At 63.0% G+C, this 57,671-nt stretch carries 47 protein-coding genes, 1 tRNA gene and 1 pseudogene (2 of these 49 only partly in view); 25 read left to right on the top strand and 24 right to left on the bottom strand.

Going from position 1 to position 57,671, the window contains the following annotated elements; translation table 11 throughout:
• The 3 genes from LB513_RS05190 to LB513_RS05180 form a co-directional block, all read left to right on the top strand.
• Positions 1–960 carry the 3' portion of a multidrug efflux MFS transporter gene (locus LB513_RS05190; protein WP_224662392.1) on the top strand. Its footprint begins 336 nt before the window's first position, so 960 of the gene's 1,296 nt are visible here — the last part of the coding sequence; its start codon lies off the left edge, out of view; its stop codon occupies positions 958–960.
• Positions 957–1,322: a DUF423 domain-containing protein gene (locus LB513_RS05185; protein WP_224662391.1), complete on the top strand. Its 366-nt coding sequence runs from the start codon at positions 957–959 to the stop codon at positions 1,320–1,322. Before LB513_RS05190 ends, LB513_RS05185 begins: the two co-directional genes overlap by 4 nt.
• 361 nt (positions 1,323–1,683) lie before the next feature.
• Complete coding sequence (locus LB513_RS05180) at positions 1,684–2,760, top strand: LacI family DNA-binding transcriptional regulator (RefSeq protein ID WP_224662390.1); 1,077 nt, start codon at positions 1,684–1,686, stop codon at positions 2,758–2,760.
• Between the two features lie 106 nt (positions 2,761–2,866).
• Here LB513_RS05180 and sthA read toward each other — a convergent pair whose 3' ends face one another.
• On the bottom strand, positions 2,867–4,255 hold the full coding sequence (sthA, locus tag LB513_RS05175; RefSeq protein ID WP_224662389.1) for a Si-specific NAD(P)(+) transhydrogenase: 1,389 nt from the start codon (positions 4,253–4,255) through the stop codon (positions 2,867–2,869).
• Positions 4,256–4,452: 197 nt separating this feature from the next.
• Between sthA and LB513_RS05170 the strand changes: the two genes are divergently transcribed.
• Both LB513_RS05170 and LB513_RS05165 read left to right on the top strand, forming a co-directional pair.
• On the top strand, positions 4,453–4,923 hold the full coding sequence (locus LB513_RS05170) for an RDD family protein (RefSeq protein ID WP_224662388.1): 471 nt from the start codon (positions 4,453–4,455) through the stop codon (positions 4,921–4,923).
• Positions 4,924–5,062: 139 nt separating this feature from the next.
• The gene (locus LB513_RS05165) at positions 5,063–5,821 is read left to right on the top strand and encodes an arginyltransferase (RefSeq protein ID WP_224662387.1); all 759 of its coding nucleotides are present in this window, start codon (positions 5,063–5,065) and stop codon (positions 5,819–5,821) included.
• An 87-nt stretch (positions 5,822–5,908) separates the two neighbouring features.
• Here LB513_RS05165 and LB513_RS05160 read toward each other — a convergent pair whose 3' ends face one another.
• Positions 5,909–7,117 (bottom strand): AI-2E family transporter, encoded by a 1,209-nt coding sequence (locus LB513_RS05160; RefSeq protein WP_224662386.1) that lies wholly within the window; start codon positions 7,115–7,117, stop codon positions 5,909–5,911.
• A 119-nt stretch (positions 7,118–7,236) separates the two neighbouring features.
• Positions 7,237–9,489, bottom strand: a complete 2,253-nt coding sequence (gene parC / locus LB513_RS05155; protein WP_224662385.1) for a DNA topoisomerase IV subunit A — start codon at positions 9,487–9,489, stop codon at positions 7,237–7,239.
• A 324-nt stretch (positions 9,490–9,813) separates the two neighbouring features.
• On the opposite strand from parC, the gene LB513_RS05150 reads away from it, so the two are divergent.
• On the top strand, positions 9,814–11,004 hold the full coding sequence (locus LB513_RS05150) for a hypothetical protein (protein ID WP_224662384.1): 1,191 nt from the start codon (positions 9,814–9,816) through the stop codon (positions 11,002–11,004).
• Between the two features lie 112 nt (positions 11,005–11,116).
• On the opposite strand, the gene aspS is transcribed toward LB513_RS05150, so the two are convergent.
• Together aspS and LB513_RS05140 are read right to left on the bottom strand one after the other, a co-directional pair.
• Entirely contained in the window at positions 11,117–12,907 is a 1,791-nt protein-coding gene (gene aspS, locus LB513_RS05145; RefSeq protein WP_224662416.1) for an aspartate--tRNA ligase, read from the bottom strand.
• 200 nt (positions 12,908–13,107) lie between these two features.
• Positions 13,108–13,902: a GNAT family N-acetyltransferase gene (locus LB513_RS05140; protein ID WP_224662383.1), complete on the bottom strand. Its 795-nt coding sequence runs from the start codon at positions 13,900–13,902 to the stop codon at positions 13,108–13,110.
• A 181-nt stretch (positions 13,903–14,083) separates the two neighbouring features.
• Between LB513_RS05140 and LB513_RS05135 the strand changes: the two genes are divergently transcribed.
• Positions 14,084–15,346 (top strand): MFS transporter, encoded by a 1,263-nt coding sequence (locus LB513_RS05135; RefSeq protein ID WP_224662382.1) that lies wholly within the window; start codon positions 14,084–14,086, stop codon positions 15,344–15,346.
• 56 nt (positions 15,347–15,402) lie between these two features.
• Entirely contained in the window at positions 15,403–16,554 is a 1,152-nt protein-coding gene (gene rnd, locus LB513_RS05130) for a ribonuclease D (RefSeq protein ID WP_224662381.1), read from the top strand.
• Between the two features lie 42 nt (positions 16,555–16,596).
• On the opposite strand, the gene LB513_RS05125 is transcribed toward rnd, so the two are convergent.
• Genes LB513_RS05125 through guaB form a run of 3 tightly spaced genes read right to left on the bottom strand, consistent with a single transcriptional unit; the run spans position 16,597 to position 19,129 of the window.
• Positions 16,597–17,016: an MAPEG family protein gene (locus tag LB513_RS05125; protein WP_224662380.1), complete on the bottom strand. Its 420-nt coding sequence runs from the start codon at positions 17,014–17,016 to the stop codon at positions 16,597–16,599.
• Between the two features lie 36 nt (positions 17,017–17,052).
• Positions 17,053–17,676 (bottom strand): hypothetical protein, encoded by a 624-nt coding sequence (locus LB513_RS05120; protein ID WP_224662379.1) that lies wholly within the window; start codon positions 17,674–17,676, stop codon positions 17,053–17,055.
• Positions 17,627–19,129 carry an IMP dehydrogenase gene (gene guaB, locus LB513_RS05115; protein WP_224662378.1) on the bottom strand — a complete coding sequence of 501 codons (1,503 nt, stop codon included), beginning with the start codon at positions 19,127–19,129 and terminating at the stop codon, positions 17,627–17,629. Before guaB ends, LB513_RS05120 begins: the two co-directional genes overlap by 50 nt.
• On the opposite strand from guaB, the gene LB513_RS05110 reads away from it, so the two are divergent.
• Both LB513_RS05110 and LB513_RS05105 read left to right on the top strand, forming a co-directional pair.
• Positions 19,116–19,376 carry a hypothetical protein gene (locus LB513_RS05110; RefSeq protein WP_224662377.1) on the top strand — a complete coding sequence of 87 codons (261 nt, stop codon included), beginning with the start codon at positions 19,116–19,118 and terminating at the stop codon, positions 19,374–19,376. The two genes, guaB and LB513_RS05110, sit on opposite strands and share 14 nt — an antisense overlap.
• A gap of 13 nt (positions 19,377–19,389) precedes the next feature.
• On the top strand, positions 19,390–20,811 hold the full coding sequence (locus tag LB513_RS05105) for an MFS transporter (RefSeq protein WP_224662376.1): 1,422 nt from the start codon (positions 19,390–19,392) through the stop codon (positions 20,809–20,811).
• Between the two features lie 43 nt (positions 20,812–20,854).
• Here LB513_RS05105 and LB513_RS05100 read toward each other — a convergent pair whose 3' ends face one another.
• Both LB513_RS05100 and LB513_RS05095 read right to left on the bottom strand, forming a co-directional pair.
• Positions 20,855–21,649, bottom strand: a complete 795-nt coding sequence (locus LB513_RS05100; protein WP_224662375.1) for an RlmE family RNA methyltransferase — start codon at positions 21,647–21,649, stop codon at positions 20,855–20,857.
• A 118-nt stretch (positions 21,650–21,767) separates the two neighbouring features.
• The gene (locus tag LB513_RS05095; RefSeq protein WP_224662374.1) at positions 21,768–23,132 is read right to left on the bottom strand and encodes a Ppx/GppA phosphatase family protein; all 1,365 of its coding nucleotides are present in this window, start codon (positions 23,130–23,132) and stop codon (positions 21,768–21,770) included.
• 368 nt (positions 23,133–23,500) lie between these two features.
• Here LB513_RS05095 and LB513_RS05090 point away from each other — a divergent pair, with 368 nt between their 5' ends.
• From LB513_RS05090 to LB513_RS05070, 5 genes and pseudogenes are all read left to right on the top strand, one after another.
• On the top strand, positions 23,501–24,427 hold the full coding sequence (locus LB513_RS05090) for a lysylphosphatidylglycerol synthase domain-containing protein (protein WP_224662373.1): 927 nt from the start codon (positions 23,501–23,503) through the stop codon (positions 24,425–24,427).
• Positions 24,428–24,583: 156 nt separating this feature from the next.
• A tRNA-Gln gene (locus tag LB513_RS05085) sits at positions 24,584–24,657 on the top strand.
• 166 nt (positions 24,658–24,823) lie between these two features.
• The gene (locus tag LB513_RS05080) at positions 24,824–25,426 is read left to right on the top strand and encodes a hypothetical protein (RefSeq protein ID WP_224662372.1); all 603 of its coding nucleotides are present in this window, start codon (positions 24,824–24,826) and stop codon (positions 25,424–25,426) included.
• A gap of 52 nt (positions 25,427–25,478) precedes the next feature.
• Positions 25,479–27,157, top strand: a pseudogene (locus LB513_RS05075) (hypothetical protein).
• A 9-nt stretch (positions 27,158–27,166) separates the two neighbouring features.
• The gene (locus LB513_RS05070) at positions 27,167–27,394 is read left to right on the top strand and encodes a hypothetical protein (RefSeq protein ID WP_224662371.1); all 228 of its coding nucleotides are present in this window, start codon (positions 27,167–27,169) and stop codon (positions 27,392–27,394) included.
• A gap of 54 nt (positions 27,395–27,448) precedes the next feature.
• Here LB513_RS05070 and LB513_RS05065 read toward each other — a convergent pair whose 3' ends face one another.
• On the bottom strand, positions 27,449–28,135 hold the full coding sequence (locus LB513_RS05065; RefSeq protein WP_224662370.1) for a D-lyxose/D-mannose family sugar isomerase: 687 nt from the start codon (positions 28,133–28,135) through the stop codon (positions 27,449–27,451).
• 187 nt (positions 28,136–28,322) lie between these two features.
• Here LB513_RS05065 and LB513_RS05060 point away from each other — a divergent pair, with 187 nt between their 5' ends.
• Positions 28,323–29,381, top strand: coding sequence for a D-TA family PLP-dependent enzyme (locus LB513_RS05060; RefSeq protein WP_224662369.1), 1,059 nt, complete (start codon positions 28,323–28,325; stop codon positions 29,379–29,381).
• A gap of 1 nt (position 29,382) precedes the next feature.
• Here the strand turns inward: LB513_RS05060 and LB513_RS05055 are convergent, their stop codons facing one another.
• The 8 genes from LB513_RS05055 to hutI all read right to left on the bottom strand — a co-directional run bounded on the left by LB513_RS05055 (position 29,383) and on the right by hutI (position 47,221).
• Positions 29,383–30,147 (bottom strand): heme ABC transporter permease, encoded by a 765-nt coding sequence (locus LB513_RS05055; protein ID WP_224662368.1) that lies wholly within the window; start codon positions 30,145–30,147, stop codon positions 29,383–29,385.
• Positions 30,148–30,245: 98 nt separating this feature from the next.
• Positions 30,246–32,024 carry a glucan ABC transporter ATP-binding protein/ permease gene (locus LB513_RS05050; protein WP_224662367.1) on the bottom strand — a complete coding sequence of 593 codons (1,779 nt, stop codon included), beginning with the start codon at positions 32,022–32,024 and terminating at the stop codon, positions 30,246–30,248.
• Between the two features lie 464 nt (positions 32,025–32,488).
• Complete coding sequence (locus LB513_RS05045; protein WP_224662366.1) at positions 32,489–41,080, bottom strand: GH36-type glycosyl hydrolase domain-containing protein; 8,592 nt, start codon at positions 41,078–41,080, stop codon at positions 32,489–32,491.
• Positions 41,081–41,344: 264 nt separating this feature from the next.
• Positions 41,345–41,932 carry a HutD family protein gene (locus LB513_RS05040; RefSeq protein ID WP_224662365.1) on the bottom strand — a complete coding sequence of 196 codons (588 nt, stop codon included), beginning with the start codon at positions 41,930–41,932 and terminating at the stop codon, positions 41,345–41,347.
• Positions 41,933–41,936: 4 nt separating this feature from the next.
• The gene (hutU, locus tag LB513_RS05035) at positions 41,937–43,607 is read right to left on the bottom strand and encodes a urocanate hydratase (RefSeq protein ID WP_224662364.1); all 1,671 of its coding nucleotides are present in this window, start codon (positions 43,605–43,607) and stop codon (positions 41,937–41,939) included.
• 25 nt (positions 43,608–43,632) lie between these two features.
• Entirely contained in the window at positions 43,633–44,451 is an 819-nt protein-coding gene (gene hutG / locus LB513_RS05030; protein WP_224662363.1) for an N-formylglutamate deformylase, read from the bottom strand.
• On the bottom strand, positions 44,448–45,992 hold the full coding sequence (hutH, locus tag LB513_RS05025) for a histidine ammonia-lyase (RefSeq protein WP_224662362.1): 1,545 nt from the start codon (positions 45,990–45,992) through the stop codon (positions 44,448–44,450). Before hutH ends, hutG begins: the two co-directional genes overlap by 4 nt.
• On the bottom strand, positions 45,989–47,221 hold the full coding sequence (gene hutI / locus LB513_RS05020; protein WP_224662361.1) for an imidazolonepropionase: 1,233 nt from the start codon (positions 47,219–47,221) through the stop codon (positions 45,989–45,991). Before hutI ends, hutH begins: the two co-directional genes overlap by 4 nt.
• Before the next feature lie 95 nt (positions 47,222–47,316).
• On the opposite strand from hutI, the gene LB513_RS05015 reads away from it, so the two are divergent.
• Together LB513_RS05015 and hutC are read left to right on the top strand one after the other, a co-directional pair.
• Positions 47,317–48,669: a formimidoylglutamate deiminase gene (locus LB513_RS05015; RefSeq protein ID WP_224662360.1), complete on the top strand. Its 1,353-nt coding sequence runs from the start codon at positions 47,317–47,319 to the stop codon at positions 48,667–48,669.
• A complete protein-coding gene (gene hutC, locus LB513_RS05010) occupies positions 48,666–49,406 on the top strand; it encodes a histidine utilization repressor (RefSeq protein ID WP_224662359.1) in 741 nt (246 codons plus the stop codon). Before LB513_RS05015 ends, hutC begins: the two co-directional genes overlap by 4 nt.
• 86 nt (positions 49,407–49,492) lie before the next feature.
• Here the strand turns inward: hutC and LB513_RS05005 are convergent, their stop codons facing one another.
• Positions 49,493–49,837: a RidA family protein gene (locus LB513_RS05005; protein WP_224662358.1), complete on the bottom strand. Its 345-nt coding sequence runs from the start codon at positions 49,835–49,837 to the stop codon at positions 49,493–49,495.
• 223 nt (positions 49,838–50,060) lie between these two features.
• Between LB513_RS05005 and aztA the strand changes: the two genes are divergently transcribed.
• The 4 genes from aztA (at position 50,061) to LB513_RS04985 (ending at position 53,189) form a co-directional block, all read left to right on the top strand.
• On the top strand, positions 50,061–50,891 hold the full coding sequence (aztA, locus tag LB513_RS05000) for a zinc ABC transporter ATP-binding protein AztA (RefSeq protein ID WP_224662357.1): 831 nt from the start codon (positions 50,061–50,063) through the stop codon (positions 50,889–50,891).
• On the top strand, positions 50,892–51,767 hold the full coding sequence (aztB, locus tag LB513_RS04995) for a zinc ABC transporter permease AztB (protein WP_224662356.1): 876 nt from the start codon (positions 50,892–50,894) through the stop codon (positions 51,765–51,767). It begins immediately after the preceding gene.
• A 25-nt stretch (positions 51,768–51,792) separates the two neighbouring features.
• Entirely contained in the window at positions 51,793–52,734 is a 942-nt protein-coding gene (gene aztC / locus LB513_RS04990; protein WP_224662355.1) for a zinc ABC transporter substrate-binding protein AztC, read from the top strand.
• Between the two features lie 116 nt (positions 52,735–52,850).
• Positions 52,851–53,189 (top strand): TIGR01244 family sulfur transferase, encoded by a 339-nt coding sequence (locus LB513_RS04985; protein ID WP_224662354.1) that lies wholly within the window; start codon positions 52,851–52,853, stop codon positions 53,187–53,189.
• 136 nt (positions 53,190–53,325) lie between these two features.
• Here LB513_RS04985 and LB513_RS04980 read toward each other — a convergent pair whose 3' ends face one another.
• From LB513_RS04980 to LB513_RS04965, 4 genes are all read right to left on the bottom strand, one after another.
• Positions 53,326–53,862, bottom strand: coding sequence for a DinB family protein (locus tag LB513_RS04980; RefSeq protein WP_224662353.1), 537 nt, complete (start codon positions 53,860–53,862; stop codon positions 53,326–53,328).
• Positions 53,863–53,890: 28 nt separating this feature from the next.
• On the bottom strand, positions 53,891–54,436 hold the full coding sequence (locus tag LB513_RS04975) for a hypothetical protein (protein WP_224662352.1): 546 nt from the start codon (positions 54,434–54,436) through the stop codon (positions 53,891–53,893).
• A gap of 74 nt (positions 54,437–54,510) precedes the next feature.
• Positions 54,511–55,392: an MBL fold metallo-hydrolase gene (locus LB513_RS04970; protein WP_224662351.1), complete on the bottom strand. Its 882-nt coding sequence runs from the start codon at positions 55,390–55,392 to the stop codon at positions 54,511–54,513.
• Entirely contained in the window at positions 55,389–55,565 is a 177-nt protein-coding gene (locus LB513_RS04965) for a hypothetical protein (protein WP_224662350.1), read from the bottom strand. The genes LB513_RS04970 and LB513_RS04965 overlap by 4 nt, the downstream gene beginning before the upstream one ends.
• Before the next feature lie 270 nt (positions 55,566–55,835).
• Between LB513_RS04965 and LB513_RS04960 the strand changes: the two genes are divergently transcribed.
• The 3 genes in view from LB513_RS04960 to LB513_RS04950 are tightly spaced (at most 4 nt apart) and all read left to right on the top strand, a layout consistent with a single transcriptional unit that may run on beyond the window.
• Positions 55,836–56,489, top strand: coding sequence for a lysophospholipid acyltransferase family protein (locus LB513_RS04960; protein ID WP_224662349.1), 654 nt, complete (start codon positions 55,836–55,838; stop codon positions 56,487–56,489).
• On the top strand, positions 56,486–57,436 hold the full coding sequence (locus LB513_RS04955; RefSeq protein ID WP_224662348.1) for a phosphatidate cytidylyltransferase: 951 nt from the start codon (positions 56,486–56,488) through the stop codon (positions 57,434–57,436). The genes LB513_RS04960 and LB513_RS04955 overlap by 4 nt, the downstream gene beginning before the upstream one ends.
• 4 nt (positions 57,437–57,440) lie before the next feature.
• Positions 57,441–57,671 carry the 5' portion of a CDP-alcohol phosphatidyltransferase family protein gene (locus LB513_RS04950; RefSeq protein WP_411962683.1) on the top strand. Its footprint extends 417 nt past the window's final position, so only the first 231 of its 648 coding nucleotides appear in the window; it begins with the start codon at positions 57,441–57,443; its stop codon lies beyond the right edge, outside the window.

The following is a 57,671-nucleotide window of genomic DNA, read 5'->3' as shown; positions in this document are numbered from 1 at the left end:
CTGGTCCTGCTGCGACTGCTGATTGGCTTTGCCGGAGGTTACTCCTCGGGTTCGACGATCCTCGTTGCCATGCAGACACCGAAGGAGCGTTCGGGCTGGGCATTGGGCGTATTGTCGGCCGGCATCACGGCGGGCTCGCTGGTCGGCCCCCTGCTCGGCGGCGCGCTGCCGCCGCTCATTGGCATTCGAGCGACCTTCCTCTTGTCAGGCGCCGTCATCTTCCTCGCTTTCCTGGCCACGACCTTCCTGATCAAGGAGGACCCGCGCCCGCAGACCGCCGAATCCCCATCGGCGGCAAAGTCGAAGAGCGGCTGGTCGCAGATCCCCGACAAGCGTCCGGTGGTGGCCATGCTGACGACCGGTATGCTGCTTGCCTTCGCCAACATGTCGATCGAGCCCATCATCACCGTCTATGTCCAGCAGCTCATCGAGGATCAAAGCCGGGTGACACTGGTTGCCGGCGTTGTGATGTCGGCGGCGGCCCTCGGCACCATCCTGTCGGCATCGTGGCTCGGCAAGCTGGCGGATCGCGTCGGCCACTGGAACGTCGTCGTCGGAGCCCTCGCCGTCTCGGCACTGCTGCTCATACCGCAGGCCTTCGTCACCAACAGCTGGCAGCTGATCGGCCTGCGCTTTCTGATGGGGCTGGCGCTGGGTGGCCTGCTGCCCTGCATCACCAGCGTTATCCGCCACAACATTCCCGATGGCATCGGCGGCAATGTGCTTGGCCTGGCAATCTCGGCGCAATATGTCGGGCAGGTCGCCGGGCCCTTGACCGGTGGCTTTGTCGGGGGCCATTTCGGCATGCGGGCGGTGTTCCTCGGCACATCAGTGCTGATGGCGGGCGGCGCGTTCTACAACTGGATTGTCCAATCGCGGCGTACGCGTCATATGGCGCTGGAAGCAGGAGGGTCCGGAGAGGCTCGTTACCAGTCCGGACAAGGAAGCGCCCCGACATGAACCCGATCCAAACAAATGGCAGCCCCATCCTGGTGTTCGCCGGCGGTCTCGTCGGCGCGGCGGGCGTGGCGCTTTCGGCTGCCGCCGCGCATCGCGGCGGCGCGTTTACCGGCACGGCCGCATCGTTCCTTTTGATGCATGCACCGGTCTTCCTCGCCGTTGGCTTGATCGGCGCGAATCGCTACCTGCGGGTCGGGAGCCTTGTGCTGCTCGCCGGTCTCCTGCTTTTCGCGGGCGACCTCGTTGCCCGCGATTTTCTCGGGTCGAAACTGTTTCCGATGTCGGCGCCAATCGGTGGCACACTGCTGATCGCGGGCTGGCTGGCGGTGGCGGCGTCGGCTCTAATGCGTCGACAGTCCTGATCAAATCGACGCTCGGGCTGGGGCGACAAGCCGCGATTGCGCCGCCATATCCTAGCCAAGCGGCCCTCCCGAGGCCGGGTCGCTGGGGAGATGCCCCAATAGTTGCGGTAGATGTCTTCGAACAGATAGCTCACCGGATGCATGACGCGCGCTCCTTCGTATCTTGAATCGATCCAAGCGATGGCCAGAAGCCGCACCGCCCTGTCCGAAATTGGCGGATGGTCGGCGTATCCGGATCTGTGGAAGCGATGCGGTCCAAACAATTGGATCGATTCAATCCTACTCCTCCGTCGGGGTCGTATCAAGCCAAAATTTGAACCGATCCACGAAAGTGCTAGATGATGCGGGCTGGGAGACAAGGATGACGCCATTGACCTCTGCAAAGACAAGGCCGGTTCGGCTGGCGGACATCGCCAAGGCGGCCGGCGTCTCGCACGGCACAGCCTCCAACGTGTTCGCACGTCCGGATATTGTGCGCGAAGAAGTTCGCGAGCGGGTCAAGGCGGCGGCGGAGGCGATGGGCTATGCCGGTCCGGACCCGAAGGGCCGGCTGTTGCGCGCCGGTAAGGTCAACGCCATCGGCGTCGCGACCGGCGAGCCGCTATCCTATTTCTTCGACGACCTTTTCGCGCGGGTGATGATGGCCAGCATCTCGCAGGCATGCGACGCGACGGGTGCCGGCATTTCGCTGGTGTCGGCCGCCAACAGCGAACAGCTCGCCTGGAATATTCAGAGCGCGCTGGTCGACGGATTCATTGTCTTCTGCATGGAGGGCGACTCGCGTCTTGTGCAACTGGCACGCGAACGCAAACTGCCCTTCGTCGCGCTCGATCTCGATTCTGATGATCAGGCGGTTGCCGCCATCGGTGTCGACAACATCGAAGGCGCCGGCCTCGCGGCGCGTCATCTGGCCGAGCTTGGCCATCGCCACTTTGCCGTACTGACCCTGCCCTGTGTCGATGGACGCTTCGGCCCGGTCACCCAGGCGCAGGTCGAGAAGGCATCATTTTCAGCCACGCGCGACCGCCTTCGCGGTTATTTCGGGGAACTTGCCCGCTTCGGCATCGACGTCTCGCTCGTGCCCATCTACGAAACCGTAAACGACGAGAAAAGTGTCTGGGCCGGACTCGACCATATTTTCTCGGGTTCCAGCAAGCCGACCGCCATCCTGGCAATGTCGGACAAGATCGCGCTGCACGCTTTGGACTGGCTGCGGCAACACGATATCGCCGTGCCACGCGACGTTTCAATCGTCGGCTTCGACGGCGTTCCGGAAGGAGCGGACTCCAAGCCGCCACTGACCACGGTGGCCCAGCCGATCGCCGAGATGGGTCGCCGCGCCGTCAAGGCGATCCTCGAAAATTACGGCTCCCTCAGCCGCCAATTGCTGCCGGTCGACCTGGTCGTACGGTCGTCGTCCGGCCCCTCGCCCGCCTGAGCCGGAATCGGGGGTAGGCGAGTCATGGGATTTGTACAGGGACTGCGTACTCAAGCCACGGCCGTCACGGCATAGGCCAGGCCCGCGCGGACCAGCCGGCGAGAGCTTACCCTCGCCCCATTCGGTTCCAGGCGTCCAGCCCGGCGATCTTGTAAGCCTCCGCCAGGGTCGGATAGTTGAAGGTGTTGTTGACGAAGAAATCGACGGTGCCGCCGAGATTGATGACGGCTTGGCCGATATGGATCAGCTCGGTGGCTCCCTCGCCGACGATGTGCGCGCCGAGCAGGCGACGCGTTTCGATCGAGAACAGCAGTTTCAGGAAGCCGCTGTCGACGCCCATGATGTGGCCGCGCGAGGTCTCGCGAAAGCGCGCCACGCCGACTTCATAGGCGCTGCCGCTCTGGCGCACTTGTTCCTCCGACTGGCCGACGGTCGAGATTTCCGGCACCGCATAGATACCATAGGGAAAGGTCTCCGGCGGCGGAGGCAAGGGGACGCCGAAGGCGTGGCACGCTGCCACCCTGCCCTGCTCCATCGACGTGGACGCGAGGCTTGGGAAGCCGATGACATCGCCGGCGGCGTAGATGTTGGGCACGCTGGTCTGGAAGGTCTGCGAATCGACCTTGATGCGGCCGCGGGAGTCGGCTTCGATCCCGACCATATCGAGACCGAGGCTGCCCACATTGCCGGTCCGGCCTGCCGCATAGAGCACCACTTCCGAGCGGATGGTGCGGCCATCGGCCAGTTCCACCTCGGCCGCTTCCGGCTTGGAGCGGATTTCCTTCACCGCGCTGCCCAGCCGGATCGTCATGCCGCGATCGCGCATCTGGTGTATGAAATCGTCGACGATCTCGCGGTCGACGAAATCCAGGATGGAGTTGCGCGGTTCGACCAGTGTCACGGGAACGTCGAGGGCGGAAAAGATCGTCGCATATTCGACGCCGATGACCCCGGCGCCAATCACAGTCAGAGTGCGCGGCAGGCGGTCAAGTTCCAGCATCTCGTCACTGTCGAAGACCCTTTTCTTGTCGAAGGGCACGTCGGCTGGCCGATGCGGCCTGGTGCCGACCGCCACCAGCGCATGCGCGAAACCCACCTCGCTGTAGTCGCCATTATCCGCCGTCAAGCTGACCCTGTTGGGGCCGAGAAACCTGACCGCCGCGCGCGCGCTCCTGACGTTGTTGCGCATGAACTGGTGCTGCAGCACCTCGACCTCATGATCGAGCGTCTTGTGCAGGCGCTGGACCAGATCGCCGACCGAAATGTCCTGCTTGACGCGGTAGCCGCGTCCGTAGAAGCCGCGCTCTCGCCAGCCCGAGAGGTTGAGCACCGTTTCGCGAAGGGTCTTGGAAGGAATGGTGCCTGTGTGCACGGAGACGCCGCCGAGGCGCCGGCCGCGGTCGACCACTAGCACGGATTTGCCCAGTTTTGCCGACTGCACCGCCGCACGGCGGCCGGAGGGGCCACTGCCGATGACCAGCATGTCATAGTCCATAGTGCCCCGCCCCTCTGCCTGTGACTGCTTTTGCTGCGCCGCAACAAGCTAACGCCATCCGCGCGTCGAATTCAACCGAAGCGCGCGCTTGCGCTCCGGTTCGGCGCATAAACGACCTTGATTCCGCCCCGACCATTCACCATTTCATCATCGAATGGCTCGCACTATGTCGGGCCTTGTTGTTACGAGGAAATGACATGAACGCGCGCGTTCTCGACGGTGAAATCATCCCCAGCAGGCTGGACGATGTGAGGGCCTATGACGGAGTGCGCACGCGACGCATCCTGGCCTTCGCGATCGACTATATCATCGTCGGGCTGCTCACCATTCCGTTCGCCATCCTGGTGTTCTTCCTTGGCATTCTGACCCTTGGCCTTGGCTGGGTACTTTACGGCGCTCTCGTCCCGGCCGTTGCCATTCTGTATATCTGGAACACGCTGGGCAGCGCGGATCAGGCCACCACCGGCATGAAAATGATGGGCATCCGCCTCGACCGACTTGATGGCAGGCCGATCGATGGTCTCACCGCAGTCGTCCACTCGGTGCTCTTCTGGGCCGGCAATGTCATCCTCTCGCCATTTGTGCTGCTGGTGACCTTGTTTTCCGATCGCAAGCGCACATTGCACGACCTCCTGCTTGGCACGGTCGTCAGCCGCACCGGCCGTTGAAGGCTTTTCCGGAAAGCGGTTGCACCTCATAAACGCAGAATTGAAGGCGCGGGTTTTGGTCGCGCCTTCACAATCCTGTTGAATTTTTTACTTTCAACGCCAAAGGTAGAGCGATTCGAAGGAGTGTTTCCAAGGCTCGATGACGCACCATCCGACCCAGTCGCCGCAGTTCTTCCTGACAGCGCCGTCGCCATGCCCCTATCTCGACGGTCAGTTCGAGCGCAAGGTGTTCACGCATCTGGTCGGCGACAAGGCTTCGGAGATGAACGACCTCCTGACGCAAGGCGGCTTCCGGCGTTCGCAGAACATCGCCTACAGGCCTGCCTGCGAGACCTGCCGCGCCTGCGTCTCGGTGCGCATCCTCGCCCAGGAGTTCGTCGCCAGCCGCAACATGAAGCGCGTTCTGCAGCACAACTCCGACCTTATCGGCGCCATGCACAATGCTGAGCCTTCGACCGAACAATATTCCCTCTTCCGCAGCTACCTTGACGCCCGCCATCGCCGGGGCGGCATGTCCGACATGACGGTGCTCGACTATGCCATGATGGTCGAGGATACCCATGTCGACACGAAGGTGATCGAGTACCGGCGGCGGGGCCCCGATACTTTCATCACAGGCAAGGGACAGGGCGAGTTGATCGCCGTGGCGCTCACCGACAAGATGGCCGATGGGCTGTCGATGGTCTATTCCTACTTCAATCCCGATATCGACGAGCGTTCGCTCGGAACCTTCATGATCCTCGACCACATCGCCCGCGCCAGGGCCATGGGCCTGCCGCATGTCTATCTTGGCTACTGGGTCAACGGCTCGCGCAAGATGAACTACAAGATGCGCTTCATGCCGCAGGAGCATCTCGGCCCGAAGGGCTGGGAACGCTACGCCAGCGGGGCGGTCTGACGCCGGCCGGTTCGTGCGCAGGCCTCGGGCGCTGATGTTGTTCTCCCAAAGCCGAGGTCAATCTACGCTATATGCGTTGGGGTAAGATCAGCCGCTGGTTTTCTCGACCGCGACGGGCATCGGCAAGACCTCTACACGAGGGCTGTCGTCGGGCCGCAAGCCCGGGGCCAGTTCGTCGATCAGTTCAACCTCACGCAGCCACTCGCGCCAGATCGCGACCAGCAAGGCCATCAGCACCGGGCCAATGAACAGGCCGAGGAATCCCATGGTCTTGACACCGCCGATCAAGCCGAAAAAGGTCGGCAAGAACGGCAGCTTTATTGGCCCGCCGACGAGCTTGGGACGCAAGGTCTTGTCGACGATGAACAACTCGACCGCGCCCCACAGGAATAGCGCCAGCCCGGCCATCGGCGATCCACTGGCGGCGAGGTAGATCGACACCAGGGTGAAGGACAATGGCGCGCCGCCGGGGATAAGCGCCATGATGCCGGTCAGGGCTCCGAGCGTCACCGGCGACGGCACGCCGGCCAACCAGTAGGCTATGCCCAGCACAAGCCCCTCGCCGATGGCGATGATGGTCATGCCGGTCACGGTCGACGAGATTGTCGCCGGCACGACGCGCGAAATGCGCTCCCATCGCGCGGGCAGGATGCGCTCGCCCAGACGATCGACCTGGCCAGAGAAATGCTCGCCGTCGCGATAGGCGAAGAACAGGGCAATCATCATGAAGAGCAGCGTCAACAGCAGGCCGAAGGCGCTGCCGCCTGCCGCCAGCACACCGCGATAGATGCTGCCGATATTGGCGCCGCTGACTAGCTGGATCAGTTCACCAATGCCGCCCGGATGGCCAAAATTGGCGATCCATTGTTCGTTCAGCCACTCGCCCACGACGGGCAGCGCGATGATCCAATGCGGTGTCGCCGCGCCATGCCGGTTCGTGTCGATCGCCCAACCGACCCATTCCCGCACCTCGTTGATGGCGTAGGTGCCGGCAAGGGCGATCGGTATTACCAGGAAGGCGAGGATGAACAGAATGGCAAAGGTCGCGGCAATGGTGCGGTTGCCGCCGACGCCGGCCAGCAACCGCCGGTAAAGCGGCCAGCTGGCAAAGGCGATGACCAGCGCCGCCAGCACGGGAAATAGGAAGCCGTGAAAGAAATAGACGCCCGCGGCGACGATCAGCACCAGGAGCCAGCGCGCCGCCGAAAGCGGCGGAATCACGGCGGACCGCAACGGCGTCGACAGGCCGAACAGGCGCTGCTGGCGTTCCGGCTTCTGGATCCCTTTTTCCTTCAAATGCCCGTCTCTCCGCACATCCTTCTGCTTATGCACCGATATAGTGCAGCAATCGTGACGATAGTCGAAATGTTTGCTGACCTGCCGATCTCCCTTGTGGGGGAAGGAAAGGCGCTCAGCTATCCGAACTTGCCCGTCCTGGGGAAGCCCTTCGGCACCATGCGTCCGGCGGAAGCACGCGCGCCGATCCATTCGGCGAGTTCCCCGCGCGAGCGCGTAAAGGTCCGATCGGCCGAATCCTGCCAGGAGAGACCGCTCGCCAGCGTGAACGGCTTGAGGTCGAGCATGCCGCCATCCTTGTATTTCTGCAGCCGAACGCCCTTGCCCCGGCTCATCTCCGGGATCTCGGAGAGCGCGAACACCAGCATCTTGCGGTTCTCGCCAACGATGGCGAGATGATCGCCCGTGACCGAAATGCAGCGCTTGGCCTCGTCGGGTGCCTTCACGTTCATCACCTGCTTGCCCTTGCGGGTGTTTGCGACCACTTCCTCCTCCGGCACGATAAAGCCATTGGCGTCGCGCGAAACCAGCAGCAGCTTGCGCTTTGAATCGTGGACGAAGGCGGTGACGATATCCTGGTCGTTGTCCATGTCGACGATGATGCGGATGGGCTCGCCATGGCCGCGCCCGCCGGGCAGCCGGTCGGCGCCGATAGTGTAGAATTTGCCTCCGGTCGTGAACACCAGGACCTTGTCGGTGGTCTGCGCGTGGAAGGCGAGTTTGAGGCTGTCGCCTTCCTTGAAGGTCAAGGTGGAATAGTCCGTCAGGTGACCCTTCATGGCCCGCAGCCAGCCCTTCTCCGAGACCACGACGGTAACCGGCTCGCGCTCGATCATGGCATGCGCGATGTCGGTCAGGTCATGCTCGGGCGCGTCGGCGAACTGGGTGCGGCGCTTGCCGATTTCGGTCTCCGGTCCGAACTTGTCGCGGATGTTGGTGACTTCCCACTTGATCGTCGCCCATTGCTTGGCGTCTGATGCAAGCAAAGCCTCTATCTGCTTCTTTTCGGCGCTCAAGCCGTCGAACTCCTTGCGGATCTCGAATTCCTCGAGCTTGCGCAAGGCGCGCAACCGCATGTTGAGGATAGCCTCCGCCTGCGTGTCGGTGAGCGACCAGCGCGCCATCATGACCTGCTTGGGCTCATCCTCCTCCCGGATGATCCTGATCACCTCGTCGATGTTGAGATAGGCGATCAAATAACCGGCCAGGATCTCCAGGCGTCTATCGATCTCGCCGAGACGATGTTTCGAGCGCCGCACGAGCACGTCGCGGCGATGTTCCAGCCATTCCTGCAGCACGCCCTTCAGCGACAGGACGTTGGGCACCTTGCCGCGCGAGAGCACGTTCATGTTGAGCGGAAACCGGCTTTCGAGTTCGGTGAGCTTGAACAGAGACTCCATGAGGATGCCGGGATCGACCGAACGGCTCTTCGGCACGAGCACGATGCGAATATCCTCGGCGCTCTCGTCCCTGATGTCCTCGAGCAGCGGCAGCTTGCGGGCCATCAGCAGTTCGGCGATCTTCTCGATCAACCGCGCCTTCTGGACGCCATATGGGATTTCGGTGACGACGATGCTCCATGTGCCCCTGCCCAGATCCTCCTGGGTCCATTTCGACCGGACACGGAAGCCGCCGCGGCCGGTCTCGTAGGCTTCGAGGATGGAGGCGCGGCTATCGACGATGATGCCGCCTGTCGGGAAATCCGGCCCCTGGACGAAATCCATCAGTTTCGCCACGGGCGCGCCGGGATCTTCGATCAGATGAAGGGCGGCATCGCACAGTTCGGCCGCGTTGTGCGGCGGGATCGAGGTCGCCATGCCCACCGCGATGCCGGACGAACCATTTGCCAGCAGGTTCGGGAAGGCACCGGGCAGCACCACGGGCTCTTCGTCTTCTTCATTGTAGGTTGCGCGAAAGTCGACGGCATCCTCGGTGATGCCTTCCAGAAGCAGCGTCGACACATCGGTCATGCGGGCTTCGGTGTAACGCATCGCGGCCGCATTATCGCCATCGATGTTGCCGAAATTGCCCTGCCCGTCGACCAGCGGGTAACGCATTGAGAAGTCCTGCGCCAGGCGCACCAGCGCGTCATAGATGGACTGGTCCCCATGCGGGTGGAACTTACCCATCACCTCGCCGACGATGCGGGCACATTTGGCGAAGCCCTGATCCGGGTTGAGGCGCAGCAAGCGCATGGCATGCATGATGCGGCGATGAACCGGCTTCAGCCCATCACGCACATCGGGCAGCGCCCGATGCATGATCGTCGACAGCGCGTAGGCTAGGTAGCGCTCTTCCAGCGCTTTTTTCAGATCGATCGGTTCGATGTGATCGCCGCCGCCATCTTGAGGCGGCAAAAGCCTTTTTCCCATGGGCTGGACCTAACCGAGCGGGTGATTCGCGGCAAGAGCCCGGCCGAAATGCTGGCGCTTGTGCAACATGAAACGCCATGCCGGGCGATGCCGCCCAACATAAGACCGTTACACGAGGCCTCTAGGGACAGCGCGGTGACATCACTCGGCGGGCATTCATGACAAATTCACCGCTTACGCAAAGACGATGGGATCAAGTTTGCCTTTCGCCGTGATTTTCGACCATTGTGCCGGGACCCGCCTTTTTCCGGTCCAGTTCCTCACGGAATGGTGACGGCGCAAAGAATTGAAGAACAATTTCAGGACAATCTCAGGGACCTCGCCATGACAATCAGACGCTCGACTCTCCGAAAACTCGCTTTTTCGACCTTCCTGCTTACACTTCCTCTAAACGCCGCCCTCGCCCAGGACACCGCAGTCGCCGACCGGCTGAAGGCCACACTGGCTGCCCAGGATGTCGATATCTCCTGGACCGGCGTGACTGGCGACAATGCGAGCATGGTGTTGCAGGGCGTGTCGGTTAAGCCGGCATCTGAAAAGGAACCTCTCGCCATCGGCGACGTGAAACTCGAAGGCGTCACAGAGGCCAATGGCGGCTATGAGATCGCCACCGTGACGACTTCGGCTTTCGCTCACAGCAAGGACGGCGTCACTCTCGATCTCAGCCCCTTCGTCATCCACAACATGACGGTCCCCGCCGACGGTGCCGCGGGCCCGCTGGGCTCGCTGATGATGTACAAATCTGCCGAACTCTCGAACATGACGGTCAAGGTCGCCGACAAGACTGCCTTCTCGATGGACGGGCTCGCCGTCAACATCACACCGCCCGCGGACGGCAAGGCGCTGGAATTCACCGGCACCACGGAAAAGTTCAACGCCGACCTGACCCTTGTCGACGATCCCAAGTCGAAGGAAGTCATCAATGCGCTCGGCTATCAGAACATTTCGGGTAAGTTCGAAATGGCCGGCACCTGGCAGCCGTCGGACGGCAAGATGGAACTGACAAAATACGACGTCTCCGTGGAAAACGCCGGCACGCTCGGCATGACTTTCAATCTCGGCGGTTACACGGTCGACTTCATCAAGTCGCTGCAGGAGATGCAGAAGAAGATGGCGGCGCAGCCCGAAGGCGCCGACAGTTCGGCGCAAGGCATGGCCGCGCTCGGCCTCATGCAGCAGCTCTCGTTCAACGGCGCCTCGTTTCGTTTTGACGACGATTCGCTGACCAACAAGGTGCTGGACTATGTCGGCAAACAGCAGGGCATGTCCGGCAAGGATATCGCCAACCAGGCCAAGGCCATTGTGCCGTTCGGCATGGCTCAGCTCAACAATCCGGAACTGACGGCCGAAGTGACGGCCGCGGTCAGCAAGTATCTCGACGACCCGAAGAGCCTCGAGATTTCGGCTGCACCGCCCTCATCGGTCCCCTTCGCACTGATCATGGCGGGCGCAATGTCCAACCAGCTCGACCTGCCGAAGACGCTCGGCGTTCACGTCAAGGCCAACGAGGACTGATAGAGGCCATCGCAATCGCAAAAAGCCCGGCAGCGATGCCGGGCTTTTTTGTGGGATTTGCGATTCGGAAGAACCGGTTCTGGCGTTTTGTTGAAGTCTGCCCGACCTTGGATCAGGCGTCTTTCTTGGTCGTCGCGACGCGTAGCGAAAGCTCGCGCAATTGCTGCGGGCTCGCCTGCGAGGGCGCGTTCATCAGCAGATCGTAGGCCTGCTGGTTCATCGGAAACATGGTGATCTCGCGCAGGTTCTTCGCCCCGACCAGCAGCATGACGACACGGTCGACGCCTGCTGCCATGCCTCCATGCGGCGGCGCGCCATACTGGAATGCACGATAAAGACCGCCGAAGCGCTCTTCCACCGTGGCACGATCCAGTCCGACCGTCTCGAAGGCCTTGACCATGGTTTCGGGCAGGTGGTTGCGGATGCCGCCAGATGCGATCTCGAAACCGTTGCAGACCATGTCGTACTGGAACGCCTTGATGCCCAGCAGGTCGTCGCCATTCAGCGCATCGATGCCGCCCTGCGGCATCGAGAACGGGTTGTGCGCGAAGTCGATCTTCTTCTCCTCCTCGTTCCATTCGAAGAAGGGGAAGTCGACGATCCAGCACAGTTCGAAACGCTCGCGGTCGACAAGGTTCAGTTCCTCGCCGGCACGCGTGCGCGCAGCCCCGGCAAAGGAAACGAATTTTTTCGGGTCCCCGGCGACGAAGAAAGCGGCGTCGCCATCGGCAAGACCGAGCTGAAGCCGGATCGCCTCTGTGCGCTCCTCGCCGATGTTCTTGGCGAGCGGGCCGGCGCCCTCGATCTTGTCGCCTTCCTTACGCCAGAAGATGTAGCCCAGGCCCGGCTGGCCCTCGCCTTGCGCCCATGCGTTCATACGGTCGCAGAAAGCACGGCTGCCGCCGGTCTTGGCCGGAATGCCCCACACCTCGGCCTTGGGATCATTGGCGAGGATGTTGGCGAAAACCTTGAAGCCGGAATCGCGGAAATGATCCGAGACGGCCTGCATCTCGATCGGGTTGCGCAGATCGGGCTTGTCGGAACCGTATTTGCGCATGGCGACGTCATAGGGAATACGCTGGAATTCTTGCGTCACCGGCTTGCCGTTGGCGAAGGTCTCGAAGACGCCCCGCATCACCGGCTCCATGGTCGACAGCACATCGTCCTGCTCGACGAAGCTCATTTCGAGGTCGAGCTGGTAGAATTCGCCGGGCAGTCGGTCGGCGCGCGGGTCCTCGTCGCGAAAACACGGCGCGATCTGGAAGTACCGGTCGAAGCCCGACACCATGATCAGTTGCTTATACTGCTGCGGCGCCTGCGGCAGGGCGTAGAAAGTGCCGGGGTGGATGCGCGACGGCACCAGGAAGTCGCGGGCGCCTTCCGGCGACGAGGCGGTGAGGATCGGCGTCGAGAATTCGGTGAAACCGACCTCGCCCATGCGCTTGCGCATCTCGGCGATGATTTTCGTGCGCGCCACGATGTTCTTGTGCAGCGTGTCGCGGCGCAGGTCGAGGAAGCGGTACTTCAACCTAATATCCTCGGGATAGTCCGGCTCGCCGAATACCGGCAGCGGCAATTCCTTTGCCGCCGACAGGACCTCGATCTCGCGGGCGAAAATCTCGATCTCGCCGGTCGGCAGGTTGGCATTGACGGTCTCAGGCATGCGTGCCTTGACCTCGCCGTCGACACGGATAACCCATTCGCCCCGCACGGTCTCGGCGACCTTGAAGGCTGGCGAATCGGGGTCGGCGACGATCTGGGTCAGGCCATAATGGTCACGCAGGTCGATGAACAGAAGGCCGCCATGGTCACGCACGCGGTGCACCCAGCCCGACAGGCGAACGGTCGAGCCGACGTCGTCCTTCCTCAGCTGGGCACAGGTATGGCTGCGGTAACGATGCATTGTCATTGCTGAAGTCCGGGGTGTTGAGTGGCAGGTCGAGCGTCAAGCCCGGCCCCAAAATTTGCGCGAAAAGCGCATGCGAGGCCGGATTTGTCAAGGCAACGGCGCTTGGGTAGCATCTCGGTTCGAACTTTGGCTTTTGAGCTGTCGCGGTCATCGCTACGAGAAAGCGGTGACCCGAAATGGATCGCTGATGGCGGTCAGCGAGTGAAGCGCGCACCATCACTGGGCGTGGCGACTCCACATACGACTGCTGGATCCGGACGAAGTCCGCATGACTCCACCATTCGTCGAGATGGGATGTTCGATGCTGAGACGAGCTCATAAATGTGTGTCGCATGCAGGTCGCGAAACACATTGAGGATCATGCGCGCGTTGATGTAGTTACCCAGCCCTCGGCCCCTCTGCGATCCCGAGACCGCAACCAGTCCACCCCATGCATATCGGTGATAGGAACTGTAGGAATTGTGCGGCAGGTAGCCGTGCGCGGTTGCCGCGACAGGTCCCGTCTCTTCGCCTACCACCACCGTGGTTGCCGGCCCCGAGGCTCCGGCCAGCAGCGACCCTGAAAATGGGACGACGCCCGATGCCGCCATATGCGCCTGGATGCGGGCCATATACGCACCATCCGGTTCGGCCGGCTGGTCTTGATCGACAAGCCCGCCGGGCGCTCCGCGGTCGATAATTGCCTCCGATGCCGCCAGGGCACTTGCCCGGTCGGCCACAAACACGTCCCAGGTATCGAGGCGAAAGCCGACCCTGGCCAATCGCGACTTGAGCTCGTCCGCCTTACTTGCCGGTATCATGCGAAAGCCACAGACGCCGTCGCGGTTGAGGATCTTGTCGATCAGTTCCCAGCCCAACCGATCGGGATCATCGCACCCCATCGTGCGCCCAGTCTGGCACGCGCCCGGAGTCGCTGTGATGAAATCGACACTCGCCTCGGCCTGAGCTTGCAGGCGCTGTTGAACCTCCGTGCCGAAATAGCCTGACATGTGAAATCCCCCATCCTGCGTGACGAGCATGCTGAGTATAGCAAGCGCGACGGAATACAGCCAAGCTGCCTTCTGTTCTACCAAGCCGGCGCCCTTGACGGCTCAACGCCGCCGGGAATTCCCGCTGGCAATGGCCAGGGTGATGGTCCAATAAGGATCACCGACACGTGATCACCCCTTCATGTCCTCCATTCGCCCGCTGATCCCGCTTCTTCTCGCCGCAGGTATCCTGCTCGGCGGCAACGGGCTGCAGAGCACGCTGATCGCCTTGCGCGGCGCGCAGGAAGGGTTTCCCGCCTCCTCCATCGGGCTGATGGGCACGTTCTATTTCGCCGGGTTCCTGCTCGGCTGCCTGGCCATCACCCGCATCATGAAGGCGGTCGGCCATATCAGGGCGTTTTCGGCGCTGGCTGCGATCGCTTCGGCCGGCACCTTGCTGCTGGTGCTCGTTGTCGATCCGATAGTATGGTGCGCGGTGCGGTTTGTCGGCGGCTTCTGCTTCGCCGGACTGTTCACCATCATTGAAAGCTGGATGAATTCCGGGGTCGGCAACCAAGACCGGGCCCGCGTGCTGGCGATCTACCGGATGGTCGATATCGGCTCGGTGACTTCCGCCCAGTTCCTGATCCCGGTCTTCGGCGCCGGTGGCTTCACCATCTTCGCCATCATGTCGATCATGATCACCCTGTCGCTGGTGCCGGTATCGCTCGGCGACCGCACGAATCCGACGCCGCCCGAGGAAGTCAAGCTCGACCTTGCGCGGGTCTGGCGGATTTCGCCGCTGGGCTGCTTCGGCTGCGTCGCCGTCGGTGTCACCAACAGTGCCTTTCGCACGCTATCGCCCGTCTATGGGGAGCAGATCGGCATGTCGGTTGCGGACGTCGTCACCTTCGTCAGCGTCGGCATATTCGGCGGAGCCATCATCCAGTATCCGCTCGGCTATCTCTCCGACCGGTGGGACCGGCGCCGGGTGCTGTTGATCACGACCTGCTGTGCGATGTTGTCTGCCCTTGCGCTGGTGTTCGTCGCCGGCAGCAATCCGCTGCTCAACTTCGTCATCATCTTCATCTTCGGCTGCTTCGCCATGCCGCTTTACTCGCTGTCGGCCGCACACTCCAACGACCGCGCCGACGCCGGCGAGTTCGTGCTGATCAACGCAGCGCTGATGCTGTTCTATTCCTTCGGCGCCATTGGCGGCCCGTTCGCGGCCTCGACAGCGATGCAGTATTTCGGGCCGAGCGCGCTGTTCCTGTTCAGCGCCGTCGTCTACGCCATCTTCATCGCAGTCATCCTTTACCGCATGCAGGCTCGGTCCGGAGTGCCGGCCGGCGAGCGCGGCCGCTTCATCGCGTTGTTGCGCACTTCGACGATTTTCGCTCGCCTGGCCAGGAGAAACGGCGATCCCGAAGTTCCGCCAGAGCGTAAGGACGGCGCCGACGCTTGACGAAAGCCTTCGCGGCTGAAATCTAGAACCACTTTACTCCTGCCAAAAGCGATTTGATGCACGTCATCACGACCCAGAAAGAACTAGAAAGCGTTGTCGCCGAATTAGAGAAGTCGGATTTCGTCACCGTCGACACCGAGTTCATCCGCGAAACAACGTTCTGGCCGATCCTGTGCCTGATCCAGATGGCAGCGCCGGGGGTGACCGCGCTGATCGATCCGCTGGCCCCCGACCTGGACCTGAAGCCATTCTTCAGGCTGATGGCCAATGAGGCCGTGGTGAAGGTCTTCCACGCCGCAAGGCAGGACATAGAAATCATCGTCCATCTAGGCGATCTGGTGCCGCACCCGGTGTTCGACACGCAGGTGGCGGCAATGGTCTGCGGCTTCGGCGACAGCGTGTCCTATGATCAGCTCGTACAACGGATCACCGGAGCGCGGCTCGACAAGTCTTCGCGCTTCACCGATTGGCGCCACAGGCCGCTTTCCGACAAGCAGCTCGACTACGCGCTGGCCGACGTCACCCACCTCATCGAAGTCTATCGGCACCTCAGCGCCGAGCTGGAGCGGGAAAACCGCGCCCACTGGCTCAATGAGGAGATGGAGGTTCTGACCTCGCGCGAGACCTATGATCCGCATCCCGAAGACGCCTGGAAGCGGCTGAAGATGCGGCTGCGCAAACCACAGGAACTGGCCATCGTGCAGGCGGTGGCGGCTTGGCGCGAACGCGAAGCGCGCGAACGCGACGTGCCGCGTGGCCGGGTGCTGAAGGACGATGCCATATACGAAGTGGCGCAGCAGGCGCCGCGAGACGCGGCCGCCCTTGGCAAGCTGCGCACGACGCCGAAGGGATGGGAGCGGTCATCCACCGCTACGGCGCTGCTTGGCGCGGTCAACACGGCGCTGGCCTTGCCCAAGGATGAGATGCCGAAGCTGCCGAAGAATTTCCAGCCGCCCGAGGGTTCGAGCGCCGCCGCGGAACTTCTGAAAGTGCTGCTGAGGATCGTAGCGGAAAAGGAAGGCGTCGCCTCGAAGGTGCTCGCCTCGAGCGATGACATAGACCGTATCGCCGCCGAAGGCGAGGACGCCGACGTCGCAGCCCTGCAGGGCTGGCGTCGCGCCGTGTTTGGAGAAACCGCGCTCAAGCTCGTGCGTGGCGAGATCGGCATCAAGTTCGAAAGGCGCAAGATCGCGGTTTTCGACCTCTAATCGCGATCGGGAACCTTCGCGTCTGCGCAGCGAGTTAGCAGCTCACACCACGCCGAGCAGGTGTAGAGCGAGCCAGACCCATGCCGCGAGGAGAACCACCGCTCCGACGAAGAAGGAGCGGCTTCGCCCCCGCAGATCGTTGCTGGTCAAATGAACCCAGGCGTGGACGTAGCGCGTCGCGACGAAGATCCACATCAGGGCCACGGTCAGATAATTGACGCCGTTGGTAGCGTGCAATGTCAGGCACAATACGTAGAAAAGCACCGGCAATTCGAACTGGTTGACGAGGTTGGCGGCGACAGTCGCGCTGGACGCCGGCTCGGTCGAGCGAATCTTGTATTGGCCGACCTTGGCCTCGCCCGATTTGACGGCAAAATATCTGCGGCGTCCCAGGACACAGTAGACGATGTAGATCAGCAAAACCTGCGCCAGCATCGGCCAGAAGATCGCGGTCTGGTTCATTAAATTTCCCCTGCCCTGCCTGTTATCCGTCCGGCATCAGCTCGCGCGTTTCTGGCCTGCCAGGGTGAACAAGGCAATGGCGGCGACCGGAATGGCGAGAAGCGCGAATTTGGCGACGGTCAGCGCCGAGGCGAAGGAGAGCGAATCCGCGTTCGCCGATAGGAAATCGGACAGGAGCCGCGCGACGGCGATGTTCTGGGCATAGTCCGCCAATGTGTAGGGCAAGACGAGGGCGAGAGCGAGGATCGCCTGGACTTGCCCCGGAAGCGTGCAGAAACGCTTCAGCCGCCGCCCGGTTGCCAGGATCAGGCTGACCAGGGTCAGCGACAGCAGCGCGGGGAAAAAGAGATCGAAGGTCAGATAGTGCCACACCAGGATGATCTCGCCACCGCGCCGGCCGAGAGCCGTCAGCCAGGCCATGCCCTCGTCTGGAGTGAAACCGGAAACGCGCATGTCGAGCGATGGCAGGCCACCGCTCAACTCGCGGAAATAGAAGAACTCCATAGCCGTCATGGCGATGAAGACCGCCCCGGACAAGAAACAGAGCGCCGCCGCATGGCGCGGCAGCCGCAGAATCGTCTCAGTGAGGCTTCTCCCCAGCCCGTACCGATCAGGCTCCGCCGGGATAGTTCGGGCTTTCGCGGGTAATCGTGACGTCATGGGCGTGGCTTTCACGAAGTCCGGCGTTCGATATGCGTACAAAGGTGGCGCGGCCGCGGAAATCGGCAAGATCGCGGCCGCCGACATAACCCATAGCGGCTTTCAGCCCGCCTGCAAGCTGGTGCAGCACGCCGGACACAGGTCCTTTGTAGGGAACCTGGCCTTCGATGCCCTCGGGAACCAGTTTCAGCGTGTCGCGCACCTCGGCCTGGAAGTAGCGATCGGCGGAGCCGCGCGCCATGGCGCCGACCGAGCCCATGCCCCGGTATGCCTTGAACGAGCGGCCCTGGTGCAAATAGACCTCGCCCGGGCTTTCGTCGGTGCCGGCAAGCAGCGAGCCGATCATGGCCGCGCTGGCGCCGGCGGCGAGCGCCTTGGCCAGATCGCCGGAATATTTTATACCGCCGTCGGCGATGACGGAAACGCCCGATTTCTGGGCGGTCTCGACCGCCGACATGATGGCAGAGAGCTGCGGCACGCCAACGCCCGCGACGATTCGGGTGGTGCAGATCGAGCCCGGGCCAATGCCGACCTTGACGGCATCGGCGCCCGCGTCAATCAGCGCTTGCGTGCCTTCAGCCGTGGCGACGTTGCCGGCAAGGATGCGCACCGAGTTGGACAGTTTCTTGGCCCGCGCCACGGCGTCGAGCACGCGCTGCGAGTGGCCGTGGGCGGTGTCGATCACCAGCAGGTCGACGCCTGCGTCGATCAGCCGTTCTGCGCGCTCGAACCCGTCGTCGCCGACGCTGGTGGCCGCCGCTGCGCGAAGACGTCCTTGTGCGTCCTTGGAGGCGTGCGGGTTGAGCTGCGACTTCTCGATGTCCTTGACCGTGATCAGCCCGACACAATTGCCCTGCTTGTCGACGACGACCAGCTTCTCGATGCGGTGCTGGTGCAGCAGCCGCTTGGCTTCCTCCTGATCGACATTCTCCTTGACCGTGATCAGGTTTTCACGGGTCATCAATTCGTAGACCTTCTGCCCCGGGTCGGAGGCGAAGCGCACGTCGCGGTTGGTCAGGATGCCGACCAGCCGGCCGACCTTCTGGCCTCCCGTGCCACCGTTTTCGACCACGGGGATGCCCGAGATCGAATAGGCGCGCATCAGCGAAAGCGCGTCGGCGAGCGTTGCTTCGGGCCCGATCGTGACCGGGTTGATGACCATGCCGGATTCGAACTTCTTGACCTGCCGTACCTGTTCGGCCTGTTCGGCGGGGGAGAAGTTGCGGTGGATGACGCCGATGCCACCGGCCTGAGCCATGGCGATGGCGAGACGCGCCTCGGTGACGGTATCCATCGCCGCCGACAGGATCGGGACGTTGAGGTCGATGTCGCCGGCTATGCGGGTGCGCACATCGGTCTCGCCCGGCATGACCTCTGAATGACCTGGCTGCAGCAGGACGTCGTCAAAGGTCAGCGCCAGGGCGCCTGTGGACGTTTCGATGATTTTTGCCATGGCCAGCCCTCGGAATACAAAAAAGCGCTGGACCGGGATGGACAGCGCCGACTCGTTTCTTCCCTTTCAGGATTGGCGCTGGCTGGTAACACGTCGCGGCGCCAATGAAAAGCCGATCATGCGCCGCGCTGCGCCATCGGCCGTGCGGTCGCACAAAAGTGACCGCAAATTAACACGACATGGGTTGCTGGCCATGATAACCGCCCTTCATTCCGGTCTTGCCCCTCCGCCCGGAAACAGAATTTGACACGAGCCTGTTTGTGAATCGCACCATCCCGCTCATCCTGGCGGTCGCTCTTTTCATGGAAAACATGGATTCGACCGTCATCGCGACCTCGCTGCCGGCGATCGCCATCGACATCAATACAAGCCCGATCGCGCTGAAGCTGGCATTGACGGCCTATCTCGTGTCGTTGGCGATATTCATCCCGATCAGCGGCTGGATGGCCGACCGTTTTGGCGCCAAGAACGTCTTTCGCACCGCCATCGCGGTCTTCATCGCGGGGTCGATCGCCTGCGCCTTTTCTGGCTCGCTGCCGGCTTTCGTGGTGTCACGCTTCCTGCAGGGCATCGGCGGCGCCATGATGACGCCGGTCGGTCGGCTTGTGCTGGTGCGGGCGACACCGAAAAGCGATCTCGTCGCGGCCATGTCGTGGCTGACGGTTCCCGCCTTGGTCGGACCGCTCGTCGGCCCGCCCGTCGGGGGCTTCATCACCACCTACTTCAGTTGGCACTGGATCTTCCTGATCAATGTGCCGATCGGCCTCATCGGGATCTGGCTGGCGACGCGTTTCCTGCCGAAGAACGAGCCGATGCAGAACCCGCCGCTTGATTTCATCGGTTTCGTGCTGAGCGGGCTGGCGGCGTCGGGCGTGGTGTTCGGCCTGTCGGTGGTCAGCCTGCCATATCTGCCGCCCGCCATCGGCGTCATTACCGTGACGGTTGGGCTGCTATCGGGCGCGCTCTATCTGCTGCATGCGCGCCATGCCAAGAATCCCCTCCTGGCGCTCGATCTCTTCCGGAACCAGGTGTTTCGCTCATCGGTGCTGGGTGGCGGCCTGTTTCGCATCGGCATCGGTGCCGTGCCTTTCCTGTTGCCGCTGATGTTCCAGATCGGCTTCGGACTGACGCCGTTCCAGTCCGGCATGATCACCTTCGTCTCGGCGATCGGAGCCATCGGCATGAAGTTCGTCACCGCGCTGATCTTCCGCGTCGTCGGCTTTCGCCGGGTGCTGGTCATCGGCTCGCTGATTGCCGCGGCGTCGATCGCCGTCAACGGCCTGTTCACGCCAGACACGCCCTATTTGCTGATGCTGGCCGTGCTTCTGGTTGGCGGCTTCATCCGGTCGATGTTCTTCACCGGTATCAATGCGCTCGCTTACGCAGAGATTTCGGCCGCCGATACCAGCAAGGCGACGCCGATCGCCGCCGTGTTCCAGCAGTTGTCGATCGCGCTCGGCGTGGCGGTTGCCGGCGGCATACTGGAAATCTCGACGAGCCTGCATGGCAGGTCGCTGACGCTCGGCGATTTCCACACCGCCTTCTTCATCGTCGCCGTGATCTCTGCCGCGGCCTGCCTGTCATTCATGCGGCTGGCGCCCGACGCAGGCAACGCCGTTTCCGGCCATGGCCGGCTGACAGCGCCCAAGACGCTGGAGCCGGTGACCCCGCCGAGGCAGTAGACGGGACGTCTCTTCCTTCTCCCCTTGTGGGAGAAGGAAGAACCTATTCGGCTTCCCCCGGCCCATCGCTTTGGCTCCGGGTGCTCAAGTCCTTCGAACCATCCCCTGGACGTTCCGATCCGCCTGTCGTCGAACCGGATTCTCGCCCTTTGAAGTCTTTCGCCAAGAGGTATAGCTCGACAGACTCATCGCGCGATGCCGGTGGCTTGACGTGGTGGACAGAGCGGAAATTCTTCTTGAGCATCGAGAGCAGCTCGTTCTCGGCGCCGCCCTGGAAAGTCTTGGCGAGAAAATGGCCGCCGGGCTTCAGGACCGAAAGCGCGAAATCCGCCGCCACCTCGCACAGATGCATGGTGCGGATGTGGTCGGTTCGCTTGTGGCCGGTGGTGGGCGCAGCCATGTCCGAAAGCACAATGTCGGGATCGCCGCCCAGCGCCTCGGCCAGCTTTTGCGGTGCTTCCGGATCGAGGAAATCCATCAGCAGCACCGGCGCGCCGGGCACGGCGTCCATTTCGAGATAGTCGATCCCCACGACATGCGGCTTGTCGGCGGTCGATTTGGTGCGCGCGGCGGCGACCTGTGACCAGCCGCCGGGCGCTGCGCCAAGGTCGATCACCTTCAAGCCGGGTTTCAGAAGATGGTGCTTGTCGTCGATCTCGATCAGCTTATAGGCCGCACGCGAGCGGTAGCCATCGGCCTTGGAACGCTGGACATAGGGATCGTTGATGTGGCGTTGCAGCCAGCGGCGCGACGATTCCTTCAGGCCGCTCTTCTTCTTGATCCGCGTCTTCAAGACGCGAATGCTCGCCGATCCTGGTTTTTCCGGCTTCTTGGTCATGGTCCGGGTTCTCTCGCTGGCCCAGTTTTGGTGTCGAGCAAAGCTCGACGGAGTGGGGGTCGACCTGGCAGCAAGGCAAAGTCGGGTCGCCAGTTGCCGGAGCGTGACTGCATCGGGATCACGCCCTGCCCCGCCCATCATTACGCCAGACGCCGTCATCGGCCATCAACTCGCTCAAGATCCCTTCGCGCAGGCCACGATCGGCGACCCGTAGCCGCTCCGACGGCCAGACGGCGCGAATGGCCTCCAGTATAGCACAGCCTGCCAGGACCAGGTCGGCGCGATCCGCACCGATGCAAGGGTTAGCGCAGCGCTGCTGGAAGTCCCAGCTGACCAGCTTTTCCACCATGCGGTCGACACTGTCACGATCCATCCACAGCCCGTCGACACGGCGGCGGTCGTAGCGATCGAGGTCGAGATGGACGCCGGCTAGCGTGGTGACGGTGCCGGACGTGCCGAGCAGATGGAAATTGGGGCTGGCTCTCAGATGGCTCAGCCGGTCGCGGCCATCGAACGTCGCCAGCCGGGCGGCGACATCGTCGACCATGGCGGCGAAGATCTCGCGTGTCACGGTGCGGCCGCCGAAGCGCTCGGCCAGCGACACGACACCGACCGGCAGCGAGGTCCACGACACGATGTGGTTGGCGAGCCGTGACGAACGGCGTCCGCTGAGGTCGATCAACGCGATCTCGGACGAACCGCCGCCGATGTCGAAAAGGACCACGCCCTGAGTGTCGCGTTCGACGAGCGAGCCGCAGCCGGAGACAGCCAGCCGCGCCTCGGTCTGACGGTCGATGATTTCGAGTTTCAGCCCCGCCTCGCGCTCGACGCGCTCGATGAACTCGACGCCATTGTCGGCCGTACGGCAGGCTTCGGTGGCGATCAGCCGCGCCTTCCTGATTTTGCGGTTACGCAGTTTATCACCGCAGACCTTGAGCGCCTCGACGGCACGGTCCATCGCCGGTTGGCCGAGCCTTCCGCTAGCGGTCAGCCCCTCGCCCAGGCGCACGATGCGCGAAAAGGCGTCGATGACCCGGAACTGCCCGTGCCGGGTCGGTACGGCCACCAGCAGCCGGCAATTGTTAGTGCCGAGGTCAAGGGCCGCGAACACGGGAAGCTCGTGCGCCGGCGGCCGCCGCACGGTCTGTTCAGGCCGAGCCGATGCGATGTCGACCGAAGCAGCAGGCACAGGAGGAGCAAGCGGCTTCGCCGCAGAACCCGGAGCCTCGCCGGGCAGCGGCGATCGGTCCGTTGCGGGGCGCGGCTCGTCGCGCGCAAAAACCTTGCGCCCACGCCTGCGCTTGCGTCGCTTCTTGGGCTTGCCCTTCTGGTTCTGGGCCACGTCGCCCGCATGCCCGTCGGCGGAGCGTGGCTCCGGCGGCCGGCGTTGCTGCCAACTGCCTGCCCCCGGGCCGGCGGGCCCTGGGGAAGCGCTGGACGCGCCCACCTCCGGCGCGCTGGCGCCGGTGTCGCGGTCTTCCACTGTCGTTCCTTCCGGCGCCGCGCGAACCGATGATGGACGCTGCGGGCGCTTGAGTGTTTTAAGTTGCCGCCAGACTAACAGCGCCGCGCCTGATCACCAAGACCCGCCCGCCGAATTTTGCCGGTTCGACGCATCACCGGCCGTTCCGGCAGTTCCGGTCACTTTTCACGAGCCGGGATCGGCAGCGCGGCGCCGACCGCCTCGCGCAACGGCATCCTGCATGGCCGATTGCCGACAGCCGCCGCTATGAAAAACGATCGCGGTTGAATAGCCGGCTTCAATGAGGCATTTCTGAAATGCAGGGACAATCCGAAACAGCGGGCCGACCCGACAGAAGGAAGCGATCCACGTCGCATGGCAGTCAGGCAATGAACTGGAAACGCTATTTCTGGCCGGTCGTCGGCATCGCGGCGGTGATCTTCTCGCTGCTGCTGTTGTGGCATGAGCTGCGCGGCATCTCGCTCGATGATGTCTGGGACGGCATTTCGGCCATCCCGGCGCGCGGCTGGCTGCTCGCGGCCCTGTGTTCGGTGATCGCCTATGCCTCGCTCGCCGGCTACGACCACATCGCGCTGTTGCATATCGGCAAAAGGGTCTCGTGGCTGTTCGTGACCCTTTGCTCCTTCACCACCTATGCGCTGTCGCACAATATTGGCGGCTCGGTGTTCTCCGGCGCCGTCATCCGCTACCGAGCCTACGGTACGAGGGGCCTGACCGGCCAGGATGTCGGCATTCTGGTGGCGATCTGCTGGATCACCTTCGTGCTGTCCAGCGTGCTGGTCGGCGGCTTTGTCCTGGTGTTCGAACCCGAAATCATCGACCGCTTCTCCGGCGCACCGCATCACGGCCTGGCCATCATCGCCGGGATTGCCCTGTTGATGCTGGTCGGCGCCTACATTTTCGGCAGCTGGCTGCATCTCAATCCGCTGAAAATCGCCGGCTTGCAGGTGCACTATCCGGCGCTGCCGATCGTTGCCAGGCAATTGCTGATCGGCCCGATCGAGCTGCTCGCCGCCGCCGCGATCATCTTCTTCGCCCTGCCCGCTGCCCACAACCCCGGCTATTTCGTCGTGCTTGGTGTCTTCCTGGTCTCCTTCTCCATCGCACAGATCTCGCACGCGCCGGGCGGGCTCGGTGTGTTCGAGGTGGTTTTCCTGGCCGGCCTGTCGGACATGGACCCCGTCGGCGTGCTGGCGGCGCTGCTGGTGTTCCGGCTGTTCTACCTGATAGTCCCATTGATTCTGGGCCTCGGCATTGTGCTGTTCTTCGAACGCTCGCAATTCGGCCGCACGTAGATTCGAGCCGGCGTATTCCATCCCCACACCCGCGAACCGCGCTGTCAAAGAACCGATAGGGGTGCAGAGCGGGGTTGACTATTTTCCGCTGGCGGCTACAAGGCAGCGCTCACGCGGCTCAGCCGCTTGGCCCGCGCGATCCATGATCGCGCCTGCTGGGGAATAGGTTAACGGTAGACCCACGGACTCTGACTCCGTTAGTCCTGGTTCGAATCCAGGTTCCCCAGCCAGCTTTCGGTAGAATCGGTTTTGATGTCCTATCGCTGGCCTCATCCATCATCTGACGACCAACGCACTCATAGCTGAACCGGTCGGCTGAAGCGTTGTATGTTTGGTGGTCACTTGTGCAGTTCCGTGAGCTAAGCTCCGCATGCGCTTCCTGCACGAGTCCGCATAATGCCCACCGATAGCCAGTTCATTTTCGACAGCATCCGCCAAGGCTCCGTGGCGCTTGTCGAGGATGAGTTCGTCATCGACAGGCTGGTGAAGTATGTCGGCAATGGGAGGATCCGGTGGCACGTCGAATTCCGGGGGCATCGGGTCGAATTCACGACCGGTCAGCTCAAGACGCAGCCGACCTTCCGAAGAAAGATGCTCGAGCACGCCGGTGTGCTGCCGCCTCAGCGTGTCGGGACGACCTACCGGCGATGGGCACTCGACCTGAGGAAGAATGCTGTCGAGCTTCCCTGGCGGGACAGGCCGGTCGATCCCGATTTCGCCATCGACCGCCTTGTCAGTCTTGGGGGCGAGCGGTGGATAGTCGAATGCCAGGGAAAGGCCATCAAGTTCACGACGACCAAACTCCGCAGGCAAACCAGTTTCCGCAAGCGGATGCTGGCCAAGGCCAAGGTTCTGCCGCCTCAACTGGAGCCCGCAGCCTATCGCAAATGGATGGACTGGCTCATTCAAAACGCCACCGAGGCCGCCCCGGAGGCCGGCGATGCCTTGATGACCGAGAAGAGCTGGCTTGACGACTTGCCAGAACTGGCTGGCTGGTAAGATATCGCCGCTTCAGCCGGCGACGGGCAACCATGCGAATCGAATGGAAGACATGGACCGCTTCAAACTCGGCGCCTACCGCCGCCCTATCTCCACCTCCTCCACCGAGACCCAGCGCTGGTTCGATATCGGCTTGAACTGGTGCTACGGCTTCAACCATGAGGAAGGCATCAAGTGCTTCGAGAAAGCGCTGGAGACCGATCCCGACTGCGCCATGGTGCATTGGGGTATCGCCTATGCCGCCGGGCCTTTCTACAATTTGACCTGGAAGGAGCATGGCGAGGCCGAGGCGGACCGCGCGACAAAGCAATGCTTCGAGCATGTGCGGCTGGCGCGCGCCAGTGCGGCTTCCGCCAGCGACGTCGAAAGGCACTTGATCGAAGCGCTGGCCGCCCGCTTCCAGAAACCGCACCGGGTGAGCCCCCAGGAATTCGAGCGGTGGGACGATGCCTATGCCGCCGCGATGCGGCTGGTCTACCAGGAATTCCCCGACGACCATGACGTGATGGCGCTGCTCGTCGAGGCGCTGATGATGCGCACCGTGCGGCGGCTGTGGAACCTCAAGACCGGTGCGCCGGCGCCGAATTCGGATGTCGTCGAGGCGCTGGAGGTTTGCGAGCGGTCGATCCGGCTCGCCGACGAGGCCGGCGACGCCCAGCATCCGGCGATCGCTCACCTGCACATCCACCTCTTGGAAATGTCCACCATGCCGGAACGCGGCATGCGCTCGGCCGACCTGCTTGGCGAAATGTGCCCCGATGCCGGACACATGAACCATATGCCGGGGCATATCTACGTGCTGTGCGGCGCGTATGAGAAGGCCAGGCTTGCCAGCGAGAAGGCGGACCGCGCCAACGACCTCTACCTCGCCTATGCCGACGAGCCGACCTATTACCTGCTCGGCTGCTGCCACGACCTGCATCTGATGATGTTCACCTGCATGTTGTCGGGGCAGTACCGGCCGGCGCTGTGGGCTGCAGACAAGGTGCGCGGGCTGGTGACGCGCGAGGTGGTCAGCCTGCCGGAGCGGCCCAAGCTCACCCAGACGGTGGAAGGCTACCATGCGATGAAATCGCATGTGCTTGTGCGCTTCGGCCGCTGGCGGGAGATCATCGACGAAGCCGATGTCGAGGAGCCCGGCCTTTATGTGCTGACGGCGGCCATGCAGCACTACGCCAAGGGCGTCGCGCATGCGACGTTGAGGAACTTCGCCCAAGCCGAGCGCGAGCGCGAGCGGTTCCACCAGCATCTGGAGCGAATCGCGCCGGAGCGGCGTTTCCTCAGCAACCCGGCTCGCGCCTCTCTGGCTGTTGGCGCCGCCCTGCTCGACGGCGAGCTTGCGTACCACCAGGGCCGGCATGACGAGGCCTATAGCCATCTGCGGCTGGCAGTCGAACTGGACGACAATCTCTCCTACACCGAGCCATGGGCATGGATGCACCCTCCCCGCCATGCGCTGGCGGCGCTGCTTCTCGACCAGGGCCACGCGCGAGAGGCCGAGCAGGTCTATCGCGACGATCTGGGCCTCAGCGGCACGGTGCAGCGCTGCGCCCAGCACCCCGACAATGTCTGGTTGCTGCACGGACTGGTCGAGTGTTTGCGGCGGCGCGGCGAGAGCGACGAGTTGCCGGGACTACAGGCCAGGCTCGCCGGTGCACTGCCAAGGCGGATGTGCCGATCACCTCGTCCTGCCTGTGCCGAACGAGCGTGCAGCACGACTGCTGTCACTGAGGCCCAGCCATGACGACATCCCTATCCGAATTCGAACTCCAGGAGATAGAGGCACGAGTTGCCGCGGCGCAGACCGGGCCTTGGAAATCATGGGTCGAAGGTCGGGACTTTCTGGGCGGCTCGAACTTCATTCAAACTGGCGAAGGAGCAAATCGAGGAGAAGACATCGAGTTCAGCGGCGCTACCGTTGCGGATCAGGATTTTATGGCCGCAGCACGCCATGACATTCCTCGCTAAATTGCTGAAGTGCGCAGGCTGCGCGCACTTCTCTATCAGGCCAAGTGAACCGCATCAGCCCAGCCACTTCTCGTAATCGGACACCAGGAGGTGCACCGGCGCGACGTCCTCGTCGATGTTGGAAAAGCGGCCGATTGGTTCGCGAAAGACGTTGTCGGTGAGGTCGTCATTGACGGTCGACACCTCGCCGATCAGCACGTCTTTGCCTTCGGCCCAGAAGGCATGCCAAACGCCCGGCAGCAGGGTGACGCTCTGGCCTGGATCGAGTTTCAGCAGGCCGCCGGCCGGCAGCCTGTGGATGGTTCCGTCGACAGGCACGGTGACTTCGGCCTTCGGGTCGATGCCGCCATCGCGATCGTGCATGAACAGTTCCAGCACCAGCTTGCCGCCGCCGCGGTTGATGATGTCCTCGGCCTTGATGTTGTGTCGATGCATCGGCGACAGCTGATCCTTGCGCGAGATCATGATCTTCTCGGCATAGAGCATGCCCATGCCCTTCTTCATGTCTTCGTAGCGGCCGTTGCGCACGGTGAACAGGAACAGGCCAAGTTCTTTGAACTTCTCCTGGCCGTAATCGGTGATGTCCCAGCCGAGCCGTGAGGTAAACACCGCCGAAGAATCGACCTGGCGGGCCTTCATCTCCTCCGGCGACCAATAGGCGAAGGGCGGCATGACGTAGCCGAACGAGCGGATGAAAGCGTCAGCTTCGCGGATGATGTCGTTGATGGCGGAGCGTTTCATGATGCTGATCCCTGATGTCGACTTGTCAGGCAAATCGAATAGCCGAACGCCGACGAAGTGTCGATCCGTCTTGCCTTTTCGGGCTCTCGCGTTCCAGCGCATGGACCACAGGTCCGGGCCGCTGGCCGCATGACATCATGCGCTTTCAGCGTCATAACCCCTGCGGATTTCGAAGGGATGACAGACGATGCCGACCATCCATGACCTCGACACGCCGTCGATCCTGATCGATGCCGCGCGCGCGGAGGCCAACATTGCCCGCGCGCAGGCCCATGCCGACCGCATCGGGCTGAAGCTGAGGCCGCACATCAAGACCCATAAACTGCCCTACTGGGCTAAGAAGCAGGTCGCGGCCGGCGCCGTCGGCATCACCTGCCAGAAGATCGGCGAGGCCGAGGTCATGGCCGACGCCGGCCTCGACGACATTTTTCTTCCCTACAACATAATCGGCCGCGCCAAGCTGGAGCGGCTTCTTGCCCTGCACCGCCGTATCGCCCTGTCCGTCACGGCCGACAGTCTGGAGACGATCGAGGGGCTTGCCGCCACCTTTGCCGATGCGGGCCACCCCCTGCCGGTTCTGGTGGAATGCGACACAGGCATGGGCCGCTGTGGCGTGCAGTCGGCGGATGAGGCAGTCGCCCTCGCCGGGCGGATCGACAAGGCCGCCGGGCTCGTCTTCGGCGGGCTGATGACCTATCCGGCCGCGGGCCGAGCCGAAGAAGCCGAAGCCTGGCTGGCGGACGCCAAACAGAAACTGGCTGCGTCGGGACTCGCCTGCAAACGCGTCTCCAGTGGCGGGACCCCTGATATGTGGCGCTCCGCAGACACATCCGTCGTCACCGAATACCGGCCCGGCACCTACATTTATCTTGATCGCTACCAGGTCGCCAAAGGCGTCGGCACGCTCGACGATTGCGCGCTGACGGTGCTGTCGACGGTGGTCAGCCATCCGACGCCGACGCGCGCCATCCTGGATAGCGGCAGCAAGGCGCTGACCAGCGATACGCTAGGCCTGCCGGATTTCGGCGAGTTGCTCGGCATTTCGGGAGCACGGGTGACAGGTCTCAGCGAAGAGCACGGCACCGTCACGCTTTCAGGCGAAGGCAGGCTCAGCATCGGCGACCGCGTGCGCGTTGTGCCCGACCATTGTTGCGTCGTCACCAATTTGTTCAACGAGGTCAATCTGATCGACGGCGAGACGGTGTTGGAGACGCTGCCGGTGGCAGCACGGGGGCGGACGGCCTGATCTAGGCCGGCTGCCGCTCCGCCTGCCGCGCCGCAACCCGGCGCATGGCGATGACGCGGCGACGGCGGATTTCCGTGCGCATCGCCATCAGGTGCAGTGTGAAGAACAGCACCGTGAAGCCGACAGCCATGACCAACAATGGCCAGAGCAGACTTGGATCGATTGTAGGCCCGCCGAGCCTGAACACCGAGGCCGGCTGGTGCAACGTGTTCCACCATTCGACCGAGAACTTGATGATCGGAATGTTGATGAAGCCGACCAGCGTGATGATGGCTGCGGCCCAGGCGGCACGGCTTGCGTCATCCAGCGCGCGGGTCAGCGCTATGATGCCGAGATACATCAGGAACAAGACGAACACCGAGGTCAGGCGCGCGTCCCATACCCACCAGGTACCCCACATCGGCTTGCCCCAGATCGACCCGGTGACCAACGCCAGCGCGGTGAACACGGCACCAATGGGTGCGGCGGATTTCAGGGCGACGTCCGCCAGCGGATGCCGCCAGACCAGCGTGCCGAGGGCGGAAACCGCCATCAGCGAGTAGCACATCATGGCGAGCCAGGCGAAAGGCACGTGGATGTACATGATGCGGACGGTGGTGCCCTGCTGGAAATCCTCGGGCGCGGCGAAGCTCATATAGAGCCCGGCGGCGAGGATCAGCGCGGAGGCTGCGGCCAGCCACGGGACGAGCCTATCCGCCAGCCCGACGAAGCGCGTCGGGTTGGCAAGATCCATCCAACTGGTGAGGCGTGAGGTGGTGTCGCTCATGCGGTTCTACATAGACCGCCGGCCCGTTTGGGGCAATCCAGCGGTGGTGTCGCAGGAGGCTCTACCTTCTTCCCCTGCGGGAGAAGGTAGATGATCTCTCAGGCGGCTTCTTCCTGCTGCTGCACGGTGCGGCTGAGGCGGCGAACCTCCTCGTCGTTGAGCAGGCCGCCGGCGCGCAGCAGGCTGGCGAAGCGCCCGTTACGCAGCGACAGTTCTGCAAAGCCGCCCATCTCGATCACCCTGCCCTTGTCCATGAAGACGACCAGATCGGCGTCGCGGACGGTTGTCAGTCGGTGAGCGATGATGAAGGTGGTGCGGTCGCGTCGCAATTCGTCGATCGCTTCCTTCACGCGGTCTTCGGTCTCAACGTCGAGCGCGCTCGTCGCCTCGTCGAGCACGAGGATCGGTGCGTCCTTCAAAACGGCACGCGCAATGGCGATGCGCTGACGCTCGCCACCCGACAGCTGGCCGCCACGTTCGCCGACAATCGTATCGTAGCCATTGCTCTTGGCCAGGATGAAATCCTGCGCAGCGGCCGCGTTGGCGGCGGCATGGATTTCGGCATTGCTCGCATCGGCGCGGCCAACACGGATGTTGTCCTCGATAGAACGGTTGAGCAGGCCCGCATCCTGGAACACGGTGGCGATCGAATGACGCAGCGACTTGCGTGTCACGGTGCGCGTGTCGATGCCGTCGATCAGGATGCGGCCACTGGAAGGCGAGAAGACGCGCTGCAGCAGATTGATGAGCGTGGTCTTGCCCGCACCCGTCGGGCCGACGATGGCCACCGTCTGGCCGGCCTGCACCTCGAATGATACATCGCTGACGCCCTGCCCCGAATTGGCGAATTCGAATCCGACATTCTCGAAGCGGACATGACCCGTGACATTCGTGAGATCGCGAAGACCGTCCGGCTCGGCCGCATCGGCGGCAGAATCCTCGAGCTGGTAGAAATCCTCAAGCTTGGCGCGGGCTTCTGAAATCTGGTTGGCGAAGGCCGACATTTGGTCGAGCCGGGCGATAAGCAGGGTTGCGAAACCGGTAAAGGCAATCACATCGCCGATGCGCAGCTGGCCATGCGTGACGAGATAGGCGCCGATCAACAGCACGACCATCATCGAGATCGTCGAAGACAGGCGGTGCAGCGCGTTGGCCAAGGCCCACCAATCGAGAACCGGGTTCTGTGCATCAAGCAGGTTCTTGACGTAACCGCGCAGCGTCTCCGCCTCGTGACCCAAGCGATTGTAGCTTTGCAGAACGGCGACGTTGCTAACCGAGTCGGTTACATGGGCGAACACCTTATGGTAGTGGCGCTCCACGGCTGCCTGGCCGGCCTTGGTCCGCTTCATGACCACGCGGCCGATGCCGACATAGAGTACGCCGAGGGCCAGCAGAACCATCGACATCCGCAGATCCATGCTGATTGCCGTTGGGATCAGCAGAACCAGAGCGACCGCCGTCGAGAGATGCTGGCGCATGAATTCGAGCCACAGGCTGAACAGCGTCTCGACGGCGCGCAACAGCGTATGCAAAGCGTTGGACGTTCCACGCTGATGATGCCAGGCAAGCGGCATGGTGATCACACGTTCGAACGACTGGCAAAGAACCTCGCTGCGCCGCTTATGAGCAAAGCGATCGGCGCCGCGCGCAACCATGACGAAGGCAATGATGTTGAACGCGCCAAGGCCCGCCCACAGGGCGAGCGTGGCGAACACCGAGCCGCGGGCCGAAATCGCATCGATTACCCGGCCGAACATGATGGGCTCGAGGATCGCGATGATGGCCAGAGCAACGTTGGCGGAACAGATCAACGCAACGCGTTTCCTGTCGGCCGCTAGGTAACCAAGCGCTCTCCAATAGATTTGCAGAAGGGTCACCCCAGTTACTCCGCCACGCTGTTTGTTGTGCACTGCATCATTTGACTCGTATCGGTTGATACGTCGCAAAACAATGGCCGTGTACCTCTTCAGTTCCTTTTACGCGAACAAAAGATGGCGACGTTCCGAAATCTGCCGTGATCACCTAACGGTTTGAGAAGACAGGTAAAATGTCACCCGTGCGGCGAAATCATGGCACCTGGGGTGCACTGCCACAATTTTAATCACCAACAATGTCGGGCGGATGACTGTCGGTGAATAGAGCCATTTGAACAGTATAACGCCAGACGAAATGGCGCGGCGGGGCGCAAACATTCAAGGCGCAAAGCGCCGCGGCCGCCCCAAGCTCTGTGACTTAAACCGGCAAGTTTTTGATATTTCTGAATTTTCTACAACCATACCGCAAGCTTGCGTAAAGTCTCGAACAGGGCCACCCAGGCCCTGCTCGTCGCGAGAGGCCTATCTCAGCCCGGAATCCGTACAACGACCTCCGAAACTTCGCCGTTCCTGAGTTCGACCGACGAGGTCTTGGCCTTTGCCCCGTCCAGTTCCAGTGACATCGCCTTGGCCTTGCTGTCGCGAACAACCCGGACCCGAAGTTCGGCCCCAAGCATCTTCAGCGTGGCGGAATAGCCGTCCCAGTGGCTGGGTAGCTTCGGCGTGAACTGGACCCTATTGCCGCGACGTTCAATGCCCAGGATGCCCTCTACGGCCGCCCGATAGAGCCAGCCGGCCGAGCCTGTATACCAGGTCCAGCCGCCGCGACCGCCCTTGTTGCCACCATCATGGTCGTCGCCGGCATAGACGTCGGCCGCGACCACATAGGGCTCGACGCGATAGAGTTCGGCCGAAGCCTCGTCGATCGCGTGGTTGACCGGATTGAGCATCGAGAAGCAGCGATAGGCCTCGTCGGTCTGCCCCATCTCGGCCAGCGCAATGACGAACCACGTGGCGGCATGGGTATATTGCCCGCCATTCTCGCGCACGCCCGGCGGATAGCTCTTGATGTAGCCCGGATCCTTGTCCGTCTTCGAAAAGGCGGGGGTGAACAGCTTGACGATCTTGAGCTCGTCGTCGACCAGCAGCCTGGTCGCCTGCGCCATCGCCGTCTTCGATCGAGCCGGGTCGCCTTCGCCCGAAAGGACGCTCCAGGACTGGGCAATGGAGTCGATCTTGCACTCTTCGGATGTGTGCGAGCCCAGCGGCGTGCCGTCGTCGAAACTGCCGCGCCGGTACCATTCGCCATCCCAGGCAGTGTTTTCAAGCGCCCGTTTCAGCGCGTCGGCGTGGCTTGTCCAGGCCTCGGCGTGCTCGGTATCGCCTTCGCTCTTGGCGATGGCGGCGAAATCGCCCAGCGTCTTCAGCAGGAACCATCCCAGCCAGACGCTCTCGCCCCTGCCGTGCTCGCCGACGCGGTTCATGCCGTCGTTCCAGTCGCCGCCGAGGATCAGCGGCAACCCGGCCGGGCTGCTGCGCGAGATGGCCAGATCGAGGGCACGCGCGCAGTGCTCGTAGAGGGAGACAGTCTTCTCCGAAATCTCCGGGGTGAAGAAGGCATCGTGCTCGCCCTCGCCTAACTTTTGTCCCTCGATGAAGGGCAATTGCTCCTCGAGGATGGTGGTATCGTCGGTGACCAGCAGATAGCGCGCGGTGGCGTGAGCCAGCCACACGACGTCATCGGATATCATCGTACGCACGCCCGCCCCTGTACGCGGCAGCCACCAATGCTGCACATCGCCCTCGGGGAACTGCCGCCGCGCCGCATTGAGGATCTGGTCGCGCGCCAAGCCGGGGTCATGCGCGAGCAACGCCAGCGTATCCTGCAACTGGTCGCGGAAGCCGAAGGCGCCGCTGGCCTGATAGAAGGCTGAGCGGGCGCGGATACGGCAGGCGAGACTCTGATAGGGCAGCCAGTGATTGACCATGGCGTCGAGACCTTTGTCCGGCGTCTGGACCTGGATCGTGTCCAGGAACCCGCGCCACGCCTGCTCGTTGTCGGCCAGACGTTGATCGAAATCCTTGGACCGATGCTCCTGAATCAGGGTGCTGGCCTGATCGGCGGAGTCGGCATCGCCCAACAGCCAGAGCATCGTCACGCCGCCACCGGGCGGCACCTCGACATCCCGGGCAATGGCCGCGCACGGATCGTCTCCCGCCTCGACGCGGCCAGATAGGGCAGCACCGTTCAGAACCGCCTGCGGCATCTCGGTCGAGCCATGACGGCCCAGGAACTCCGTACGGTCTGCCGTCACCGATTGCGCACTGGCGTCCGAAGCCAGGAAGGCCACCCGCTCGCCGAAATCGAGCCCGTACGGATTTTGCGCCAGGAGCGCGCCGGTGGCCGGGTCCCGCGATGGGACGATGGTCGACGCCGTGCGCGAGCGATGCCCGCCGAGCACCCATTCGGCATAGGCATAGACACGCAGCCGCACTGGCACCGACCCGGAGTTCTGAATGCGCAATCGCGAAATCTTCACCGGATCGATCGGGTCGACGACATGGGTTAGATCCATCGACAAGGGTCCGCGTTTGGCGCGGAACGTCGAGAAGCCCTGCCCGTGCCAGGCCTCGTAGGTCATCGAGGGATCGCGCACCACGGCAGCAAGCGGCGAGAACGCCCTGCCGCCGGCGAGGTCATGGATATAGAACCCCTCGCCCGGACGGTTCGAAACCGGGTCGTTCGACCATGGGGTCAGCTGGTAGTCGCGGCTGTTGCGGCTCCAGGTGAAGGCCGCGCCCTCGGCCGAGGTGTGGAAGCCAAACGACGCGTTGGAGACTACGTTTATCCAGGGTTGCGGCGTGGTGCGGCGGCCAGCCAGCCTGACGACATAGTGGCGACCGTCGCCGTCGAAGCCGCCAAAGCCGTTCCATCGATCGAGACCAGTGCCGTCGGCGCCGACATTCGACACAGTCTGCACGGCCAATGTCTGCGGCAAGGGCGACGAGGCAGACCCTTCGCGCCCGGCCAGCTGCAACGCGTCGCGCGCCTGCAGGGCAGCTCCTTCGGCCCGCTCGATCTGGTCGAAGATCGTGCCGTTGCGTGTGTGCAGGACAACACGGGCGACGGCGAGCAGCGTCTTGTAGGTAGTCTCGTCCATAAGGTCGCGGCGCACGGCGAAAATGTGCTGGCGAGGGCCGAGTTCCTTGCCACGCAGGCGGCTGTTTTCACACAGCGTCTCGACCGCCCTCTGCAGGTCCTGGACATAGGAAGACGCCTGTTCGTTGACGACCACGAAGTCGATCATCATGCCGCGCGTGCGCATATATTCCTGGAAGCGAAGCGCCTGCGCGACGATCTCCAGATCAGCGACGTCGCCGATCCTGACCAGAAAGATCGGGAAATCCCCAGAGATGCTGGTCGGCCACAGGCTCGACTGCTTGCCCAGCCCCGAAGCGATGGATTCGGCGGGAAGCCGCAGGAACGGATCGGGATAGATCAAATAGCGCGCAAGCTTCTGCACGTTGGCGGCATCGGTCAGGCTGAGACCCATGTGACGTGTCTGGACCTGGCTGCGCGTCCAGGCGAGCATCGCCTGGCGGGCAAAGCTATCCGGATGGTCGAGCCGGGCGATGGCTTCTTCCAGCTCGCCACGGCTGGCGCCGACGACGGTCCAGAAGGTCAGCGATATCTTCTTGTTGGCCGGCACCCGCACCTGGCGGCGCAAGGAGGCGATCGGATCGAGGGTGAAACCCGAAAGACCGCGAAGCTTGGCCCCCGGATCGAAAGCGGCCGCGTCTACGATAGTGCGGCCACGACCGATGAAAGCGCGCCTGTCCGTCTCGGCCTCGGCATCACGCTCCGGCCCGGACGGGTCGGTGACGAAATGCACCAGGGTGATGTCGGGCTCGCTGGTTTCGCGCTTGCGCCGCGTGGCGAAGATCGCGCCGTTGTTCGGCGCGATTTCGGTTTCCACGAACATTTTCGAGAACGCCGGATGAGCATTGTCCGATGCTTCGGAGCCGAGGACCAGCTCGGCAAAGGAGGTCACCTCGATGTGGCGGTCGGATGCGCCATCATTATAGAGCGTGACGCGGCGGCCCTCGCCATTGCCTTCGGAAATGACGATGCACTCGACCTCGGAGCGCAGGGAGGCGACCGATTTCAGGAAGCTTGCCTTGTCGTCGGAGAACAGGGTCTGCGCCTTTTCCTCCGCCGCGCGTTTCGGCTCGGCGGTCGCCGACCACCAGTCGCCGGTGCTTGCGTCGCGCAGGAAGATGTAGGAGCCCAGCCGGTCCTCGGTCGGATCCGGCTGCCAGCGCGTGATGGAAAGATCGCCCCAGCGGCTGTAGCCGGAGCCAGTCGCGGTGACCATCACCGAGTAGCGGCCGTTCGACATCATGCTCGTGGAGCGCAGTGCCCGCAAAGGATCGAGCACGATGCGGCTGTCGGGGCTCTCGACTTCGCTCTCGTCCTTGGCACGTTCGTCGGCCTCTGTCCGGACGGTCGCCGTCGGGATGTCGCGCGGCGCCCGCTCCTGCAGAAGCAGCTCGGCCGATTCGATGACCGGATCGCTGTGGAAGCGGTCGCGCATGCGGCCTTCGAAAATGGCGTCGGCGACAGCCGCGATGGACATGCCCGAATGATGGGCCATGTAGTTCTGCACGACGACATGATCGGTGCCTTCGGGGACGCGCTGCGGCGTGAAGTCGACCGCGTCATAAAAGCCATGGCGGCCGAGCGCGCCGATCTGCCGGAGCCGCGCCAGGTTCCGCACCGCTTCGCGCGGGTTGAACTGCGCCGCCAGGATGGTCGCGTAGGGCGCGATCACGGTGTTCTGGCCGAGGCCGCGCTTCAGGCCCAGGCCGGGCACGCCAAAGTTGGTATACTGGTAGGTCAGCTCACGGTCGCGGGCGTTGTAGGCCGCTTCCGAGATGCCCCAGGGCACGTTCTTTTCGCGGCCGTACTGGATCTGGCGCTTGATGATCAGCTTGCTCGTCTGGTTGAGAATGCTGCCCTGCGGCTCCTTCATCACGAGCGGCGGCATCAGATATTCGAACATCGAGCCCGACCAGGACATCAGCGCGCCCTGGAAACCGATCTCGACGATCGGCCGGCCAAGCCGGAACCAGTGTTCCGTCGGCAAGTCGCCCTTGGCGATGGCGAACAGGCTGGTCAGCCGCGCCTCCGAGGCGAGCAGGTCATAACAGCTTTCATCGAGCTGATGTTCTTCGACGCGGTAGCCGATCGAGAGCAGCTTGCGCTCAGGCCGCATCAGGAACGAGAACTCCATCTCGAAGGCGAACCGCCGCGTGCGCTCGCGCAGCGTCAGGAGCTTGGCCCGCAGCGCCGCGACGGCGTTGTCGTCGCTATGCGCGTCATGCACATGCGCTTCGCAGGTGGCTTCGAGCCTTCCCGCCCAGTCGACAATGACCTCGCTGTGGCCCGAAGCGGCCTCGGTGTGGATGGCCGCCGCCAGCTTGCGGATCTCGCCTGCCAGAACTGCCAGGTTGATGGTGCGGATCGACGCCATTTCCGGCTGTGCCTTGATGGTGTCGACGGCGCGGCGCATGCCGTCGAGGCGGTCGGCGAGACGCTGGCGCAGGGGGCGCAGTTGCCGGCGGTCATCGGGCAGTTCGTCGAGGCTCTCGCCGAGGATGGCGACAGTGTCGAGAATGCCCTCGAAATCGCCCTGGAGATGGACGGAAGGCGCTTCGGCCCATTCGGCGCAGGCCGCCGCCACAGCCACAAGATGTCCAGCGAGGTTGCCGCTGTCGACGGCAGAAATGTAGAGGGGGTACAAGGGCTTCAGCGTCGTCGTGTCGTACCAGTTGAAGAGGTGGCCGCGCTCGCGCGGCATTCCTTCGATCGTCGACATGGTGGCATCGATGCGCGTGATGGCGTCGGACAGGCTGATCCAGCCGAAATCGCGCGCGGAAACGACCGAAAGCAAGTAGACGCCGATATTGGTCGGCGAGGTGCGCGGCGCGACCACGGGCGCCGGGCTCTCCTGGAAGTTGTCGGGAGGCAAATTGTGATGCTCCGACGTGACGAAGGATTCGAAATAGTGCCATGTCCGCCGGGCCACGGTGCGCAGCGTGTGGATGTCGGCCGCCGAAATCCGCAGCCGGTCCTCGGTCTCGGCCGAACGGCTGATCCACGAGGCCACCGCCGGCGACGCGATCCAGAACAGCGCGAAGAAGAAAGCGACGAACGCGCCAGTAGAATCGGCCAGAACCGGAACGGCGAGACCAACGAAACCGATGATCACGGCGCCATACATCATGCCGTAATAGGAGGCGAGATCGTTGTCGCCGCTCTTGTGCGCCTGCGAGGCAGTGCGCCATTCCAAGAGGTTCTGGCGGCTGACGAATAGCCGGTAGAGCGTGCGAACGATGGCGTCGCCCATCATCCAGGCGTTGTGCGCCATCAGCAGGATCTTCAGCGCCACCATCGCGGTGCCGAAGGCAACGTCGCGTGCCAGCGCCGAGAAATGCCCCCGCGCCGTCTGGTCGCCGCTCTTGGGCAGGATGGCGTTGACGATGTTGAATGTCGGCGCCATGAACAGGCTAAGGATCAGCAGCGCCTGCCACTGCGCGGCCTGCGTGAAAGGTAGCAGGGTCCAGCCGGCGATCGCGGCCAACACCCAGAAGATCGGTGTCAGCGAGCGGCGCAGATTGTCGACCATCTTCCAGCGCGACAATGCTGGCACGCCGGAGCGCGGATCGAGGATGAAGCCGAGCAACTGCCAGTCGCCCCGCGCCCAGCGATGATGACGAGAGGCGTCGACCGAGTAGCGGGTCGGATAGTCCTCGACCAGCTCCACGTCGGTGACCAGGGCAGAGCGCGCCAGGGCGCCTTCGAGCAGATCATGGCTGAGGATGGTATTTTCCTCGATCCGCCCCTTCAGCGCCGCCTCGAAAGCGTCGACATGGTAGAGGCCCTTGCCGGTAAAGGAGCCGTCTCCGAAGACGTCCTGATAGAGGTCCGACACGGCGAAGACGTACGGATCCAGCCCACGATTTGCAGAGAAGACCCGCTGGAAGAACGATGCTTCGTCACCGCTGGTCAGCGATGCCGTGATGCGTGGCTGCAGGATCGCGTAGCCAGCCGTGACGACGCGCTTGGCGGCATCGAAATGCGGGCGGTTGAGCGGATGGCAGAGCTTGCCGACGAGACTTGCCACTGCGTCGCGGGTGGTGCGGGTGTCGGCGTCCAGGGTCATCACATGGACGACATTTTCCGGAAGCGGCACGCCAAGCGGTAGGAAGGTGGTGTCGCTATCGCCGCGCAGCAGAAGGTCGAGTTCGTGCAGTTTGCCGCGCTTGCGCTCCCAGCCCATCCAGGCGCCCTCTGCGGCATTGAAGAGACGGCGGCGATGAAGGATGTAGAAGCGGGGCGCGCCCTCCGAGGGATAACGGGCATTGAGACGGTCTATCTCGGCGCGAGCGAATCCGAGGATCTCGGTATCCGCGACATCGATCTCGGTCTTGCTGTCGGGCCAGTCCGAGAGCAGCGCGAAATAAATCTCGTCGGCCAGATTGGCAAGGTAGTGCACTTCGATGTTGCGAATGCTCTCCTCGACGTCGTCGCGCGAGCCGATCAGCGACGGCACCACGACAAGGGTGCGCGCCTCCGGCGGCACGCCGTGCCTGTAGTCATAACCGATCAGGCGTGTCGGTTTCAGGAACAACGAGACCACAGTGTTGAAGAACGCAAGGGCGCCCTCGCTGGCAGGGACGGCGAACAGCGCGAGCATGAGCACGATCGAGGTCACCGACAGGCCTAGATGGGCGAGCGCATTGCCGGACAGGACGAGAAGCAGGACCGTGAGGGCAAACACCGGCACGACAATGCCAAGCCATCCGGTCTTGGTGAAGGCGCGCTTCAGCCTCTGGCTGACGGTCGGTCGATAGCCGATCGTCTTTTCCAACTCGAGCCGGCGCGGGCCGACAAGATAAAAGCCGACATCCGTGTGCGCGGTCGAAACTGGGACGTCGCCTGCCTCAGCGGGATCCGCCACGCCCTCCTCGGCCGTGTGGCCGGCCAGTTCGATCGCCTTCTCGGCGACACGGTATTCCGAAAGATTCGAGCGGCGGGCCAGTTCCTCGATCGCGGTGCGGTATTGATCGCGCGAAAAGAAATCGAGCGCGGCGAAATCGGTTCGCCCGCGCAGCACGGTATCGATGCGGCTGACGTCTTCGAACCAGACGGTCCAGTCGACGTCGTTGATCAGACGCAGCCCGCGGATGATGTTGCCGGTCGTCACATTGCCGCTGGACAGCGTGTGGTGTTCGGCAATGATGATTTCCTCGGCATCCGTGCCGGTCTTCTCAAGCTCGCCTTCCAGCCACTCCAAGGCCCTGCCGGCATTCTGCGACCCGTCACGCAAACGGTAGAGCAATTGGGTAGCGAAAGTGGTGTCGTGCGCGTGGGCACTGAAGTTCGACAGGATCGCCTGCCGGTCCGGGCTGTCGTCGGTCGCCAGCACCTTGTCAGCCACCTCATTGGCGATCTGGCGCATCTGACGCGTGCGGTTGACCCTGACCGCCAGCCGGCGGAGATTTTCGATGAGCACGAAGCGCAACAGCGACGGCAGCGCCCAGAGTTCACCGATCCTCAGTGGCTCGACCGACTGGAAGCCCTGCACGATGGCCTTGAACATGGTCGCCGAAACGGAACTGTCCGAATGCGCCACATAGGTCCAGGCCAACGCCAGCGCACGCGGCACGTTGCCGCCATTGGGGAGTTTCAATCCCGGCAGTTGGCGATAGAAGCGGCGCGGCAGGTCGCGCTTGACCTGGAAAATGGTTTCCTCGACCAGATAGTTGTTGTCGAGCAGCCATTGCGCCGCCGGGGTTATGGTCTCACCTCTGGCCTGCGCGGCATTAGTCGAACGATAGACTTCCAGGATTTTCTTGGCGCTGTCGCGGATACGGGCCTGGAAATCGAAGGGCGTCAGGCCGAACAGATCCGTCAGGTCACCTTTCGCGAGGCTCTCGCCCAGCGCCCGCAGACGTTCCTCTGGGAGGAAATTGGATCGGATGGGTTCTTCGGTTATCGCCGGAAAGCTCGCGCTCGTCTTCTCGATCTGGGCAGGATTCGTCTGGATATTCATTGAAAATTCCGTATGCGGACACAGAGCGGCGTCGTCGCCACGGCAATGGCCCTAAAACCGATTAAAATGCAATTGGTTGCACAACCCAATTGCCGCAGGTTGGGTTGCGCATCACGACAGGGCGTCATCCATCGCAAGAAACTCAAGACCCCGCCCCGCTTTCAGTCAAGACAGATCAAGAAGCGGATTCAGACCTTTTCGTGATTCCAGTCAGCAGCTTACGCCACAATCCGAAGGTACCGCGATCATGTTTGGAAACAAGCGTTAATCGTTGCCGGGAACGGCGTCGATCCGGACCACGAACAGGACCGTTCGCCGGGTAGGCTGGATAGACAGACCGTCAATATCAGGCGCTGTCAGAAGCGCGTCTAGCGGCCCGAGGCTGATCGGCTCGGCGCCGGCGATGATGACGCCGCCACTTACGCATAGCACGAGGGTTGTTGCGGTCTCTGTCCTGATTCGCGCTGGCGTCGTCACCGCGATGCGCTCGACGGAATGCGTCACCCTCCCGCGCCGGCTCATCACATTGAGGTCGGCGATTGGCCCGTCAATCAGCGTCGCCGCCGTCGGCACGTCGGCCGGGAAGGACAGCGGAGGGGTCGTCAGGTCCACCGTCATCGGCGGACGGCCGGCGATTTCGAGGACGATGCCCTTCCCTTCGAGCACGGCAAGCGTGCGGTCGATGCCGGAGAATTGCGAGAACGGGCCGCTAGCCTCGACGCGCGCCATCGATACGCGCCAGTCGAAATGGTCAAGTCCGGCGCCGGCGGGCGAGACAATGATTTCCGTCGTGACCCCGCCGCCGTTTTTCCAAGGCATCGAACGGTGGCCGGCTGTCCGCAGGATGCGCATCGGCTCAGCCGAGAATGCCGGGCAAGTTGAGCTGATGCTCCTTGGCGCACTCGACGGCGATGTCGTAGCCGGCATCGGCATGGCGCATGACGCCGGTCGCCGGATCGTTCCACAAGACCCGTTCCAGTCGCCTGGCCGCTTCGGGCGTACCGTCGGCCACGATGACCATGCCGGCATGCTGCGAGAACCCCATCCCGACGCCGCCACCGTGATGCAGGGACACCCATGTCGCACCCGATGCGGTGTTGAGCAACGCGTTGAGCAACGGCCAATCCGAAACGGCGTCCGAGCCGTCCTTCATGGATTCGGTTTCACGATTGGGCGACGCCACGGAGCCGGAATCGAGATGATCGCGGCCGATGACGACAGGCGCCTTGAGCTCGCCCTTGGCGACCATCTCGTTGAAGGCGAGGCCAAGCCTATGCCTGTCGCCGAGGCCAACCCAGCAGATGCGCGCCGGCAGACCCTGGAAGGCAATGCGTTCGCGCGCCATGTCCAGCCAATTGTGCAGGTGGGTGTTGCCGGGCGTGAGTTCGCGCACCTTGGCGTCGGTGTTGTAGATGTCTTCGGGATCGCCTGAGAGAGCCGCCCAGCGGAACGGACCGATGCCGCGGCAAAATAGCGGACGGATATAGGCCGGCACGAAGCCCGGGAAGGCGAAGGCATTCTCGAAGCCTTCCTCCTTGGCCACCTGCCGGATGTTGTTGCCATAGTCGAGCGTCGGCACGCCGGCGTTCCAGAACGCCACCATCGCCTCGACATGATCGCGCATCGAAGCGCGGGCGGCCTTCTCGACGGCTTTCGGGTCGGACGTTCGCTTTTCGCGCCATTCCGCCAGCGACCATCCCTTGGGCAGATAGCCATTCAGCGGATCATGAGCCGAGGTCTGGTCCGTCACCATGTCGGGGCGCACGCCGCGCCGCACCAGTTCCGGCACGATGTCGGCCGTATTTCCGACAAGGCCGACCGACTTCGCCTCCCCGCCCCTGGTCCAGCGCTCGATCTTCTCAAGCGCCTCGTCGAGCGTGTCGGCGCGCTCGTCGACATAGCGGGTGCGCAGGCGGAAATCGATGCGGTCGGGATCGCATTCGATGGCCAGGCAGCAAGCGCCGGCCATGACGGCGGCCAGCGGCTGAGCGCCGCCCATGCCGCCGAGGCCGCCGGTCAGGATCCATTTTCCCCTGAGGCTACCGCCATAATGCTGGCGCCCGGCTTCGACGAACGTCTCGTAGGTGCCTTGGACGATGCCCTGCGTGCCGATATAGATCCACGAGCCGGCCGTCATCTGGCCGTACATCATCAGACCCTTCTTATCGAGCTCGTTGAACTTTTCCCATGTCGCCCAATGCGGCACCAGATTGGAATTGGCGATCAGCACGCGTGGGGCATCCGGATGGGTGCGGAAGATGCCGACCGGCTTGCCGGATTGCACCAGCAAGGTCTCGTCATCGGCAAGCGTCCTCAACGAGGCGACGATGCGGTCAAAATCATTCCACGTGCGCGCAGCCCGGCCGATGCCGCCATAGACGACGAGCTCATTCGGGTTTTCGGCAACGTCGGGATCCAGATTGTTCATCAGCATGCGCATCGGTGCTTCGGTCAGCCAGGAGCGAGCGCTGATCTCCGCGCCGCGCGGGCTGCGGACTTCACGGATATTGTGGCGGGGGTTGTTCATGGCGTCACTCCACAGGGATCGAATTTCAGCCGAGCGCCCATGACGTTGCGGTGCTGAGGATTTTGCGCAGCGTAGCGCGGATCGGCGCAGCGAAATCGGCATCGTAGGGCACCGGCCAGTTGTCGGGCTGGCCCTTGCCCTCGGGCTCGCGCAGGTAACCTCGGTTCGACAATTCCATCTGCAGCGCATGGACGCCATTTTGAGGCTGGCCGAAATGGCGCGTGATCCAGCCGCCCTTGAAGCGGCCGTTGACGACGTGGCTCTCTCCGGTTTCGGCCATGATCTGGGCGACCAAGGCCTGCAGGGTCGGGTCGGTGCTGCTGCCGTCATTTGTACCGAGATTGAATACCGGCAGAGTGCCCTCGAACAGACGCGGCATCACCGAACGGATCGAATGGCAGTCGTAGAGAACGATCTTCTGGTGCAAGCTACGCAGCCTGGCGATCTCCGCCTGCAGGGCCGCATGATAGGGCATGAAGTATTTTTCACGGCGCTCGTCTACCTCCGAAGGTCCGGGTTCTTCACCTTCCCGGTAGAGCGGATCGCCGTCGAAGGTCTCTGTTGGACACAGGCCCGTAGTGGTCTGCCCGGGATAGAGCGAAGCGCCAGAAGGATCCCGGTTGACGTCGATGACGGTGCGCGAGATCGCCGTATGGACCACGGTCGCACCGAGATCGGTGGCGAAATCATAGAGCTTGTCGATCCACCAGTCGCAGTCCCGGCGGCCGAGCCAAGGCGACACCAGCCGGTTCTCGAGGCCGGCGAGGTCGATGCCGGTGTGGGGGATCGACACCAACAGCGGGGCGCTGCCGCGCGTTACCGTAAGCCAGGGTGTTGCCATCATGATGCAGCTCCTGAAATCGATGGCAAGGTGATGGCTCGAGCGGCTTCGATGGCGGCGCCGCTGCGCACCATGGCGATCGCCTTTTCCATGTCGGGGTGGAAATGCCGGTCATTGTCGAGACGCGGCACCTCGGCGCGAACCAGCCTCCGAACCGCCTCCAGTGCATTGCTCGATGACAGAGGGGCGTGGAAATCGCAGCCTTGCGCGGCAGCCAGCAGTTCGATGCCGATGACGGCCGTTGCGTTCTCGACCATGCCGATCAGCCGGCGCGCCCCGTGCGCGGCCATCGAAACATGGTCTTCCTGGTTAGCCGAGGTCGGGATCGAATCGACGCTCGCGGGATAGGCTTTCTGCTTGTTCTCGGAAACCAGCGCAGCGGCGGTCACCTGCGGGATCATGAACCCGGAATTCAGGCCCGGCTTCGGCGTCAGGAAGGCCGGCATGCCTGACAGCGCCGGATCGACAAGCATGGCGATGCGCCGTTCCGACAGCGAGCCGATCTCGCAGACTGCCAGCGCGATCATGTCGGCGGCGAAAGCCACCGGTTCGGCGTGGAAGTTGCCACCGGACAGAGCGGTGTCGTCCTCGGCGAAGATCAGCGGATTGTCGGTGACGCCGTTGGCCTCGGTGCCAAGCGTATCCGCGGCTTGGCGCAGCACAGTAAGAGCCGCGCCCATGACCTGTGGCTGACAGCGCAGGCAATAGGGATCCTGCACGCGCTCATCGCCGACCCGGTGCGACTCGCGTATGGCGCTGCCGGCCATCAGATCGCGCAGCGCGTCCGCCGTCTCGATCTGGCCGCGATGCTTTCTCAGCTGATGGATGCGGGGGTCGAACGGAGCGTCGGAGCCCTTCGCCGCGTCGGTGGACAAGGCGCCCGCGACCAGGGCGGACTGGAAAAGCACTTCGGCGTCGAACAAGGCGGCGAGCGCATAGGCGGTGGAAAACTGCGTGCCGTTGAGCAGGGCCAGCCCTTCCTTGGCGCCTAGTATAACGGGCTCCAGCCCGTGCGAGACGAAGGCGACCTTGGCCGGAAAACGGCCATGCGGGGTAAAGCATTCGCCGACGCCGATCATCACCGCGGTCATGTGCGACAGCGGTGCCAGATCGCCCGAAGCGCCAACCGAACCCTGCGCCGGCACCACCGGGATGACGTCGTTGGCCAGCATGGCTTCCAGCAGCTCGACGGTCTGCGGCCTGACGCCGGACGCGCCCTGCGCAAGGCTCGCAAGCTTCAGCGCCATCATCAGCCTGCAGACGCCGACCGGCATCGGCTCGCCAACACCGGCGGCGTGCGACAAGACGATGTTGCGTTGCAGTGTCTCCAGATCCTCGGCCGGGATGCGGACGCTGGCCAATTTGCCAAAGCCGGTATTGATGCCATAGACCGGCTCACCCTTGGCAACGATCCGCGCGACCGCCTCCGCACTCGCCTTGATTTTTCGCCGGCAGGCATCGTCCAGCCTGGGCACGGCGCCCCGATAGATGGCGCGCCAATCCGCGAGCGTCGCGTTGCCGGGCTTCAGGGTCAGTTCGGTCATTGTCCTCTCCAGATGCGGGCGTGCAACGGGTTGAAGCCCATGCGGTAGACGAGCTCGGCCGGGCGCTCGATGTCCCAGATTGCAAGGTCGGCGGATTTCCCCGCTTCCAGCGTGCCGGTTTGCGCCAGCATGCCGAGCGCGCGCGCGGCTTCGCGGGTAACGCCGGCAAGGCATTCATCGATGGTCAAGCCGAACAAGGTCGCCGCCATATTCATGGTGAGAAGCAGCGAGGTTAGCGGCGAGGTGCCGGGATTGTTGTCGGTGGCGAGGGCCATCTTCACGCCATGCTGGCGAAAGAGGTCGATCGGCGGCTTCCTCGTCTCGCGAATGAAGTAATAGGCGCCGGGCAGGATCGTCGCCACGGTTCCTGCCCTGGCCATTGCGGCAGCGCCCGCCTCGTCGGTATATTCAAGATGATCGGCCGACAGCGCGCCATGGCGGGCGGCAAGTTCCGCGCCGTGGAGGTTCGACAATTGGTCGGCATGAAGCTTGACTGGCAGGCCGGCAGCCTTGGCGGCGTCGAAGACATGCGCGATCTGAGCGGGCGAGAAGGCCAAGCCCTCGCAAAAGCCGTCGACGGCGTCGGCCAGTCCTTCGGCCGCGATGGCCGGGAGTATCTCCCGGGCGACCAGGTTGATGAATGCATCCTTGTCCCCCTTGGCTTCAGGCGGCAGCGCATGGGCGCCCAGGAAGGTGGTACGGATCGTCACCGGGCGCTCATCGCCCAGCCGCCGTGCGGCCCGCAGCGACTTCTTCTCGTTTTCGAGGTCGAGCCCATAGCCCGACTTCACTTCCACCGTGGTGACGCCTTCACGGATCAGCGCGTCGAGGCGCGGCAGCGATTGAACCACCAATTCGTCCTCGCTGGCGGCGCGAAGCGACTTGACTGAGGAGACGATGCCGCCGCCGGCCCGGGCGACTTCTTCATAGCTTGCGCCCGCCAGTCGCATCTCGAACTCGTTGGCACGGTTGCCGGCATGGACCAGATGTGTGTGGCAGTCGATCAGTCCGGGCGTGATCCAGCGGCCCTCGCAATCGATCGTCTCGCCTCGGGCAAGAGCCGAAGGCAGCTCCGACTCGGCGCCGGCAAAGACAATGCGCCCGTCGCGGACGGCCACCGCGCCATGTTCGACCATACCAAGCCCGGTGGACCGCTCGGCGAATGTCGCAAGGCGCGCATTTCGCCATAGACGAAGATCCCCTGCCCGGCTTGTGCTCTCTGCGGCCATCGTCTTTTCCGTTTCAATCGGCAATTATTATGTATATACATATTAAGGCACGCTGCAAGCGCCGTCATGAGCAAGAGACCAGACACGGAGGGATAGTGGCCGATATTTTCGCTGAACAGGCACTGCTTCCCGACGGCTGGAGCGCCAATGTGCGGATCGCCTTCACCGATGGCCGCATCACCAACGTCCAGCCCCGCACCACCGCCCTGCCCGGCGACGAGCGACATTCCATCCTGCTGCCCGGCATGCCGAATTTGCACAGCCATGCCTTCCAGCGCGGCATGGCGGGCCTTGCGGAACTGCGCGGGCCTTCCGCCGACAGTTTCTGGAGCTGGCGCGAGGTGATGTATCGCTTCGCGTTGTCGATGACGCCGGATCAGGTCGAAGCGGTTGCCGCGCAGCTCTACGTCGAAATGCTGGAGGCGGGCTTTTCGCGCGTCGGCGAGTTTCACTATCTGCACCACGACCGTGATGGCCAACCCTACGCCAATCTGGCCGAGATGGCCGAACGGATCGCGGCCGCGGCCAGCGAAACGGGTATCGGCCTGACGCTGCTGCCGGTGTTCTACGCGCACTCCTCCTTCGGCGGTGCCGAACCGAATGGCGGCCAGCGGCGGTTCCTCAACAATTTGAGTCGGTTCTCACGCCTTGTTGAGAAGTGTGGCGAATCGCTTCGCGCATTGAATCAAGCCGTGGTCGGCGTGGCCCCGCACAGTCTGCGGGCCGTGACGCCGGAGGAGTTGGCGCAGGTGGCTGCCTTGGCGCCAAGCGGGCCAATCCACATCCACGTCGCCGAGCAGATGAAAGAAGTCGAGGACTGCGTCGCCTGGTCCGGCTCGCGCCCAGTCGAATTTCTGCTGGATGCTGCCGATGTCGACCAGCGCTGGTGCCTGATCCATGCCACCCATATGACGGACGCCGAGACGATCGGCTTGGCTAAGAGCGGGGCCATTGCCGGCCTGTGCCCGATTACCGAGGCCAATCTGGGCGACGGCACCTTCGCCGCACGGCTGTTCAGGGAGAATGGCGGCCGCTTTGGTGTCGGCTCGGACTCCAATGTGCTGGTCGGCCTGCCCGACGAGTTGCGCCAACTCGAATATTCGCAGCGCCTTGCGCATCGAGCCCGCAATGTGCTGGCCGTGGCTGGCGGCTCGACCGGCCGCGCGCTATTCGATGCCGCGCTCGATGGTGGCAGTGCCGCGCTGGGCGCCGGTGCCGCGAAGATCGCCGTCGGTGCAGCCGCCGACCTCATCTCGCTCGACGCCGATAGCCCGTCGCTGGCAGGCAAGACTGGCGACGCGATCCTCGACGCCTGGATCTTTGCCAATGGCAGCAAGGTCGACTGCGTCTGGGTGCATGGCGAGAAACAGGTCAGCGGCGGCCGGCACGCGCGGCGCGAAGCCATCGCGGAGCGCTTCCGCACTGTGATGATGGCGCTGTCGGCATGAGCGTGGCCGCCACTGCCGATCCGGAAGTCGCTGGCTCGCTGCACGCGCGAATTCTGTCCGACATCAGCGAAAAGATCATGTCGGGCGCCTGGGCGCCGGGCCATCGCGTTCCGTTCGAGCACGAACTGACCGAGCAGTACAATTGCTCGCGCATGACAGTGAACAAGGCGCTGTCGCAACTGGCCAAGGCCGGGCTGATCGAACGGCGACGCCGCTCGGGCAGCTTTGTCCGCCGGCCCCGATCGCAGGCCGCAGTGCTCGAGATCCATGACATCCGGGTAGAGGTCGAGGCCCTGGGACTTGCCTATCGCTATGAACGCGTGGCCCGGCACAGACGGCGCAGCAACGGCGCGGACCTATCCCTGCTCGAACTCGGACAGGCCGGGCCGGTGTTGACGCTGGAATGTCGGCATTTCGCCGGCGAACGGCCCTTCGCGCACGAACAGCGCCTGATCAACCTGGCCGCGGTCCCAGAAGCGGCCGGCGAAGAGTTTCTCGACATCGCGCCCGGCCCATGGCTGATCGGCCGCGTGCCGTGGAGCGAGGCCGAGCACCGCATCCGTGCGGTGGCGGCGGACAGCCGGACAGCCCAGGCGCTCGATATCGAGCTCGGCGCGCCATGCCTTGTGGTCGAGCGCCGCACCTGGGGCGCGGAACGCCCGGTCACCCATGTCCGCTTTACCTACGCCGCCGAAAGCCACACTCTGGTGGCAAGGTTCAGACCGTCGCAGGGGTGAGGCGTGTCCAGCCTGAGGCTGGCGAAAAGCCAATGATTTGGCTTTTCGAACGCCGAACGCCCGGAGCTATAGCGGAGAGCAAGAGCTCAAATAGCGGCGGTGATAATAATCTCAACCAGATAGTCCGGCGTGGCGAGCTTGGCCTCGCCCGTCGCGCGAGCCGGTGTGTTGCCCTGCGGCACCCACTTGTCCCATTCCGCGTTCATCTCGGCGAAGGTGCTCATGTCGGCCAGCCAGATGATCGCCTGCACGATCTTGGTCTTGTCGGTCCCGGCCTTGGCCAGCAATTCGTCTATCGTCTTCAGGATGTCGCGTGTCTGCGAGGCAACGTTGCCGCCCGGCTCGCCGACCTGGCCGGCCAGATAAACGGTGTTGCCGTGGATGACGATCTGGCTCATGCGCGGGCCGATATCGATGCGATGAATGCTCATGCGGGTTCCTTTCTGTTCTCGTTGGCGCCTGTTTAGAGTCGCGCTCCGCTTCGGGCAAGGCCGGCCCGAGAAATCCCCTTGTGCCAACAGCGAATGGCAAGGATACACGCCAAATTGACCCGGCAGCCGCGCTCTCGCCTCCCTGTCCCGTTGACTAATGTAATAACATCACATAGCGAAGGAGTTGCTGCTTGCCAGCCGATTTGCCGTGGCATGGGATGACATGACCCAGACCTGCTTGACCTTCCGTGACCTGACTCTGGGCTACAATAGCCATCCGGCCATCCATCACCTTGATGGCACGATCCGCAAAGGTTCGCTGACGGCGGTGGTCGGCGCGAACGGCTCCGGCAAATCGACGCTGATGAAGGGCATAGTGGGAGTGCTGAAGCCAATGGCCGGGGAAGTTGTCCGCGCGCCGGGCGTGCGCGCGGCTTACTTGCCGCAGCAATCGGAACTGGACCGTTCGTTTCCGGCCCGCGTGCTCGACCTAGTCTCGCTTGGGCTCTGGCCAAGGCGCGGCCTGCTCGGGCGACATACCAAAGAAGATCGCGAGTCCGTCAGTCAGGCATTGATGGCGGTCGGCCTCGGCGGCTTCGAGAAGCGGCCGATCGACACACTGTCGGGCGGCCAGTTGCAGCGCACCTTGTTTGCACGCGTCCTGCTGCAGGATGCCGACCTTATCCTGCTCGACGAGCCGTTCAACGCTGTCGACGCCAAGACGGTCGGCGACCTGATCGCGCTCATCAAGCGCTGGCATGGCGAGGAGCGCACCATCTTGGTGGTGGTCCATGACCTGGAGCTGGTGCGCCAGAATTTTCCCGAGACGCTGCTGTTGGCCCGACAGCCGGTCGCCTGGGGCGAGACGCGCGAAACGTTGAAGCCGGAAAACCTGTTGCGCGCGCGCCGCTTCCACGAAGCCTGGGAAGAGAATGCGCCGTGGTGTGAGCCGGACGGGCACGCTCATGGCGAGACGCACGATCACATACATCACGACCATCCTCATGGGCATGATTACGACCATCACCATGGCGCCGGCCCGAGGGCCGCCTGAATGGAGATGCTCTACGGTCTTTTCATCGCGCCTTTTGCCGATTTCGGCTTCATGCAGCGGGCGCTGTTCGGCTCGCTGATGCTGTCCCTCGGCGCCTGCCCGATCGGCGTCTTCCTGATGCTGAGACGCATGAGCCTTTCGGGCGACGCGATGGCGCATGCCATCCTGCCGGGTGCGGCCGCCGGCTTCCTGTTCTATGGGCTCGAGATCCTGCCGATGACGATTGGCGGCCTGCTCGCCGGCATTATTGTCGCGCTTGGCGCCGGCGCGGTGTCGCGCTTTACCGTCCAACGCGAGGACGCCTCGATGGCCGCCTTCTATCTGATTTCATTGGCTATCGGCGTCCTCATGGTGTCGATCCGCGGCTCCAGCGTCGACCTCATGCATGTGCTTTTCGGCACCGTGCTGGCGCTCAACAACGAAGCCCTGATCCTGATCGGCGGCATCGTGGTGGTGACACTGGCCAGCCTCGCCATCTTCTGGCGCGCTCTGGTCGCCGAATGCCTCGATCCCCTGTTCTTGCGCTCCGTCAGCCGGCTGGGCAGTCCGGTTCACTTCATTTTCCTCGGCCTCGTCGTGCTCAACCTGGTCGGCGGCTTCCAGGCGCTCGGCACGCTTCTTTCGGTCGGCCTGATGATGTTGCCAGCCGCAGCTGCGCGATTCTGGACGGCTCGTGTCGAACCGATGTGCGTTCTGGCCGTGCTGATCGGCTTTGCCTCCTGCGTTGCCGGGCTGCTTTTGTCCTATCACGCGTCACTGCCGTCAGGCCCGGCCATCATCCTGTCCGCCGGCGTCGTTTACTTCGCCTCGATCCTGTTGGGCACGCGCGGCATCCTGCGCGCGCGCATCATCCATCACCGTCACAGAACGGCCTGATCCCACCCCAGAGGAGCCCTCGCCCATGCTCAAATCCACCGTCGCCGCCCTAACGATGAGCGTTATAACATTAACGAGCTTCGGCACTTCGTCAGCCTTGGCCGCACCGCTGAAGGTGGTCGCAAGCTTCACGGTGATTGGCGACTTCGCCCGGAATGTCGGTGGTAACCGCATCGATTTGACCACCATCGTCGGGCCGGATGGCGACGCCCATGTATATGAGCCAAGCCCGGCCGACGCGGTGGCCATGACCAAGGCCGACATCGTCTTGGTCAACGGCCTGCATTTCGAAGGTTTCCTGCAGAGATTAATCGACGCCAGCGCCACCAACGCCTCGATCGTAACGCTGACCAAAGGCGTGAAGCCGATCGATTTCAAGCCGGAATTCGCCGACGCCGACGCGGCCGAGGGCGCAGGTCCCGGCGGCGTCAAGACGGTCACCGATCCACATGCCTTCCAATCGATCGCGAATGCCAGGATCTATGTGAACAATATTGCCGATGCGTTCTGCGCAGCCGAGTCCGACGGCTGTGTCACCTACCAGACCAACGCGGCAGCCTACATCAAGAAGCTCGATGCGCTGGAAGGCGACGTGAAAGCGGCGATCCAGTCCATCCCGGAGGCAAAGCGCGTCGTCATCACATCGCACGACGCGTTCGGCTATTTCGAACATGAATACGGCCTGACGTTCCTGGCGCCGCAGGGCATCTCGACCGATTCCGAGCCATCCGCAGCCGATGTCGCAAGGCTGGTCGAACAGGTGAAGCAGGACAAGGCCGCGGCAATCTTCGTCGAGAACATCACCAACCCGCGCCTGATCGAACAGATCGCCGGCGAGACCGGCATCAAGGTGGGTGGAACGCTCTATTCGGATGCGCTGTCACGGCCCGACGGCCCGGCCGCGACCTATATCGACATGATGCGTAACAACATCACCCAGATCAAAGGCGCGATCCTCGGCAGTTGATGCATCGTTCATCCGGCCGGAAACTGCCATAGTCCGGCCGGATTACGTCAGATGGCAGTTGCCGGTTGCGTCCGGGAGTGGCAAGACTCAGATCAAATCAGATTGCGAGGACTGCCATGGAATATCGTGAGATCAGCGCGGACTATGCGGTATCGGGCCAGATTCAGCCCGAGGACATCGCCGCGATCAAGCACGCCGGGTTCAAGAGCGTCATCTGCAACCGGCCCGATGACGAGCAGCCTGGCCAGCCCCCGGCGGACACGCTCAGGGCCGCGGTCGAGGCCGCCGGGTTGGCGTTTCGCTACATTCCGGTGATCAGCGGACAGATCACCGCGGAGAATGTCGAAGACCAGGCCGAGGCCCTTGAGGAATTGGAAGGCCCGGTGTTCGCCTATTGCCGTTCCGGCGCGCGCTGCACCAACCTTTACGGGCTTATCCAGCAGTCAAAAGCTTAAATCGGTAGCGGTGAGCTTCCTTCGACGTCCCCAGCACGATCGCCGTCTTCCGACACTGTATGGATTCGTGCGGAGGAACACTGCGTCGAGAAGCTACTATAGCGTTTTCGATGAGGCGTACCGAGCTTCAGGTCGCTCATAGCCCGAGCCGTTCGACCTCTTCCCTCCTCAGCTTCACATCATAGTCCAGGAGGAATTCGTCCAGTTGCGGCGGTGCCACAGAGGTGCCGGACAGCATGGCATGGACCTGGCCGCGATGATGGATGTCGTGCAGGAAGACATGAGCGAGGATGTCGCCGATCTTTTCGGGGATCATGCCGTCCTCGCGCCGGTCGGTGATGACACGGCGATCGAGATCGGCTTCCGACAGGCCATCACAGAAGGCGACCAGCCGCCGATCGGCGGCCGCTTGAGCATCAAACAGCGCCTGGGGTTCGTCGAAAGGTACAAAATCATCATGGGCCGCAGCGCCGACGCCGCCCTCTTCGAGAAAATCGAGATAGAGATGGTCGACCGCCAGAATATGGTTGAGCGTCGCCTTGATCGACGGGAAAAAGCTGGTGCGCTCTGCGTCGAACTCACCCGGCTTCAGCGCCAAGACCGCACGATAGAGCCGGTCGTTCGACCAGAGATTGTTGCCGGCCATGCGGTGCAGGTGATCCAGCAGGTTCATTTCGGCGCTGTCATCGGAAAGATCTCGCTCAACGGAGAATACGTAGAAACTGTATCGACGCCTTGCCGGCTTCGCTTATGCGCTCAGCGAACGCGCCTCGGCTCTTCGACCACGTTTGACGTGCAACGCCTGCAATCATGATCGGCAGGGACAGCAGCAGATACGCAGTGGCGATGCAAGCCATGAAGACGTAGCCGAGAAGCTTGTCGAGGCTGCGGCTATGGTGGCTCTTCTCGAAGTTCAATATCGACCTCAACAGGGGAAGAACCGGTCGCTCTATCCAAGCGGCAGCGACATCCGGCCAGATACAGAGCCAGCTGATAGCGACCACGGCGAAGAAGCTGGCGGCGACGAACATGGCGAGCCGATAGTGGCGCGCGCCGAGGAAACTGCGAACAAGAGACAGAAAGCACGCCAACGACAACATGGTGAAAGCGACGAAGGCGAGTTGCCTGGTCCTCGGCGCGGCGTGTGCGAAAAACAACCCGGCGGGGATAAAAACGACGCAAAGAATGTTCAAGAACGCGCTGGTCGCCAGATATGTCTGCGAATATTCATCTTCGGGGTCAGCCACCGACCGCTCCCGATAACATATTGTCCAACGTCGGTGCGTTTGCCCGGATCGAACGCCCGGGGCTCTGCAACCTGTCAGCCGTCCTCATTTCCAATCCCGACAACAAGGCCGTCGCGAGCGATCGTCAAGTCGCCGGCCCACGTGTTCCTGACAGCAGCAATCCAGTCACTCTCGCAGAAATCATCATCATCGGCTGGAATGAGGTGGTTGAGCACCAGCTTCTTTACTCCGGCGTCCCTGGCAATACGGCCTGCTTCCTCGGCGAAACTGTGGCTGGCGAGAAGATGCTCCCGCAACCGCGCTCCATTGCCGGTCCTGGCGACCAGCCGTTCGATGCCTCGTTCCAGCATGGCTTCGTGGACAAGGATATCGGCCCCTCCGGCGAAATCGGCGAGCGGCGGGAAGAAGGCGGTGTCGGCGGAGAACACCACGCTTTTCCTGTCTTGCTCGAAACGCAGGGCAAAGCAGTCGGCCACCGGCGGATGGTCGACACGCAGCGCCGTCACTTTCAGACCGCCTAGTTCGACCACATGGCCTTCGCCGAATTCGTCGATCGAAACCATGTCGCGAATATCAGGCCGGCCCTCATCGGCGATTCGTATTTCGATGTCGAATTCCATCGCCTGGCAGAAACGACGCCAATAGCGGCCGGTGCCGGGCGGACCGAAAACATTGACCGGCGTTGCCAGGCCAGCCGTCCAGGCGGTGTGAAGCAGTGGCCCAAGTTCCAACACATGGTCGGAATGGAGATGTGTGATGAAGATCAGGCCGAGTTCCTTGAGGCTGATGCCTGCATCGACCAGACCGCGTGTGACGCCAAGCCCGCAATCGACGACGATGCTTTTACCACCGATCTGAAGCAGCGACGAGCTTGGCCACGGCCCGCCCGGCCGCAGGGCCGGGCCGCCCTTCGAGCCCAGCAGCACCAGCCGGTCAGACGTTGACTGGGCGCTCACGACCAGTCGCCCTGCGATGTGACATCGAAACGCTTCGCCAGGCCGGCAGGGTCGCCAATTTGGTTCTCCTTCTGGATGTCTGGTCCAGAGCCGAAGCAGGTCATGACTTGGAGGAAGCGGGTCTCAAACATGAAGGCCATGATGTTGTCTAGTTTGCCCGGTTTCAGGTCCAACGCCTACCGCGAAATGTTGGCCGTGACGAGGCATTCTGACAGGCGTTGCTGGCGACGCTGAATGCCACCGACGAAACTTGCTTCCCCAAGACATGGCGCCTCTGGAAACGACACCCGGTTGGAAACATCGGCCTTTGCCGGGGACATGTGACGGATACATCGGAATGTTAGCCGGTGCCGGCGCGATGTGGCGATCCCGCTTGTTTGACGTGACATTTTCAGCCACTGCATGTCGCCGCTGGATGAAGCATGGATGATTGGGGGGAATTTATGAAGTCGCTGATCGCGAAGCCGGTGGCCGTGATCGTCCTGTTGTTTGCCCGCGTCATCACCGCCGTCCGGCCTTTCTGGCATGAAGGCAGGCTGCCGCGCCGTCGGTCGATCTTCTTCGCCAACCATTCCAGCCATGGCGACTTCATCCTGATCTGGGCGGTCCTGCCGCCTCGCCTGCGTCGTCGGGTGCGCCCCGTGGCCGGCGCCGACTACTGGCTGAAATCCAGGCTCAGGGGCTTCATCGGACGCGATGTCTTCAACGCCGTGCTTATCGAGCGTAGTCGTGACAGACGCACCGCCGATCCTTTCGAGAGCATGGGAACCGCGATGAAGGAAGGCTCCTCGCTCATCCTCTTCCCGGAAGGCACGCGCAACCAGTCCGACGAGCCCCTGCAGCCATTCAAATCAGGTCTGTATCACTTGGCGGCATCGCACCCGGACTTCGAGTTGGTGCCGGTATGGATTGCAAATCTCAACCGGGTGATGCCGAAAGGTGAATTCGTGCCTATTCCGCTCATCTGCACGGTGACGTTCGGCGAGCCCATGCACCTGGCCGAAGGCGAAGCCAAGGATATGTTCCTCGAGCGCGCACGTGGAGCGCTGCTCGCGCTGGCGCCGAAAAAGGCCGCTGCCGAAAAGGTTGACGAATGAGCCCGACCCAGTTCGACATGATGATCCTCGTGCTGGGGGTATGCGGGATCCTGCTCGTGGCTTCCTTCGTGGGCCACGTCCTGGAACGGCGTCTGTCGCCCGATGGCACCAATGCGGCCATCGAGAACCTCAACGCGCGCATCAATGCATGGTGGGTGATGGCGATCCTCATCGCCATCGCTTTCGTGGCGGGGCCCATCGGCGTCCTCCTCCTCTTCGCCTTTTGCTCCTTCGCCGCGCTTCGCGAATTCGTGACCCTGACGAACACGCGGCGTGCCGACCATTGGGCGCTGGCCACTGCGTTTTTCGTCGTGCTGCCGGTGCAATATGTGCTGCTGTGGATCGAGGATTATGAGATCTTCACGGTCTTCATCCCGGTCTACGCCTTCCTGCTCATGCCCATCATCTCGGCTGTAAGAGGCGACACGCAGCACTTCCTCGTGCGGATCGCCGAAGTGCAATGGGCGCTGATGATCTGCGTCTTCTGCGCTTCGCATGTGCCGGCGCTTCTGACGTTGCACATTCCCGGATATGAAGGCCGCAACGTGCTGCTGATCGCTTTCCTTGTTATCGTCGTGCAATTGAGCGATGTGCTGCAATATGTGTGGGGAAAGATGGTCGGGCGCACCAAGATCGCTCCAAGGCTGTCTCCGTCCAAGACCCTCGAAGGGTTCCTCGGCGGCGTCGCCAGCGCGAGCCTCTTCGGCGCCGGCCTGTGGTGGATCACGCCGTTCTCGCCGCTCCAGGCGGGCGCGATGGCCTTCCTGATCACGCTGATGGGTTTCTTCGGTGGGCTTGTGATGTCCGCCATCAAGCGCGACCGTGGTGTGAAGGATTGGGGTCATTTGATCGACGGCCATGGCGGCCTCATCGATCGGCTGGATTCGGTAGTCTTCTCCGCTCCGATTTTCTTCCACCTGACGCGATATTTCTGGTCGCCGGCATGAGGCACTGATGACCATGGGCGATCGTAGACCGCTTGCAAGCCGAGACACGCGCTGGGCCCAGGCGACGGCCAGACGTCTCGCCACACTCTCGGTGACTCCCAACCAGATTTCGCAGACCAGCATGCTTGCCGGCGCCCTGGCGGGCGCCGCCTTCTGGCTTGGCGGGGAGAGCCAAGGCACAATGCGGCTGCTGCTGTTGCTGGGTGCTGCGCTTGGTTGCCAACTTCGCCTGCTG

It is taken from the genome of Mesorhizobium sp. ES1-1, from assembly GCF_020164785.1.
Taxonomy (GTDB): Bacteria; Pseudomonadota; Alphaproteobacteria; order Rhizobiales; family Rhizobiaceae; genus Mesorhizobium.
The sequence above is the reverse complement of the archived record's forward strand: the minus strand, read 5'-3'. Positions and strand labels throughout refer to the sequence as shown.

What these genes read in the sequence shown, in the direction of transcription:
- LB513_RS05065 (WP_224662370.1), bottom strand. Translation starts at nt 28,135, where the DNA reads ATGAAACGCTCCGCCATCAACGACATCATCCGCGAAGCTGACGCTTTC.
- aztA (WP_224662357.1), top strand. Translation starts at nt 50,061, where the DNA reads ATGACCCAGACCTGCTTGACCTTCCGTGACCTGACTCTGGGCTACAAT.
- LB513_RS05060 (WP_224662369.1), top strand. Translation starts at nt 28,323, where the DNA reads ATGCCGACCATCCATGACCTCGACACGCCGTCGATCCTGATCGATGCC.
- aztB (WP_224662356.1), top strand. Translation starts at nt 50,892, where the DNA reads ATGGAGATGCTCTACGGTCTTTTCATCGCGCCTTTTGCCGATTTCGGC.
- LB513_RS05140 (WP_224662383.1), bottom strand. Translation starts at nt 13,902, where the DNA reads ATGTCAGGCTATTTCGGCACGGAGGTTCAACAGCGCCTGCAAGCTCAG.
- LB513_RS05090 (WP_224662373.1), top strand. Translation starts at nt 23,501, where the DNA reads ATGAACTGGAAACGCTATTTCTGGCCGGTCGTCGGCATCGCGGCGGTG.
- LB513_RS05080 (WP_224662372.1), top strand. Translation starts at nt 24,824, where the DNA reads ATGCCCACCGATAGCCAGTTCATTTTCGACAGCATCCGCCAAGGCTCC.
- parC (WP_224662385.1), bottom strand. Translation starts at nt 9,489, where the DNA reads ATGGGAAAAAGGCTTTTGCCGCCTCAAGATGGCGGCGGCGATCACATC.
- LB513_RS05070 (WP_224662371.1), top strand. Translation starts at nt 27,167, where the DNA reads ATGACGACATCCCTATCCGAATTCGAACTCCAGGAGATAGAGGCACGA.
- LB513_RS05170 (WP_224662388.1), top strand. Translation starts at nt 4,453, where the DNA reads ATGAACGCGCGCGTTCTCGACGGTGAAATCATCCCCAGCAGGCTGGAC.
- LB513_RS05045 (WP_224662366.1), bottom strand. Translation starts at nt 41,080, where the DNA reads ATGAATATCCAGACGAATCCTGCCCAGATCGAGAAGACGAGCGCGAGC.
- LB513_RS05005 (WP_224662358.1), bottom strand. Translation starts at nt 49,837, where the DNA reads ATGAGCATTCATCGCATCGATATCGGCCCGCGCATGAGCCAGATCGTC.
- hutG (WP_224662363.1), bottom strand. Translation starts at nt 44,451, where the DNA reads ATGATGGCAACACCCTGGCTTACGGTAACGCGCGGCAGCGCCCCGCTG.
- aspS (WP_224662416.1), bottom strand. Translation starts at nt 12,907, where the DNA reads ATGCATCGTTACCGCAGCCATACCTGTGCCCAGCTGAGGAAGGACGAC.
- LB513_RS05055 (WP_224662368.1), bottom strand. Translation starts at nt 30,147, where the DNA reads ATGAGCGACACCACCTCACGCCTCACCAGTTGGATGGATCTTGCCAAC.
- hutC (WP_224662359.1), top strand. Translation starts at nt 48,666, where the DNA reads ATGAGCGTGGCCGCCACTGCCGATCCGGAAGTCGCTGGCTCGCTGCAC.
- LB513_RS05100 (WP_224662375.1), bottom strand. Translation starts at nt 21,649, where the DNA reads ATGACCAAGAAGCCGGAAAAACCAGGATCGGCGAGCATTCGCGTCTTG.
- LB513_RS04980 (WP_224662353.1), bottom strand. Translation starts at nt 53,862, where the DNA reads ATGAACCTGCTGGATCACCTGCACCGCATGGCCGGCAACAATCTCTGG.
- LB513_RS05165 (WP_224662387.1), top strand. Translation starts at nt 5,063, where the DNA reads ATGACGCACCATCCGACCCAGTCGCCGCAGTTCTTCCTGACAGCGCCG.
- LB513_RS05185 (WP_224662391.1), top strand. Translation starts at nt 957, where the DNA reads ATGAACCCGATCCAAACAAATGGCAGCCCCATCCTGGTGTTCGCCGGC.
- hutU (WP_224662364.1), bottom strand. Translation starts at nt 43,607, where the DNA reads ATGAACAACCCCCGCCACAATATCCGTGAAGTCCGCAGCCCGCGCGGC.
- LB513_RS05125 (WP_224662380.1), bottom strand. Translation starts at nt 17,016, where the DNA reads ATGAACCAGACCGCGATCTTCTGGCCGATGCTGGCGCAGGTTTTGCTG.
- LB513_RS05110 (WP_224662377.1), top strand. Translation starts at nt 19,116, where the DNA reads ATGATTTTTGCCATGGCCAGCCCTCGGAATACAAAAAAGCGCTGGACC.
- sthA (WP_224662389.1), bottom strand. Translation starts at nt 4,255, where the DNA reads ATGGACTATGACATGCTGGTCATCGGCAGTGGCCCCTCCGGCCGCCGT.
- LB513_RS04955 (WP_224662348.1), top strand. Translation starts at nt 56,486, where the DNA reads ATGAGCCCGACCCAGTTCGACATGATGATCCTCGTGCTGGGGGTATGC.
- LB513_RS05040 (WP_224662365.1), bottom strand. Translation starts at nt 41,932, where the DNA reads ATGCGCATCCTGCGGACAGCCGGCCACCGTTCGATGCCTTGGAAAAAC.
- LB513_RS04985 (WP_224662354.1), top strand. Translation starts at nt 52,851, where the DNA reads ATGGAATATCGTGAGATCAGCGCGGACTATGCGGTATCGGGCCAGATT.
- guaB (WP_224662378.1), bottom strand. Translation starts at nt 19,129, where the DNA reads ATGGCAAAAATCATCGAAACGTCCACAGGCGCCCTGGCGCTGACCTTT.
- LB513_RS05135 (WP_224662382.1), top strand. Translation starts at nt 14,084, where the DNA reads ATGTCCTCCATTCGCCCGCTGATCCCGCTTCTTCTCGCCGCAGGTATC.
- LB513_RS05120 (WP_224662379.1), bottom strand. Translation starts at nt 17,676, where the DNA reads ATGACGTCACGATTACCCGCGAAAGCCCGAACTATCCCGGCGGAGCCT.
- LB513_RS05150 (WP_224662384.1), top strand. Translation starts at nt 9,814, where the DNA reads ATGACAATCAGACGCTCGACTCTCCGAAAACTCGCTTTTTCGACCTTC.
- hutH (WP_224662362.1), bottom strand. Translation starts at nt 45,992, where the DNA reads ATGACCGAACTGACCCTGAAGCCCGGCAACGCGACGCTCGCGGATTGG.
- LB513_RS04960 (WP_224662349.1), top strand. Translation starts at nt 55,836, where the DNA reads ATGAAGTCGCTGATCGCGAAGCCGGTGGCCGTGATCGTCCTGTTGTTT.
- hutI (WP_224662361.1), bottom strand. Translation starts at nt 47,221, where the DNA reads ATGGCCGCAGAGAGCACAAGCCGGGCAGGGGATCTTCGTCTATGGCGA.
- LB513_RS05180 (WP_224662390.1), top strand. Translation starts at nt 1,684, where the DNA reads ATGACGCCATTGACCTCTGCAAAGACAAGGCCGGTTCGGCTGGCGGAC.
- aztC (WP_224662355.1), top strand. Translation starts at nt 51,793, where the DNA reads ATGCTCAAATCCACCGTCGCCGCCCTAACGATGAGCGTTATAACATTA.
- rnd (WP_224662381.1), top strand. Translation starts at nt 15,403, where the DNA reads ATGCACGTCATCACGACCCAGAAAGAACTAGAAAGCGTTGTCGCCGAA.